This window comes from Tabrizicola flagellatus (genome assembly GCF_046295235.1).
GTDB lineage: Bacteria > Pseudomonadota > Alphaproteobacteria > Rhodobacterales > Rhodobacteraceae > Tabrizicola > Tabrizicola flagellata_A.
Window position 1 is genome coordinate 1 of record NZ_JBKBLV010000022.1, and the last position, 55264, is coordinate 55264.

General features: G+C 69.0%; 54 protein-coding genes (1 of these 54 cut by a window edge). 25 read left to right on the plus strand and 29 right to left on the minus strand.

The genetic code is table 11. The annotated features are described in order from the left end of the window. Window positions 1-608, plus strand: a 608-nt coding sequence (locus tag ACK4IU_RS11060; RefSeq protein ID WP_409734926.1) for an FkbM family methyltransferase, incomplete at its 5' end; no start/stop codon positions are given. Window positions 609-701: 93 nt separating this feature from the next. On the opposite strand, the gene ACK4IU_RS11065 is transcribed toward ACK4IU_RS11060, so the two are convergent. From ACK4IU_RS11065 to ACK4IU_RS11075, 3 genes are read right to left on the minus strand one after another with little or no spacing between them, the layout of a single operon-like run. Next, window positions 702-1136: an NUDIX hydrolase gene (locus ACK4IU_RS11065; protein ID WP_409734928.1), complete on the minus strand. Its 435-nt coding sequence runs from the start codon at window positions 1134-1136 to the stop codon at window positions 702-704. Further along, on the minus strand, window positions 1136-1420 hold the full coding sequence (locus tag ACK4IU_RS11070; RefSeq protein WP_409734930.1) for an NfeD family protein: 285 nt from the start codon (window positions 1418-1420) through the stop codon (window positions 1136-1138). The genes ACK4IU_RS11065 and ACK4IU_RS11070 overlap by 1 nt, the downstream gene beginning before the upstream one ends. Window position 1421: 1 nt before the next feature. Next, the gene (locus ACK4IU_RS11075; protein WP_409734932.1) at window positions 1422-2303 is read right to left on the minus strand and encodes an SPFH domain-containing protein; all 882 of its coding nucleotides are present in this window, start codon (window positions 2301-2303) and stop codon (window positions 1422-1424) included. 149 nt (window positions 2304-2452) lie between these two features. Here ACK4IU_RS11075 and ACK4IU_RS11080 point away from each other — a divergent pair, with 149 nt between their 5' ends. Genes ACK4IU_RS11080 through lpxK form a run of 3 tightly spaced genes read left to right on the plus strand, consistent with a single transcriptional unit; the run spans window position 2453 to window position 4887 of the window. Continuing rightward, window positions 2453-2698, plus strand: coding sequence for a DUF4170 domain-containing protein (locus tag ACK4IU_RS11080; RefSeq protein ID WP_409734934.1), 246 nt, complete (start codon window positions 2453-2455; stop codon window positions 2696-2698). 3 nt (window positions 2699-2701) lie between these two features. Continuing rightward, window positions 2702-3898 (plus strand): 3-deoxy-D-manno-octulosonic acid transferase, encoded by a 1197-nt coding sequence (locus ACK4IU_RS11085; RefSeq protein WP_409734937.1) that lies wholly within the window; start codon window positions 2702-2704, stop codon window positions 3896-3898. Continuing rightward, on the plus strand, window positions 3898-4887 hold the full coding sequence (gene lpxK / locus ACK4IU_RS11090; protein WP_409734939.1) for a tetraacyldisaccharide 4'-kinase: 990 nt from the start codon (window positions 3898-3900) through the stop codon (window positions 4885-4887). The genes ACK4IU_RS11085 and lpxK overlap by 1 nt, the downstream gene beginning before the upstream one ends. On the opposite strand, the gene mnmD is transcribed toward lpxK, so the two are convergent. Beyond that, window positions 4882-5568: a tRNA (5-methylaminomethyl-2-thiouridine)(34)-methyltransferase MnmD gene (gene mnmD / locus ACK4IU_RS11095; protein ID WP_409734941.1), complete on the minus strand. Its 687-nt coding sequence runs from the start codon at window positions 5566-5568 to the stop codon at window positions 4882-4884. The two genes, lpxK and mnmD, sit on opposite strands and share 6 nt — an antisense overlap. Window positions 5569-5610: 42 nt before the next feature. Here mnmD and ACK4IU_RS11100 point away from each other — a divergent pair, with 42 nt between their 5' ends. From ACK4IU_RS11100 to ACK4IU_RS11145, 10 genes are all read left to right on the plus strand, one after another. Continuing rightward, window positions 5611-6666 carry an NAD(P)/FAD-dependent oxidoreductase gene (locus ACK4IU_RS11100; protein WP_409734943.1) on the plus strand — a complete coding sequence of 352 codons (1056 nt, stop codon included), beginning with the start codon at window positions 5611-5613 and terminating at the stop codon, window positions 6664-6666. A gap of 120 nt (window positions 6667-6786) precedes the next feature. Next, on the plus strand, window positions 6787-10242 hold the full coding sequence (gene smc, locus ACK4IU_RS11105; RefSeq protein ID WP_409734946.1) for a chromosome segregation protein SMC: 3456 nt from the start codon (window positions 6787-6789) through the stop codon (window positions 10240-10242). A 78-nt stretch (window positions 10243-10320) separates the two neighbouring features. Continuing rightward, entirely contained in the window at window positions 10321-10443 is a 123-nt protein-coding gene (locus ACK4IU_RS11110) for a hypothetical protein (RefSeq protein ID WP_268815759.1), read from the plus strand. Window positions 10444-10549: 106 nt separating this feature from the next. Further along, the gene (locus ACK4IU_RS11115; protein ID WP_409734948.1) at window positions 10550-11800 is read left to right on the plus strand and encodes a sarcosine oxidase subunit beta family protein; all 1251 of its coding nucleotides are present in this window, start codon (window positions 10550-10552) and stop codon (window positions 11798-11800) included. A gap of 12 nt (window positions 11801-11812) precedes the next feature. Next, window positions 11813-12097: a sarcosine oxidase subunit delta gene (locus ACK4IU_RS11120; protein ID WP_409734950.1), complete on the plus strand. Its 285-nt coding sequence runs from the start codon at window positions 11813-11815 to the stop codon at window positions 12095-12097. Then, window positions 12094-15033 carry a sarcosine oxidase subunit alpha family protein gene (locus tag ACK4IU_RS11125; protein WP_409734952.1) on the plus strand — a complete coding sequence of 980 codons (2940 nt, stop codon included), beginning with the start codon at window positions 12094-12096 and terminating at the stop codon, window positions 15031-15033. The genes ACK4IU_RS11120 and ACK4IU_RS11125 overlap by 4 nt, the downstream gene beginning before the upstream one ends. Further along, window positions 15026-15586, plus strand: a complete 561-nt coding sequence (locus tag ACK4IU_RS11130; protein WP_409734955.1) for a sarcosine oxidase subunit gamma — start codon at window positions 15026-15028, stop codon at window positions 15584-15586. Before ACK4IU_RS11125 ends, ACK4IU_RS11130 begins: the two co-directional genes overlap by 8 nt. 72 nt (window positions 15587-15658) lie before the next feature. Then, window positions 15659-16318: a helix-turn-helix domain-containing protein gene (locus ACK4IU_RS11135; protein ID WP_409734957.1), complete on the plus strand. Its 660-nt coding sequence runs from the start codon at window positions 15659-15661 to the stop codon at window positions 16316-16318. A 1-nt stretch (window position 16319) separates the two neighbouring features. Then, complete coding sequence (locus ACK4IU_RS11140) at window positions 16320-17726, plus strand: FAD-binding oxidoreductase (protein WP_409734959.1); 1407 nt, start codon at window positions 16320-16322, stop codon at window positions 17724-17726. Window positions 17727-17805: 79 nt separating this feature from the next. Further along, window positions 17806-18996: an MFS transporter gene (locus ACK4IU_RS11145; protein ID WP_409734961.1), complete on the plus strand. Its 1191-nt coding sequence runs from the start codon at window positions 17806-17808 to the stop codon at window positions 18994-18996. 83 nt (window positions 18997-19079) lie between these two features. Here the strand turns inward: ACK4IU_RS11145 and ACK4IU_RS11150 are convergent, their stop codons facing one another. From ACK4IU_RS11150 to ACK4IU_RS11200, 11 genes are all read right to left on the minus strand, one after another. Continuing rightward, window positions 19080-21056, minus strand: coding sequence for an FAD-dependent oxidoreductase (locus ACK4IU_RS11150; protein ID WP_409734963.1), 1977 nt, complete (start codon window positions 21054-21056; stop codon window positions 19080-19082). Window positions 21057-21199: 143 nt separating this feature from the next. Further along, window positions 21200-22645, minus strand: a complete 1446-nt coding sequence (locus ACK4IU_RS11155) for an aldehyde dehydrogenase family protein (protein WP_409734965.1) — start codon at window positions 22643-22645, stop codon at window positions 21200-21202. Between the two features lie 151 nt (window positions 22646-22796). Continuing rightward, window positions 22797-23384 carry a GNAT family N-acetyltransferase gene (locus ACK4IU_RS11160; protein ID WP_409734968.1) on the minus strand — a complete coding sequence of 196 codons (588 nt, stop codon included), beginning with the start codon at window positions 23382-23384 and terminating at the stop codon, window positions 22797-22799. After that, window positions 23375-24214, minus strand: coding sequence for a molybdopterin guanine dinucleotide synthesis (locus ACK4IU_RS11165; protein WP_409734971.1), 840 nt, complete (start codon window positions 24212-24214; stop codon window positions 23375-23377). Before ACK4IU_RS11165 ends, ACK4IU_RS11160 begins: the two co-directional genes overlap by 10 nt. Next, on the minus strand, window positions 24207-24698 hold the full coding sequence (mobB, locus tag ACK4IU_RS11170; RefSeq protein WP_409734973.1) for a molybdopterin-guanine dinucleotide biosynthesis protein B: 492 nt from the start codon (window positions 24696-24698) through the stop codon (window positions 24207-24209). Before mobB ends, ACK4IU_RS11165 begins: the two co-directional genes overlap by 8 nt. After that, window positions 24695-25285, minus strand: coding sequence for a molybdenum cofactor guanylyltransferase MobA (gene mobA, locus ACK4IU_RS11175; RefSeq protein WP_409734975.1), 591 nt, complete (start codon window positions 25283-25285; stop codon window positions 24695-24697). Before mobA ends, mobB begins: the two co-directional genes overlap by 4 nt. Window positions 25286-25357: 72 nt before the next feature. Next, window positions 25358-25975, minus strand: a complete 618-nt coding sequence (locus ACK4IU_RS11180; RefSeq protein ID WP_409734978.1) for a hypothetical protein — start codon at window positions 25973-25975, stop codon at window positions 25358-25360. A 14-nt stretch (window positions 25976-25989) separates the two neighbouring features. After that, entirely contained in the window at window positions 25990-26139 is a 150-nt protein-coding gene (locus ACK4IU_RS11185) for an aa3-type cytochrome c oxidase subunit IV (RefSeq protein WP_149587634.1), read from the minus strand. A 173-nt stretch (window positions 26140-26312) separates the two neighbouring features. Further along, window positions 26313-26696, minus strand: coding sequence for a DUF6173 family protein (locus ACK4IU_RS11190; RefSeq protein ID WP_409734980.1), 384 nt, complete (start codon window positions 26694-26696; stop codon window positions 26313-26315). A gap of 60 nt (window positions 26697-26756) precedes the next feature. After that, window positions 26757-27947 (minus strand): 23S rRNA (adenine(2503)-C(2))-methyltransferase RlmN, encoded by a 1191-nt coding sequence (rlmN, locus tag ACK4IU_RS11195; protein ID WP_409734983.1) that lies wholly within the window; start codon window positions 27945-27947, stop codon window positions 26757-26759. Between the two features lie 121 nt (window positions 27948-28068). Further along, complete coding sequence (locus ACK4IU_RS11200) at window positions 28069-28587, minus strand: invasion associated locus B family protein (RefSeq protein ID WP_409734985.1); 519 nt, start codon at window positions 28585-28587, stop codon at window positions 28069-28071. Between the two features lie 167 nt (window positions 28588-28754). Between ACK4IU_RS11200 and ACK4IU_RS11205 the strand changes: the two genes are divergently transcribed. Beyond that, window positions 28755-29774: an asparaginase gene (locus tag ACK4IU_RS11205; protein WP_409734987.1), complete on the plus strand. Its 1020-nt coding sequence runs from the start codon at window positions 28755-28757 to the stop codon at window positions 29772-29774. Between the two features lie 30 nt (window positions 29775-29804). Further along, entirely contained in the window at window positions 29805-30149 is a 345-nt protein-coding gene (locus ACK4IU_RS11210) for a DUF2794 domain-containing protein (protein WP_149587713.1), read from the plus strand. Window positions 30150-30229: 80 nt separating this feature from the next. On the opposite strand, the gene ACK4IU_RS11215 is transcribed toward ACK4IU_RS11210, so the two are convergent. The 3 genes from ACK4IU_RS11215 to ACK4IU_RS11225 all read right to left on the minus strand — a co-directional run bounded on the left by ACK4IU_RS11215 (window position 30230) and on the right by ACK4IU_RS11225 (window position 33181). Further along, window positions 30230-31045, minus strand: coding sequence for an NlpC/P60 family protein (locus ACK4IU_RS11215; protein WP_409734989.1), 816 nt, complete (start codon window positions 31043-31045; stop codon window positions 30230-30232). A gap of 72 nt (window positions 31046-31117) precedes the next feature. Next, window positions 31118-32506, minus strand: a complete 1389-nt coding sequence (locus ACK4IU_RS11220; RefSeq protein WP_409735055.1) for a leucyl aminopeptidase family protein — start codon at window positions 32504-32506, stop codon at window positions 31118-31120. A gap of 294 nt (window positions 32507-32800) precedes the next feature. Next, window positions 32801-33181, minus strand: coding sequence for a hypothetical protein (locus ACK4IU_RS11225; RefSeq protein WP_409734991.1), 381 nt, complete (start codon window positions 33179-33181; stop codon window positions 32801-32803). Window positions 33182-33331: 150 nt separating this feature from the next. Between ACK4IU_RS11225 and ACK4IU_RS11230 the strand changes: the two genes are divergently transcribed. From ACK4IU_RS11230 to ACK4IU_RS11240, 3 genes are all read left to right on the plus strand, one after another. Further along, a complete protein-coding gene (locus ACK4IU_RS11230; RefSeq protein WP_149587641.1) occupies window positions 33332-33979 on the plus strand; it encodes a carbonic anhydrase in 648 nt (215 codons plus the stop codon). A gap of 69 nt (window positions 33980-34048) precedes the next feature. Continuing rightward, window positions 34049-36124: a 4Fe-4S binding protein gene (locus ACK4IU_RS11235; RefSeq protein WP_409734994.1), complete on the plus strand. Its 2076-nt coding sequence runs from the start codon at window positions 34049-34051 to the stop codon at window positions 36122-36124. Then, the gene (locus ACK4IU_RS11240) at window positions 36121-36972 is read left to right on the plus strand and encodes an FAD:protein FMN transferase (protein ID WP_409734996.1); all 852 of its coding nucleotides are present in this window, start codon (window positions 36121-36123) and stop codon (window positions 36970-36972) included. The genes ACK4IU_RS11235 and ACK4IU_RS11240 overlap by 4 nt, the downstream gene beginning before the upstream one ends. A gap of 114 nt (window positions 36973-37086) precedes the next feature. Here ACK4IU_RS11240 and ACK4IU_RS11245 read toward each other — a convergent pair whose 3' ends face one another. From ACK4IU_RS11245 to pedF, 6 genes are all read right to left on the minus strand, one after another. Continuing rightward, window positions 37087-37875, minus strand: a complete 789-nt coding sequence (locus tag ACK4IU_RS11245) for an FAD binding domain-containing protein (RefSeq protein ID WP_409734998.1) — start codon at window positions 37873-37875, stop codon at window positions 37087-37089. Between the two features lie 10 nt (window positions 37876-37885). Next, window positions 37886-40264 carry a xanthine dehydrogenase family protein molybdopterin-binding subunit gene (locus tag ACK4IU_RS11250; protein WP_409735000.1) on the minus strand — a complete coding sequence of 793 codons (2379 nt, stop codon included), beginning with the start codon at window positions 40262-40264 and terminating at the stop codon, window positions 37886-37888. Between the two features lie 9 nt (window positions 40265-40273). Continuing rightward, the gene (locus ACK4IU_RS11255; protein WP_149587646.1) at window positions 40274-40759 is read right to left on the minus strand and encodes a (2Fe-2S)-binding protein; all 486 of its coding nucleotides are present in this window, start codon (window positions 40757-40759) and stop codon (window positions 40274-40276) included. 39 nt (window positions 40760-40798) lie between these two features. Next, entirely contained in the window at window positions 40799-41320 is a 522-nt protein-coding gene (locus tag ACK4IU_RS11260; protein ID WP_409735003.1) for a CoxG family protein, read from the minus strand. Window positions 41321-41390: 70 nt separating this feature from the next. Further along, the gene (locus ACK4IU_RS11265; RefSeq protein ID WP_409735005.1) at window positions 41391-42299 is read right to left on the minus strand and encodes an amino acid ABC transporter substrate-binding protein; all 909 of its coding nucleotides are present in this window, start codon (window positions 42297-42299) and stop codon (window positions 41391-41393) included. A 1-nt stretch (window position 42300) separates the two neighbouring features. Next, window positions 42301-42972, minus strand: coding sequence for a cytochrome c-550 PedF (pedF, locus tag ACK4IU_RS11270; protein ID WP_409735007.1), 672 nt, complete (start codon window positions 42970-42972; stop codon window positions 42301-42303). A gap of 161 nt (window positions 42973-43133) precedes the next feature. On the opposite strand from pedF, the gene ACK4IU_RS11275 reads away from it, so the two are divergent. The 5 genes from ACK4IU_RS11275 to ACK4IU_RS11295 all read left to right on the plus strand — a co-directional run bounded on the left by ACK4IU_RS11275 (window position 43134) and on the right by ACK4IU_RS11295 (window position 47509). After that, window positions 43134-44303, plus strand: a complete 1170-nt coding sequence (locus ACK4IU_RS11275) for an ABC transporter substrate-binding protein (protein WP_409735010.1) — start codon at window positions 43134-43136, stop codon at window positions 44301-44303. Window positions 44304-44344: 41 nt separating this feature from the next. Further along, complete coding sequence (locus ACK4IU_RS11280; protein ID WP_409735057.1) at window positions 44345-45325, plus strand: YVTN family beta-propeller repeat protein; 981 nt, start codon at window positions 44345-44347, stop codon at window positions 45323-45325. Between the two features lie 57 nt (window positions 45326-45382). Further along, window positions 45383-45802 (plus strand): hypothetical protein, encoded by a 420-nt coding sequence (locus ACK4IU_RS11285; RefSeq protein ID WP_409735011.1) that lies wholly within the window; start codon window positions 45383-45385, stop codon window positions 45800-45802. Window positions 45803-45926: 124 nt separating this feature from the next. After that, window positions 45927-46640: an ABC transporter ATP-binding protein gene (locus ACK4IU_RS11290; protein ID WP_409735013.1), complete on the plus strand. Its 714-nt coding sequence runs from the start codon at window positions 45927-45929 to the stop codon at window positions 46638-46640. Beyond that, complete coding sequence (locus ACK4IU_RS11295) at window positions 46637-47509, plus strand: ABC transporter permease (RefSeq protein ID WP_409735015.1); 873 nt, start codon at window positions 46637-46639, stop codon at window positions 47507-47509. The genes ACK4IU_RS11290 and ACK4IU_RS11295 overlap by 4 nt, the downstream gene beginning before the upstream one ends. Before the next feature lie 73 nt (window positions 47510-47582). Here ACK4IU_RS11295 and ACK4IU_RS11300 read toward each other — a convergent pair whose 3' ends face one another. The 5 genes from ACK4IU_RS11300 to ACK4IU_RS11320 all read right to left on the minus strand — a co-directional run bounded on the left by ACK4IU_RS11300 (window position 47583) and on the right by ACK4IU_RS11320 (window position 54303). Next, entirely contained in the window at window positions 47583-49781 is a 2199-nt protein-coding gene (locus tag ACK4IU_RS11300; RefSeq protein WP_409735017.1) for a PAS-domain containing protein, read from the minus strand. Then, window positions 49778-50941 (minus strand): FIST N-terminal domain-containing protein, encoded by a 1164-nt coding sequence (locus tag ACK4IU_RS11305; protein WP_409735019.1) that lies wholly within the window; start codon window positions 50939-50941, stop codon window positions 49778-49780. Before ACK4IU_RS11305 ends, ACK4IU_RS11300 begins: the two co-directional genes overlap by 4 nt. Window positions 50942-51008: 67 nt before the next feature. After that, window positions 51009-51725, minus strand: coding sequence for a LuxR C-terminal-related transcriptional regulator (locus ACK4IU_RS11310; protein WP_409735021.1), 717 nt, complete (start codon window positions 51723-51725; stop codon window positions 51009-51011). Window positions 51726-51846: 121 nt separating this feature from the next. Beyond that, the gene (locus ACK4IU_RS11315; RefSeq protein ID WP_409735023.1) at window positions 51847-53610 is read right to left on the minus strand and encodes a PQQ-dependent methanol/ethanol family dehydrogenase; all 1764 of its coding nucleotides are present in this window, start codon (window positions 53608-53610) and stop codon (window positions 51847-51849) included. 276 nt (window positions 53611-53886) lie between these two features. Continuing rightward, entirely contained in the window at window positions 53887-54303 is a 417-nt protein-coding gene (locus ACK4IU_RS11320; protein WP_409735026.1) for a c-type cytochrome, read from the minus strand. A 290-nt stretch (window positions 54304-54593) separates the two neighbouring features. Between ACK4IU_RS11320 and ACK4IU_RS11325 the strand changes: the two genes are divergently transcribed. Next, window positions 54594-55264, plus strand: partial view of a CPBP family intramembrane glutamic endopeptidase gene (locus ACK4IU_RS11325; protein WP_409735029.1) — the 5' portion only. 73 nt of this gene lie beyond the right edge of the window; 671 of the gene's 744 nt are visible here — the first part of the coding sequence; it begins with the start codon at window positions 54594-54596; its stop codon lies beyond the right edge, outside the window.

Here is a 55264-nt window from a genome sequence, read left to right on the forward strand (position 1 = left end):
GTTTCACCTCGACGCTTGCCCCCGATCCCGCGATCACGGCCCACATCCATTCCTTCGCCGCGCTGACCGAGGTCACCGCCCGCCAGCCGGTCCGGACCGTCCGGCTGGACGATCTGGCCGACCTGCCCCGGATCGACTGGCTCAAGATCGACATCCAGGGCGGCGAAGTCGCGGCCTTCCGGGGCGGCGCGCGCAAGCTCTCCGCCGCGCTCTGCGTCCAGACCGAGGTCGCTTTCGTCCCGATCTACCGCGACCATCCGCTCTTCGCCGAGCAGGACGCCTGCCTGCGGGACCTCGGCCTGCGTTTCTTCGGCTTCGCCTCGGCTAACCGCTTCCCCTTTACCGGCACGCCGAACGCCCTCTATTTCACCGCGAAACGCCGCGACATCGGCCAGTGGATCGACGCCGACGCGGTCTATCTGGCCGATTTCACCCGGTGGGAGACGCTGCCCTCCCCGGACCTGATCCGGCTCTTCCTCATCGTGACGCTGTGCTATCCCGCGCTTGGCGCGACGCTGCGGCTGGCCGGGCTTCTGGCCGCGCGCGGCCTCCTGCCGGATGGGATCATCCGCCGCCTCATCGACGCAGCCGCCCCGCCACCCGCGTAGGGTGCGCTACAGCGCACCATCCCGCCGCCCTCCGGCGCCATGGTTGACATCCGGTAAACGCCCACGGCCATCCCTCTGAAATCGCAGAATGATTCAGAAATGTCCACCGTGGACAGCCTGCATCTCCGCCCAGACGATCCCGGCCCGCCGCTGCATCTCGGGCACCGCCTTCGGATGCCCGAGGAAGCCCGAGACCGGCATCAGCTCCCATCCCTGCCCCTCGTCCCCGAACCGAATCGCCGCGATCTCCTGCGGGCTGATCCAGCCGCCGAAGAAGACCGCCTGCCGCCCGGCCTCGACCATCGAGGGGAAGACTCGCCGCCAGACCAGCCGGCTGGCCGGCAGGCGCAGCCCGAACTCCTCCCACAACTCGCGCAGCAGGCAGTCCTCGGGCGTCTCCGCCCCCTCGCGTCCGCCGCCGGGCAGGTCCCAGAGCCCTGGCCAGCGCAGGTCGGGCCGGTCGTCGCGCAGGCAGGTCAGCACGGAGGCCCCGCAGAACAGCGCCGCCTTGGCCCCGGTGAAATCCACTACCGCTGATCGTTGATGTCGCGGTCCCAGATCTTGACCTGGCCCTCGCGCACGCCGACCACCCGGCGCAGCACGGCCCATGCCGCCACCGACAGCACGGCGAAGATCAGCACCAGCGCCGCCAGCCCGCCCGGCGCGAGGCCGATGCCGACCAGCACCCCGGTGAGCACCGCCCCGATGGCGAAGCCCAGGAAGATGTAGCCCGGCGCCAGCACCTCGAGCACCCCGAGCGCAAAGCCGAGTATCACCCACGCCCACCAGGTTCCCGCGATCGACGGCAGCATGTCAGCCCCGTCCTTTCAGCATCTTGAACGCATCGCCGAAGGCCTCCAGCGCGTTCGCCGGCACCAGGATCGTCTGCTTGCCCTGGCCCGTGGCCACGGCCTGCAACGCCTCGACCTGCTTCAGCGCGACCTGGAACTGCGCGGCCTCCAGGCCGTTTTCCTTGATCGCTCCGGCGATCACACCTGTCGCATAGGCCTCGGCATCCGCCGTCACCCGCCGCGCCTTGGCGGCCTGTTCGGCGGCGTAGAGATCGGCGTCGGCGGCCAGCTCGACCGAGCGTTTCTTGCCCTCGGCCTCCATCACCTGCGCCCGCCGCGCCCGTTCGGCGTTCAGCTGCTGCAACATGGCCGCCCGCGTCGCCTCGTCCAGGTTCACGTCCAGGATCTCGGCCCGAGTGACCTCCACCCCCCAGTCATCGACCATCGCCGTCACCTGCTCGCGCACGCGCTCGATCAACTGGGCGCGGTTCGACTGCACCTGGTCCAGCTCCAGCTTGCCGATTTCCGACCGGACGATCCCGGCGACCGTGGTCGCGATCGCCCCGTCCACGTCGCGGATCCGGTAAACGGTCTTTTCCGGCTCCGTCACCCGGTAGAAGACCGAGGTCTCGACCTTCACCAGTACGTTGTCCGCCGTGATCGCGTCCTGGCTGGCGTTCGGCAGCTGGCGCTCCAGCACCGACACCTTGTGCGCGATACGGTCCAGGAACGGGACGACGAAGTTGATCCCCGGCCCCAGGACCGAGCGCAGGCGCCCGAACCGTTCCACCACATGCTTTTCCGATTGCGGCACGATCCGCACGCCCAGGAACACGCACAGGATGATGAACAGCGCGATGGCCAGGTAGACCCCGGGCCAGCCAATCAGGAAACCAAGGTCCATGACAATCCCTCCAGACCAAAGACCGCCACGTCGGGCGCCCACGGGAATGTGACCCCTGATCCCGGTGCGTGCAAGACCCTTGCCCCGACTTCCCCCTGCCCGGCGAACAAGATAGGGTCGCGCCGCGTCTGAAACGAACGGAGCCGATCATGACCCAGCGCCTGCACCTTGTCTTTGGTGGCGAGTTGGTGGACCCGCAGAAGAACGTCTTCCGCGATGTCAGCCAGATCCATATCGTCGGCATGTTCCCGGACTATGACAGCGCCTTCAAAGCCTGGAAGGGCGAGGCGCAGCGCACCGTGGACAACGCCCACATGCGCTATTTCATCGCCCATATCCACCGGCTGCGCGACGAATCCGCGCCGGCCTCGGCGACCGAGGAACTGGGTCACTGATCCATGGCGGCCTCGCTGGGCCTCACGCTCTACAACCTCGGCCAGCGGCGCGACCCGGCCGAGGCGGGCGAGCGTCCGGCGCGGCCCGCCGGGCGGCTGGTCTGGCTGCACGCGCCCGGCGAGGCGCTTGTCAGCCCGGTGCGTGCCCTGGCAAGACGGCTGGTCGAGGAGGACGGCCTGCCGGTCCTGATGACCGCGCCGCAGCCCGGGCCGGACCTGCCGGGCGTCATCCTGCAGCCGCCGCCCCCGGACAATCCAGCCGACGCGCGCACCTTCCTTGACCACTGGCGCCCCGAGATCGCCGTCTTCGCCGGAGGCCAGCTGCGCCCCGCCGTGATGCACGAGACGGCCGAGCGTGCCATTCCCATGCTCGTGGTCAACGGCAAGGCCCCGGCCTTCCTGCGGGAACGCGACAGCTGGTATCCCGGCCTGATGCGGCAGGCGCTGGGGCGGTTCCGGGCGATCCTCGCCGTGGACGAGGCTGCGGCACGCGCCTTCCGCAAGGGCGGTGCGAACCTGTCGGCGGTCGCGGTGGTCGGGCGGATGGAGGAGGAAAGCACGGTCCTGCCGGCGCAGGAGGCCGAGCGGGCGGCGCTGTCCAGGCTCTTGTCCGCGCGGCCGGTCTGGTTCGCCGCGGGCATCCCCGAGGCCGAGGAGGCCGCCGTCCTGGAGGCGCATCGCCTGGCCCTGCAGCACTCGCACCGGCTCTTGCTGATCCTGATGCCGGAAAACCCGTCGCGCGCCGCACCGCTGGCCGCCGCGCTGGAGGCTTCGGGCGACTGGGGGGTGGCCGAACGCGCGCGGGACGAGGATCCGCAGCCCGAAACCGAGATCCTGATTGCGGACAATCCCGCCGAATACGGGCTGTGGTACCGGCTCGCGCCGATCACCTTCCTGGGCGGAACCCTGTCGGGCAAGGGCCCGGTGCGCGACCCGATGGAGGCGGCGGTGCTGGGTTCGGCCATCCTGCACGGGCCGAAGACCGGGCAGGCGGGGCTGGTGCTGGGACGGCTGGGCGCGGCGCGGGCGACGCGGGCGGTGGCCTCGGCGGCCGGACTTGGAGAGGCGCTGGGCGATCTTCTGGCGCCCGACCGCGCGGCGCGGCTGGCGCAGGCGGCCTGGACGGTCGCCAGCGACGGCGCCGAGGTGACCGAACGGGTCATGCAGCGCATCCGCGCCATCATGGATGGCGAAGAGTGATGCGCGCCCCCCGGTTCTGGTTCGCGCCGCCCGACCGGCCGGGCCTGATGCCGCGCCTTCTGGCGCCGCTGGGCCGGCTCTACGCGGCGGGCACCGCGCGTCGGCTGCGCCAGCCGGGTTACGCGCCTCGCGTCCCGGTGATCTGTGTCGGCAACCTGACGGCGGGCGGAGCGGGCAAGACCCCGACGGTGATCGCGCTGGTCGAGCGGCTGTCGGCGCGCGGCCATGCGGTGCATGTGGTCAGCCGGGGCTATGGCGGGCGGCTGGAAGGGCCGGTGCGGGTCGATCTCCTGCACCACGCGGCGGCTGAGGTCGGAGACGAGCCGCTATTGCTCGCGGCTTTCGCGCCGGTCTGGGTGGCCAAGGACCGTGCCGCCGGCGTCCGGGCGGCCGAGGCGGCGGGGGCGCACGTCATCCTGATGGACGACGGGTTCCAGAGCCCGGCGGTGAGGCCCGCGCTGTCGCTCTTGGTGGTCGATGCCGCGCGCGGCTTCGGCAACGGCCGCTGCATCCCCGCCGGCCCCCTGCGCGAGCCGGTGGCGGTGGGATTGGCCCGGGCGGACCTTGTGCTGACCATCGGCGATGCGGCGGCGCAGGCGCGGTTCGATGGTCTCTGGGGCCCTGCCGTCGCGCCGCCGCGCCTGCGCGGGCGGCTCGCGCCGCTGGCGATGGGGATGGACTGGCAGGGCGCCCGCGTGCTGGCCTTCGCCGGCATCGCCGATCCCGACCGCTTTTTCACCACCTTGCGCGCCGAGGGGGCCGAGGTGGTCCGAGGCGAGGCTCTGGGCGATCACGAAGTGCTGTCCGAGACCCTTCTGAAACGGCTTGAAGCCGAGGCCGCCGCCGCCGGGGCGCAGCTGGTGACGACGGAAAAGGACGCGGCGCGGCTGTCTCCCGCCTGGCGGTCGCGGGTGCTGACGCTGGTCGTGCGCCTGCGGGTCGAGGACTGGGCGCCGCTCGACGCCCGGCTGGCGGCGCTGGGCCTATAGGCCGGGAAGCCGCCCCGTGGTCATGTGCCGCTTGCGCCCGAAGCCGGGGCGGCGGCTGACATCGAACCCCGCATCGGCCAGCGCACGGCGGACATGGCCCGCAGCGGTGTAGGTGGCGAAGGTTCCCCCCGGCGCGGTGTGGGCCGCCACCGCACGCATCAGGTCGTCCGACCAGAGTTCGGGGTTCTTCGCCGGCGAGAACCCGTCGAGGAACCAGGCATCGGCGCGGCCCTGCCACCCCGGCAGCGTTTGCCGCGCGTCGCCGACGACGATCCGGGCCGTTAGGTTCGGAAACTTCAGCTCGCGCGTGCCGGTGGCCCATTGCTCGCGCAGACGGTGCGAGATTTCGTCAAGTTCCGGAAAGGCCCGATGCGCACGTTCCATCTCGGCGGCGGATAGCGGGAAGGCCTCGAAGCTGGTGTAGTGCACCCGCGCCGGCCCCCGGTGCGCGGCCAGAAGCGCCAGGAGGTTCAGCCCGGTGCCGAAGCCCAGTTCCGCCACCTGGAACCCCTCGCAAAGCCGCGCGGGCAGGTCGTTCCCGGCAAGGAACACATGCCGCGTCTCCTCCAGGCCCCCGGCCAGCGAGAAATAGGGGTCGTCGAACCGGCGCGAGACCGGGATCACATCGTCGCGCCAGTCAAGCTCCGGGGGCGTCTCTGGGGTCTGGTCGGCAGGGGGCATCGGGAGTAGTCCTTTCCCGGTTCATGGCGCCGGGGCAGGGGAATGGCAAGCATCGACGTGACGATCCGGGGCGCGGGGATCTTCGGGCTGTCCATCGCCTGGGCCTGCCTTCGGCGCGGGGCAAAGGTGCGGGTGATCGAGGTGGCGCAGCCCGGCGCGGGGGCCTCGGGCGGTCTGGTGGGGGCGCTGTCGCCGCATGTGCCCGAGGCGTGGAACGACAAGAAGGCCTTCCAGCTCGACAGCCTCCTGATGGCGGCGGACTGGTGGGCGGCGGTCGAGGCTACCTCGGGTCTCTCGTCGGGCCATGCGCGGACGGGCCGGCTGCAACCCCTGGCCGATGACCGCGCCCTGGCCGCCGCGCGGCGACGGGCGGAAGAGGCGCGGGTCCTGTGGCGTGGGCTGGCCGACTGGCAGGTGGTCCCGGCGACGGGCGCGGCGTGGGAGCCCGCCTCGCCCTCGGGCTGGCTGGTGCGCGACACGCTCTCGGCCCGGCTTTCGCCCCGGATGGCGCTGTCGGCGCTGGTCGCGGCGTTGCGGGCGGGCGGGGCCCAGATCGCGGGACCCGAGGCTGCCGAGGCGGGCGCCGTGGTCCATGCGACCGGCGTCGCCGGATTGCAGGACCTGTCGCGCGCCTTCGGCCTGCCGGTCGGATCGGGGGTGAAGGGGCAGGCGCTGGCCCTGCGGCACGACGCGCGCGAGGCGCCGCAGCTTTTTGTCGATGGCCTGCACATCGTGCCGCATGCCGATGGCACCGTGGCGATCGGCTCGACCTCCGAGACGACCTGGACCGGGGACGGTCCCGATGCCCGGCTCGACGCGCTTCTGGACCGCGCGACTGCCGCCCTTCCGGTGCTGCGCGGCGCCGAGGTCGTGGCGCGCTGGGCCGGGGTCAGGCCCCGCGCCGCCAGCCGTGCGCCGCTCCTCGGCCCCTGGCCGGGGCGGCCGGGGCAGTTCGTGGCGAATGGCGGCTTCAAGATCGGCTTCGGCGTGGCGCCCAAGGTCGCAGAGGTCATGGCCGAGCTGGTGCTGGAGGGCCGGGACGAGATCCCGCCCGGCTTCCGGTTCGAGGCGCTCCTGCCCGGCGCGGGCCCGGTCTGAGCCGGCGCCACCCGCAACATCTTGGGGATAACCCGCCCGCTTCCGCCCAGATGCGGGGGGTCGGGTTGACTCCTGCGCCCCCCGGCGGGAACATCCCCACTCGCGACTCGTGAGTGTGCCTTGCGTCTGACCCGACTGCGCCTGAACGGCTTCAAAAGCTTTGTCGACCCCACGGATCTGGTGATCCACGAGGGGCTGACCGGCGTTGTCGGCCCCAATGGTTGCGGCAAGTCGAACCTGCTCGAGGCGTTGCGCTGGGTGATGGGCGAGACACGGGCCAGCGCGATGCGCGGCGGCGGGATGGAGGACGTGATCTTCAACGGCTCGGCCAGCCGGGGCGCGCGGCATTTTGCCGAGGTCGCGCTGCTGATCGACAACTCGGACCGCGTCGCGCCCGTGGGCTTCAACGATGCCGACCAGATCGAGATCGTGCGGCGGATCACCCGCGACGCGGGCTCGGCCTACCGCTGCAACTCCAAGGACGTGCGGGCGCGGGATGTGCAGATGCTGTTCGCCGATGCCTCGACCGGGGCGCACAGCCAGGCGCTGGTGCGGCAGGGGCAGATCTCGGAACTGATCAACGCCAAGCCCAAGGCCCGCCGCCGGGTGCTGGAAGAGGCCGCCGGGATCAGCGGGCTTTACGCGCGCCGGCACGAGGCGGAACTGAAGCTGTCGGGCGCCGAGACGAACCTGACGCGCGTGGACGACGTGCTGGAGCAACTGGCGCAGCAGTTGTCCGTCCTGACCCGGCAGGCCAAGCAGGCCGCGCGCTACCGCGAGATTTCCGAGGAGTTGCGCAAGTCGGAAGGCATGCTGCTCTGGCGCCGCTGGCGCGAGGCGGACGAGGCGCGGTCCCAAGCCGAGGCCGTGCTGCGCGAACGTCTGATCGCCCAGCACCAGGCCGAGGCGGCGGCACGGGCGGCGGGCAAGGCCCGCGAGGCGGCCGAGGACGCCCTGCCGCCGAAGCGCGAGGAGGAGGCGATCGCGTCTGCAATCCTGCAACGGCTGATCCTGCAGCGCGACGCGCTGGGCGACCAGGAGGCGCGCGCCCTGGCGCAGATCGACACGCTGAAAGGTCGGATAGAGCAACTGACCCGCGACATGGAACGCGAGGCGGGCCTGAACCGCGACGCGGGCGAGGTGATCGAGCGGCTGGACTGGGAGATCGAACAGCTCGCCCGCGCCCATGACGGGCACGACGAGAAACTCGCCGAGGCGGTGGAGGCCGCGCGCGAGGCGGGCGCCGTGCTGGCCGAACGCGAGGCGGCGCTGGCCGAACTGACCGAGGATGCCGCCCGGCTGGCGGCACGGCACCAGTCCACCCAGCGGATGCTGGCCGACACGCGGTCGGTGCTGGACCGCGCCGAAGAGCAGGCCGCAGCCGCGCGCGAGGCGGTGGCCGCCGCGACGGGCGCGCTGGAGGCGGCGGGCGAGGCCTTCGCCGCCGCCGAAGAGGCGCAGGAAGCCGCCGTGGCCGAGACCGAGGCGACCGAGGCCGCGCTTGAGGCCGCCGAGGCCGCCCGGGCCGAGACCCAGGGCCGCGAGGCCGAGGCGCGGGCGGCGCGATCCTCGGCCGAAGGCGAGGCCTCGGCGCTGCGGGCGGAAGTGGCGGCGCTGGCGCGGCTGGTAGAGCGCGAGGCGCAGGCCGGATCGCAGCTTCTGGACCGGCTGGAGGTGGAGCCGGGCTATGAGAAGGCGCTGGGCGCGGCCCTGGCCGACGACCTCCGCGCGCCCGAGGTCGCCCCCGAGGCCCGGTCGGGCTGGGCGGTCCTGGCGCCCTATGGCGATTCGCAACCCCTGCCCGCCGGGGCAGAGCCTCTGGGGGCCCGGGTGAAGGCCCCGGCGGTGCTGGCGCGGCGCCTTTCGCAGATCGGTCTGGTCAGACGTGGACAGGGCTTCCAGCTTCAGGCGGACCTGCGGCCGGGCCAGCGGCTGGTCAGTCTCGAAGGCGATCTCTGGCGTTGGGACGGGTTCCGCGCCGGGGCCGAGGATGCGCCCTCGGCGGCGGCGCTGCGCCTGCAACAGCTCAACCGCCTCGTCCAGCTGAAGCGCGATCTTGAGGAGGTCGCCGCCCGGGCCGACGGCGCCCGGCAGGCGCATGAGGCCCTGCAAGCCCGCCTGCAGGAACTGGCAACAGCCGACCAGCGCGCCCGCGATGCCCGGCGCGCCGCCGATGCCCGTCTGGCCGAGGCGAACCGTGCCCTGGCCCGCGCCGAGGCCGACCGCTCCATCGCCGGCGGCAAGCTTGAAGCCGCGCGGCTTGCCGTCGGCCGCTTCGAGGACGAGGCGATGGCCGCCCGCGCGCGGCTGAAGGAGGCCGAGGCGGCCATGGCCGATCTGGGCGATCTGGACGCGGCGCGCGGGGCGGTCGAGGCCGCGAAAATCACCGTCGAGGCCGCGCGCATCACCATGATGACCCGCCGCTCGGCCCAGGACGAGGTCCGCCGCGAGGGCGAGGCGCGGGTGCGGCGCCGGCAGGAGGCGGTGAAGGAACTCTCCGGCTGGAAGCACCGCCTGGAAACCGCCTCGAAGCGGACCGAGGAACTGACCGCACGCCGCGCCGAGACCGAGGCGGAACTGGCCGAGGCGATGCTGGCACCCGAGGAAATCGCCGCCCGGCGCGACGAACTGGTAGAGGCCATCGCCGAGGCCGAAGAGCGCCGCCGCCGCGCCGCCGATGCCCTGGCGGAGGCCGAGGGAAGCTTGCGCGAGGCGGCGATGGCCGAACGCGAGGCCGAACGCCTGGCCGGCGAGGCGCGCGAAGCCCGCGCCCGCGCCGAGGCCCGGCTGGATGCCGCCCGCGAGGGCGTGGCGCTGGCCGCCGAGCGCATCGCCGAGGAGGACGACCGGACGCCGGACGAACTGCTCGCATCGTTGCGCACCGACCCCGACAAGATGCCGGACGCGGAAACGCTGGATCACGAGGTGATCCGCCTGAAACGCCAGCGCGAGGCGCTGGGCGCGGTGAACCTGCGGGCGGAGGAGGACGCCAAGGCGGTCGAGGCCGAGTATGACGCCCTCGCGACGGAAAAGGCCGACCTCGAAGAGGCGATCAAGAAGCTTCGCGCCGGGATCGCGGGCCTGAACAAGGAGGGCCGCGAGCGTCTGCTGACCGCCTTCGAGCAGGTGAATGCGAATTTCTCGACCCTATTCACCCATCTCTTCGGTGGCGGCGAGGCGCGGCTGGTGCTGGTGGAAAGCGACGATCCGCTTGAGGCCGGCCTCGAAATCCTCTGCCAGCCGCCCGGCAAGAAACTGGCGACCCTCTCCCTCCTCTCCGGCGGGGAACAGACCCTGACCGCGCTGGCGCTGATCTTCGGCGTGTTCCTGGCCAACCCCGCGCCGATCTGCGTGCTGGACGAGGTCGACGCGCCGCTGGACGACGCCAACGTGACGCGCTTCTGCGACCTTCTGGACGAGATGACCCGCCGCACCGACACGCGCTTCCTCATCATCACCCACCACGCCGTGACGATGGCGCGGATGGACCGCCTGTTCGGCGTGACGATGCAGGAACAAGGGGTCAGCCAGCTTGTGTCGGTGGACCTGAAGAAGGCCGAGGCGCTGGTCGCCTGAAGCGGGCGGATGGTTAACTGACTGGCAACCAGAATCGGGCAGAACGGTACGGGAACAAACCGTAGCCAGGGCCTGAACATGCAGATGCTCCTCTCCGCCACCACGATCCTTGTGCTCTTCGCCTGGGCGCAGGAAGAAGTCGCCAAGCTCCCCCCCGCATGGTCGCCGTTCTCGGCCATCGAAGCGGCCGTGAATCCCTGACCTCACGTCTGCGCGCCGTGGCGAAAACGGCGGCGCGCGTGGCGAAAACCGGCAGCCTCCTGCGCCGAAACGGGCCTACAACCGGCCCCAAAGCAGGAGAAGGCCCATGCGCTATTCCGGATTTCGGGTCATTGCCGAGGCATTGACCGGCCACAAGGGCTGGAAGCCCGTCTGGCGCGACCCGACCCCCAAGGCCGAATACGACTACATCATCATCGGCGGCGGCGGGCACGGGCTGGCGACAGCCTATTACCTGGCCAAGGAATTCTGCCAGTCGCGGATCGCAGTGCTGGAGAAGGGCTACCTCGGCGGCGGCAACGTGGGCCGCAACACCACGATCATCCGGTCGAACTACCTGCTCGACGGCAACGAACCCTTCTACGAATTCTCGCTGAAGCTCTGGGAGGGGCTGGAGCAGGACTTCAACTACAACGCCATGGTCAGCCAGCGCGGGATCATCAACCTGATCCACACCGACGCGCAGCGCGACGCGGCCACAAGGCGTGGCAATGCGATGATGATGCACGGGGCGGACGCGCGGCTTCTGTCGCGCGACGAGGTCCGCCAGATGTATCCCTGGCTGAACTTCGACAACGCCCGCTTCCCGATCAAGGGCGCGCTGATGCAGCCGCGCGGCGGCACGGTGCGGCACGACGCGGTGGCCTGGGGCTATGCGCGCGGGGCCGACCAGCGCGGCGTGGACCTGATCCAGAACTGCGAAGTCACCGGCATGCGGATCGAGAACGGCCGGATCAGGGGCGTCGAGACTACCCGAGGCTACATCGGCGCGAAGAAGGTCGGCGTGGCCGTCGCGGGGTCCTCCTCGAAAGTCATGGCCCATGCCGGCATGCGTCTGCCCATCGAAAGCCATGTCCTGCAAGCCTTCGTCTCCGAGGGCCTGAAGCCCCTGATCGACGGCGTGATGACCTTCGGCGCGGGGCATTTCTACGTCAGCCAGTCCGACAAGGGCGGCCTTGTCTTCGGCGGCGACATCGACGGCTACAACTCCTACGCCCAGCGCGGCAACCTGCCGGTGATCGAGGACGTGGCCGAGGGCGGCATGGCGCTGATGCCCGCCATCGGACGGGTGCGCCTGCTGCGGACCTGGGGCGGCATCATGGACATGTCGATGGACGGCTCGCCCATCATCGACAAGACCCATGTCGAGGGCCTCTACTTCAACGGCGGCTGGTGCTACGGCGGGTTCAAGGCGACCCCGGCCTCGGGCTGGTGCTTCGCGCATCTGTTGGCGAAGGATGAGTCACATTCAACGGCCAGGGCCTACCGCTTCGACCGGTTCCTCAAGGGCCTGATGATCGACGAAAAAGGGCAAGGCGCGACCCCGAACCTGCATTGATGGAATAAACGAATGATCATTCACCATCCGATCCTCGGCCCCCGCGATGCGCAGGAATTCGTCTATCTCGGCGATGCCTCCCTTATCGACCGCCCCGATGGCATGACCGCGGGCGTAGAGGCGTTCCACGACTACCTCTACCAGCGGACCAACCCTGCGGGCGAACACCAGGAGCTTTGGTATCACGAACAGGGGGACCGCTCCTGGCTGGTCGTCACCCGCAACACCGTCACGCACGAGATTACCAGGGTCGAACTCGCCCGCGACGTGGCGCGGGCCCGGGGGCGCACGAAATGACCCAGTCGCATCGCATTGACGGCGGCCAGATCGACCGCACGAAGACGCTCCGCTTCACCTTCGACGGCATCCCCTACCAGGGCCATCCCGGCGACACGCTGGCCTCGGCGCTTCTCGCCAACGGCGTCCGGCTGATGGGCCGCAGCTTCAAGTATCACCGCCCGCGCGGCCCGATTTCCGCTGGGTCCGAGGAGCCGAACGCGCTCGTGGAACTGCGCAGCGGCGGGCGGCAGGAGCCGAACACCCGCGCCACCGTGGCGGAACTGTTCGACGGGCTGACGGCCAACAGCCAGAACCGCTGGCCCAGCCTGCGCTTCGACGCCATGGGGATCAACGACCGGCTGTCCTCGTTCTTCGCGGCCGGGTTCTACTACAAGACCTTCATGTGGCCCAAGTCCTTCTGGGAAAAGCTGTATGAGCCGATCATCCGCCGCGCGGCGGGCCTTGGCTCGGTCACGCGGGAAGAGGACCCGGACGCCTATGACAAGGGTTTCCTGCACTGCGATCTGCTGGTCATCGGGGCGGGTCCCGCGGGCCTTATGGCCGCTCTGACGGCCGGGCGGGCAGGCAAGCGGGTGATCCTGGCGGATGAGGATTTCCGCATGGGCGGGCGTCTGAACGCCGAAACTCATGCGATCGGCAACACCCCCGGCGCCGACTGGGCGGCGGCCACGGTGGCCGAACTGTCCTCCATGCCCAATGTTCGCCTGATGGCCCGCACCACGGTCATCGGCGCCTTCGACCACGGCATCTACGGCGCGGTCGAACGTGTCTCGGACCACCTTCCCACCCCCGCGAAGGGCAAGCCGCGCCAGATCCTGTGGCGGATCTATTCGCAGCGGGCGGTCCTGTGCGGTGGCGCCACCGAACGCCCCATCGCATTCGAGAACAACGACCGTCCCGGCATCATGCTGGCCGGTGCCTTGCGGGCCTATGCGAACCGCTGGGGCGTCAAGGTCGGCGAGCGGGTGGCGGTCTTCACCAACAACGACGACGGCATCCGCACGGCGCTGGACCTGCGGGCCAAGGGTGTGGACGTGGTCGCCGTGATCGACAGCCGCCCGGTGGGCGACCTCCTCCCCGGCATCCGTCATCTGCATGGGGCCGAGGTCATCGACACCTCGGGCAAGCTGGGCCTGAAGGCGATCACGGTCCGCCAGTCGAACGGTGCGACCGAGACCATTGCGGTCGATGCACTGGGCGTGTCGGGCGGCTGGAATCCGAACGTGAACATCCATTCACATCACCGCTCGCGCCCCGTCTATGACGCCGGCATCGCCGCCTTTGTCCCCGGTCCCGAAGGCCCGCCCGGCCTTCTGGTCGCAGGGGGCGCCGCCGGGCAGATGTCCACCCATGCCGCGCTGAAGACCGGCCGCGACGCCGCCATCGCCGCGCTGGACCTCGGCACCGCGCCCGACCTGCCGCAGGCCGAGGACGCGCCCGTCCGCATCTCGCCGCTGTGGTTCGTCCATCACGGCAAGGGCCGCGCCTGGATCGACCAGCAGAACGACGTCACCGTCAAGGACGTGAAGCTGGCGAAGCAGGAAAACTTCACCAGCGTCGAGCATCTGAAGCGCTACACCACGCTTGGCATGGCGACCGACCAGGGCAAGACCGGCAACGTGATCGGCCTTGCGATCATGGCCGAGCTAACCGGCCGGTCGATCCCCGAAACCGGTACCACGATCTACCGCCCGCCCTATACTCCCGTCGCCATGGGCGCGCTGGCGGGCCGGTCGCGGGGCAAGGAATTCAAGCCCTTCCGCCTGACCCCCTCCCACCACTGGGCCAGGGAACAGGGCGCGATCTTCGTCGAGGTCGGCAACTGGCTCCGCACCCAATGGGTCCCGAAACAAGGCGAAACCGAATGGCGGCAGTCCGTCGACCGAGAGGTTCTGGCGACCCGGAAATCCGTCGGCATCTGCGACGTGACCACGCTCGGCAAGATCGACATTCAGGGCACCGACGCCGGGGCCTTCCTCGACCGGGTCTATGCCAACACCTTCTCGACCCTGCCCGTCGGCAAGTGCCGTTACGGCCTCATGCTGCGCGAGGACGGGATCGTCTTCGACGACGGCACCACCGCGCGGATGGGCGAGCATGAATATGTGATGACCACCACCACGGCCAACGCCGTGACGGTCTTCCGGCACCTGGAATTCTGCCGTCAGTGCCTCTGGCCCGAGATGGACGTGCAGCTCATCTCGACCACCGAGGCCTGGGCGCAGTTCTCGGTCGCGGGTCCCAACGCGCGGAAACTGCTGGAGAAAGTCGTCGATCAGGACATCTCCGACGCCGCCTTCCCCTACATGGGTGCGGGCAACATCACCGTCTGCGGCGGCCTGCGGGCGCGGCTCTTCCGCATCAGCTTCTCGGGCGAACTGGCCTATGAGATCGCCGTGCCCACCCGCTATGGCGACGCGCTTCTGCGCGAGATGCTGGCGCGGGGCAAGGAATTCGACCCCATCGTCTATGGCACCGAGGCGCTTGGCGTCATGCGGATCGAGAAGGGCCATGTCGCGGGCGGGGAACTCAACGGCCAGTCCACCGCGCTGAACATGGGGCTGGGCAAGATGGTGTCGAAGAAGAAGGACGCCATCGGCATGGTCCTCAGCCAGCGCGAGGGGATGGTGGACGAAAACGGCTATCGCCTCGTCGGCGTGAAGCCGGTGGACCCGAACGGCAAGCTTACCGCCGGCGCGCATTTCCTTGAAAGAGGCGCGGCGCCGGTGGCGGCGAACGATGGCGGCTGGCTGACCTCCAAGGTCTATTCGCCGCATCTCGGCCATGACATCGCGCTGGGCTACCTCAAGGGCGGCGACCGCAAGATCGGCCAGCGCATGCGCGCGGTGAACCTGCTGGCCGGCCTTGATACTGAGGTCGAGATCATCTCGCCCCACATGTTCGACCCGGAAGGAGTGCGTCTCCGTGGCTAGTCTCCAGCCCCTCACCGCGCTTGGCAAACGCGAAGCGACCGCCGTCACCCACGGCCCGCTGACCATCAGCGAACGTACCGACGTTGCCCTCGCCTCGCTCGCCGCCCGCAAGGGCCGGATGGCCGACCTCTCCGTTGCCGCACAGAAGGCGGGCGTTCCGCTTCCGGGTCCCGCCACCCATCAGGCCGGAACACCCTACTCCGCCTTCTGGGTCGCGCCCGAGATGTGGTTCGTCGAAGCGCCCCATGCGACCCACGAGCTGATCGCCGACCTTCTCAAGTCCGCCATGGGCGATGCGGCCAGCATCACCGAACAGACCGACGCCTGGGTCGCCTTCGACCTTGCGGCCGCCGACCTGACACCGATCCTCGAACGGCTCTGCAACGTGGATTACGCCACCGTCCCGAACGGCTACGCCACCCGTACGGTGATGGAGCATCTGGGCGTCTACCTCGTCAAGCACGGCCCCGGCGCCGCCCGCGTCTACGGACCCCGGTCCAGCGCCGAAAGCCTGCTGCATGCCATCGAGACGGCGGCCCACGCGGTCCACTAGCGTCGCGCTTGCCTGAAAGCGTGTTTCCCGGTAGTGAAATCAAATGTAGTGGTTCCACTCGGGATTGTGCCCATGTCAGACGGCGACGCCATTCCATCCCTTCCGCGCGGCAAACCGGCCTTCGACCAGGACCCGCACCGCGTCCGCGAGATCAGCGAGCGCAACCTCGAGGCCGCCATCGGGCGCGAGGTGCGGAACTTCCGCCGCCAGCAGGGGATGACCGTGGCCGACCTCGCCAATGTCACGGGCCTGTCGATCGGGATGCTGTCGAAGATCGAGAACGGCAACACTTCTCCCTCGCTGACGACCCTTCAGGTCCTGAGCCACGCCTTTTCCGTGCCCGTCACCGCCTTCTTCCGCAGCTACGAGGAACGCCGCGAGGCGCAGCATGTGAAGGCGGGCGAACATGTCGAGATCGAACGCCGTGGCACCCGGGCCGGGCACCAGTACAACCTTCTCGGCCATATCGGGTCGAACAATTCGGGCGTGGTGGTCGAACCCTACATCATCACGCTGACCACCGAGAGCGACACCTTCCCCGCCTTCCAGCACGAGGGGTTGGAACTTCTCTACATGCTCGAAGGCGAGGTCGATTACCGGCACGGCGATGCGGTCTACCCGCTGAAGCCGGGCGACAGCCTATTCTTCGACGCCGATGCGCCGCATGGGCCGGAAACTCTGGTCAAGCTTCCCGCGCGTTACCTCTCGGTCATCGCCTACCCGCAGGGCTGACATGCTGACCGCAGACCTGGCCGCCGCAATCGGGGCCGCGCATGTCCTGACCGGCCCCGACATGGCCCGCTACGCCCGCGACTGGATGGGCCGCTACGAGGGCCAGCCGGTCGCGGTCATCCGCCCCGGATCGACCGCCGAAGTGGCCGCCTGTGTGAAGATTGCTGCGCAGCATGGCGTGCCCGTCGTGCCCATCTCGGGCAACACCGGCCTTGTCGGCGGGACCATGACGCAAGGTGGCCTGATGCTCTCACTCGAACGGATGAACCGCATCCGGCAGGTCAAGCGCGACGCCCGCCTTGTCATTGCCGAGGCCGGGGTCATCCTCACCCGCCTGCACGAAGCCGCTGAAAGGGAAGGGCTATACTTCCCCCTCTGGTTCGGCGCCCGGGGCTCGGCCATGCTGGGCGGCGTCCTCTCCACCAACGCGGGCGGCTCGAACGTCCTGCGCTACGGCTCCACCCGCGGCCTCTGCCTTGGGCTGGAGGTCGTCCTGCCCGACGGCCGCGTGTTGAACCTCATGTCCGAACTGCACAAGGACAACTCCGGCTATGACCTGAAAAACCTTTTCATAGGCGCCGAGGGCACGCTTGGCATCATCACCGCCGCCGTGATGAAATTCGTCCCCGCACCGCGCGCCCATGCCACGGCCACGCTTGCCGCCCGCTCGCTTCCCGATGCGCTGACCCTCCTGAACCGCATGCAGGAAGCCACCGGCGGCCGGGTCGAGGCGTTCGAATTCATGCCCCGCACCTACTCTGAACGCCTGAACGAAGTCCGCCCTGACCTCGGCCTGCCATTCGACCACATCCCCGAAGTCACCATCCTGATCGAAGCCGCTACCACCGTCCCGCACGAGGCCACCCCGGACGCGAACGGCGACATCCCCCTCGTCCTCACGTTGGAAACCATCTTGGCCGAGATGATGGAGGCGGGCCTTGTCACCGACGCCGTCCTCGCCCGCAGCGAACAGCAGCGCCGAGCGATGTGGGCACGGCGCGAGGCCGCCGCCGAGATCGGAGTGGGCCTTTACCCCGAGGTCGATACCGATGTCTGCCTGCCTCTCGACAAGGTCGACACTTTCCTGACCCAAGCCATAGCAAGACTCGAAACCCTCGACCCCGGCGCGCGCACGATCACGGTCGCGCATCTCGGCGACGGCAACCTCCACTTCACCGCCTACCCGACGCGGGACGACAGGGCGCTAAAGGACCGGGTGCTTGAGGCCATCGAGGATGTCGTGGCCGACCTCGGCGGCAGCTTCTCGGCCGAACATGGCGTGGGCCTGTCGAAACTTTCGTCGATGCGGCGCCGCAAGGACCCGGTGGCGCTCGACGTGATGCGGACGGTGAAACTGGCGCTCGACCCACAGGGCCTCATGAACCCCGGCAAGGTCATCCCCCCCTGAGCCCAGAATTTTCGTCGAAAATTCCTGGGCCTTGCGCGGAACCTTGCGGCCACGTCGCGCCCGGGATAGCCAGTCGGCCATGCCAGCCATCCGCCTCTGCATTTCCGATCCGGCGCTGCGCGCCGCGGGTCTTGTCATGGCCCTGCAAGGCGCGGTCGCCTGTTCCTTCGGCCCCTATTTCTCGACCCTCGCTGTCAACACCTTCGGCTTCGGCGACCGCGGCTATGCCGTCCTTCTCGCATTGTCGTCCCTTGCCTCGGTCTCGGCCTCGGTGATCGGCGGCATCCGCGCCGACCAGACCGCGAACCGGCGGCGCGTGACCCTGACCGCCGTCCTGTCGCTCCTGCTCGGCGCCTTCCTGATGTCGGTCGCCCCCGGCCCCTGGGTCTTCGCCCTGACCGCCGCTCTGCTGATCCCGATCAGCAGCATCACCTTCGGCCAGGTCTTTGCGCTCGCCCGACTTGCCGCCACCCGACACCCGGCCGAAGAGCGCGACGGCATCATGGCCGTCATCCGCGCCCTCTTCGCCTTTCCCTTCGTCGTCGTCCTGCCGCTCTGGTCCTTCGCCTTCGCCGCCGGAGCGCCCGTCGCCGCGATCTTCCCGGTGGCGCTGGTCCTGTCCGCCGCGATGCTTGCCACCGTCCTGCGCCTCTGGCCCGCCGACGGCCGCACCCCCTGGGACGACCGCCCGTCGGGACTCAGCTTCCGTGCCGCGCTGGCCGAGACGGGCCGCCCCCGCATCGCGGCGCGCGTGATCGCCCTCGGCGCGGTTTTCAGCGCCTCGACGGTCTACATGGCCATCGTCTCGCTGGTCATGGTGCCCGATGTCGGCCGCTCGACCTCTGACGTGGCGCTTTATGTCGGGCTGGTGGCGGGCCTCGAAGTGCCGTTCATGCTGCTGATCCCCGGCCTGACCAGGGGCATCCCGCGCACCCGGCTGATCTTCGCCGGCGCGGCGCTCTACAGCCTGCATGTCGCGCTCTTGCCTATGCTGGCCGGCTCGCCCCTCGTCTGGCTTCTGGTCCTGCCCGCCGCGGTGGGCGGGGCCGTCACGCTGACGGTCCCGATCGCCTACCTGCAGGATCTCATGGCCGACCGTCCCGGGGCGGGGGCCTCGCTCATGGCGCTGCAGCGGCTTGCCGGCGACGTGATCGCGGCAAGCTGCTTTGCCCTCGGCACGACCCTCGCCGGATACGGCACCGTCGCGCTTCTTGGCGTGGTCGCCTCGCTGCTGGGGGCGGCCGCACTTCTCATGGCCGATCCGCGCTGAATTGCTGCGCAGCGAAGCGCGTGGAATGCTGCGGGAATGCTGCGCAGCAAATCATTGCAATCAATGACTTGCCGCGGCGGCCGTCATAGCGACAGGCCAAGCTTCCGCCCGTCGTGGAAGGCATAGGCCGCAAGCCTTGGCGCCGCGCAGTCGCCGATCCGGTGCAGCACCTTTCCCTCGATCGCCTCGGGCAGCACATCGAACGCCCGGTTCGTCGTCGCCATCACCAGACCCGAGGCCGGGATCACCTCCTCCGCGCCGGTCAGGAACGACCGCACCGTCACCCCGTCCCCATGCCAGCGGACCAGCCGGTGCTCGGCCAGCATCCGCACCCCCAGCGCTCCAAGCCTCCGCCGTGCCACCCCGTCCGCCGCCGTCCGCGCCAGTTCCTTGCCGACGAAGGCCTCCGGTGTGACGATGGTCACGTGCCTGCCCGCCTCGGCCAAGGCCCAGGCCGTGCCCACCCCGCGCCAGTTGCCGCCCTCGTCATAGACCACCACCGCGTCCCCCAGCCGCGCCTCGCGCCGCAGGACCGCCTCTGGCGACCACACACCGCCCGCCTCGATCCCCGGCAGGGCAGGCTCTTCCGGCACCCAGCGCTGAAAGCCGCTTTCATCGGGCAGCGAGCCCGTGGCCACCACCACCACCCCGGCCGGGTGCGCCGCCACCTCCTCGGCGTCAAGGAAGGTGTTCAGCCGCAACCGCACCCCCAGCCTGTCGAACTGCCGCTCGTACCAGTCCATCAGCTCCAGGATCTGCCCGCGCCGCGGCTGCATCCCCGCCAGCCGGAACTGCCCGCCGACCACCGGCGCGGCCTCGACGATCTCCACCCGGTGCCCGCGTTCCGCCGCGACCCGCGCCGCCTCCAGCCCCGCAGGCCCCGCGCCCACCACCAGCACCTCCTTCGGCTCGGGCGCGGCGACGAACCGGTCCCCGCCCCATTCGAACTCGCGCCCCGCACTCGGGTTGATGAGGCAGGAGATCCAGTAATCCCGGCTGCGCCGCCCCCAGCACATCTGGTTGCACGAGATGCAACCCCGCACGTCCTCCGCCCGCCCCTCGGCCACCTTCCGCGCCAGATGCGGGTCGGCGATCTGGCCGCGCACGATCGACACCAGGTCCGCCAGGCCGGAGGCGATGATCGCCTCGCCGTTCTCCGGCGTCCTGACCCCGGCTTCCGAGGTCACCACGGCATGTTTCAACTCCCGCTTCAGGACTTGCGTCAAAGGCGTCGTCAGCTTCTCGCCATGGGTAAACGGAGGAATGATCGACTCGAACTCCAGGTAAGACCCGGCCCCGACCGTCACATAGTCCACATGACCGGTTCGGTCGTGCAGCGACAGGATTTCGGTCAAAGCCTCGGCCCCCAGGGTCACCGCATAGGCCTCGGAATAGCTGACCGCGAGACCCACGACGAAATCCTCGCCGCAGGCCCGCCGGATGCGCTCGATCAGCGTTCGGGAAAAGCGGGTGCGGTTTTCCAGCGAGCCGCCCCACTGATCCGTCCGCCGGTTCGACCACGGCGTCCAGAACTGGTCCAGAAGCGAGTGATAGGCCGCCCAGACCTCCACCCCTTGAAAGCCCGAGGCCTTGGCCCGCACCGCCGCTGCGACATGGGCCTCCAGAAGCTCCTCGACCTCGGCCTCCGTCATGGCATGCGAGCCATCGCTGTCGTGATACGACGGCCCACCAGAGGGGGACCAGTGCGGCGCGAAGCTCAGGTCCGAATCGCCATGCGCGCCGATATGGTAAAGCTGCTGGAGGATGACCGCCCCCGCGTCCTTCACCTCGTCGGTGATCTGCCGGAAGGCGGGGATGACCGCGTCATCCGAATGCAGGAAGTTGCCCCGGGTCAGGACCCCCGTCCGGTGCACCGGCACGGGTTCGGCCACCACCATCGCCGCCCCGCCCAGGGCGCGCTCCAGCAGGTACTTGCCGAAGCGTGGCCCCGGCATGCCCTGGTCCGACATGTTCGCGGTATGCGCGCCAAAGACGATGCGGTTGCGCAGCGTGTGGTCGCGCAGTTTCAGCGGGGACATCAGGCGGGGATGCTGGGTCATGGGGGCCTCCGTTCGCCCCCATGTCAGCCAATCTCGACACCTGTGTCAAGTTTTCCGGGCGCCGGTCCCCTGACCCCGGAGTTTTCGAAAACTCCGGACCGGAGCCTTCAAAGGCTCCGATGCGATTTCTTCGAAGAAATCGCTTACTCCGCCGCCACGTCCCAGCCCGAAATCGCCTTGACCTCCAGGAACTCCTCGATCCCCCAGACCCCGCCTTCCCGCGCCCGACCGCTGGCCTTCACGCCTCCGAAGGGCGCCCCCGCGCCGCGCGACTTGCCGTTCATCTCCACCATCCCGGCCCGCAACTGTCGTGCCAGCCGGTTCCGCCGCGCGCCGTCCGCCGACTGGACATAGTTGGTCAGCCCGTAGGGCGTGTCGTTGGCGATGCGCACCGCCTCTTCCTCGCTGTCGAAGGGCATCATGCAGAGGACCGGGCCGAAGATTTCCTCGCGCTCGATGGTCATTCCGGGTTTCACATCGGCAAAGACCGTGGGGCGGACGTAGAAGCCCTTGTTCATCCCCTCGGGCAGGCCAAGACCGCCCGCCACCAGCCGAGCGCCTTCGTCGATGCCCTTCTGGATATACGCCTGGATCTGGTCCCATTGCCGCTTGTTCACCACCGGGCCGATATGCTTGCCGGGTTCGCTCGCCGGACCCACCTTGATCCCGTTCGCCACCTCGGCCGCGATCTCGACCGCCCGGTCGTAGAAGCTGCGTTCCACCAGCATCCGGCTCGGCGCGTTGCAGCTTTGGCCCGAGTTGTTCATCATATGCCGCACGCCGCGTTCCACCGCCCGCGCGTCGGCATCGGCGAAGACCAGGTTTGCGCCCTTGCCGCCCAGTTCCAGCGTGACCCGCTTCAGGGTCTCGGCCGCGGCCTTGCTGATCGCGCGGCCGGCCCGGGTGCTGCCGGTGAAACTGATCATCTCGACATCCGGGTGGCTCGACAGCCGCGTGCCGACCCCGGCGCCGTCGCCGTTCACCAGGTTGAACACGCCCGGCGGCACGCCCGCGTCATGGCAGAATTCTGCAAAAAGCATCGAGGACAGGGGCGCCTCTTCCGAAGGCTTCAGCACGCAGGTGCAGCCCGCCAAGAGCGCCGGGATCACCTTCAGCGTCACCTGGTTCATCGGCCAGTTCCAGGGCGTGATCAGGCCCACCACCCCGATCGGCTCCAGTGCAATCATGGTGTCGGGGGCATGCGGACCCAGCGGCCGGATCCATTCCATGTGGTCGAAGGCCTTGAGGAAGTTCTTCAGGTGCCAGGGCAGGCACTCCGCCTGGTCGTCGCGGCTCATGTCGATGGGGGCGCCCATCTCCAGGCTGATCGCCTGCGCCATCTCCTCCTTGCGCAGGTGATACTGCTCCAGGATGCCCTCGACGACCTTGCGCCGCTGGGCGGGATCGGTCGCCGCCCAGGCCGGGAAGGCCGCCTTCGCCGCAGCCACCGCCCGGTCGGTATCCGCCTCGGACCCCAGCGAGATCACCGCGCAGACCTCTTCGGTCGAGGGGTCGATCACCTGGCAGTCCCTCGCCTCAAGGGGCGCGACCCATGTCCCGTCGATGTAGAATTCGCGCTTCTCGATCATGGCCGGCCTCCGAATGGTTGGAATTTGATCATATCCTGACAGGTGGCGCGGCCGGCCACAAGGGCGGGCGTCCGACCTTTCCGGTTACCTGACGCGCGCCGATAACCCGTTGATGACAAAGGCACGGCCCATCCTGTCCACGGTGGACGGACTATTCGACCCGCCGCACCATCACGGTCGAGGCCGCGAATCCGAACAGATAGCGCAGCGGTCCCAGCCGGTCGGTCCGCTCGACCCGGAACCCCTGCCGCTCATACAGGGCGCGGGCGCGGAAGTTGTCCTGGATCACGTCCAGCCGGATCGCGCGATAGCCCCGCTCGGCCGCCTCGCGGCAGAGGGCGGCCAGAAGCTGCGAACCCACCCCCTTGCCCCGATGCGCCCGCGCGACGCAAAGCCCATCGACAAGGAAGCGTTCGTTGTCGATCTCACGCCCCAAGAGCCACAAAAGCGCCCCGCGCCAGCGGCCGCCGAAGGTGCCATAGACCGCCACCAGATCGGCCCAGCTGCCCCCGGCAAAGCTGCCCATGGGGGTCTTGAAGCCTGCGATGCCCACCAGGTCTCCGCTGTCATCGACTGCGGCCAGGCAAAGGTCGCCGCGCATCACCCGCTCGAAGAAGCGCAGGGCCAGCGCATCGGGGCCGAGCACCGGGCCGAGCTTGCCGCCGAAGGCCTCCCAGTACAGCCGTGCCGCCTGCGGGCGCAGCTCGTCGTGCAGGCCGCGGAACAGGGTCACGCCCATGCCAGCGCCTCCTGCAACAGCCGGGCATGGCCCGCGCCGAGGATCCAGCCCTCCTCGGCCGCCTCGGGCGGGGTGTCGAAGAGGGCCGCCAGCCGGTCCGCCCGGGCCAGCGCGAACAGGGCCCGTGACAGAAGCCGCACCTGCGCCCGGTCGGGGATCGGGTCGCCCGAGGCGGCCACCGCAGGGGCCAGAAGCGAGGGATAGACCTCGGCCAGGGTCAACGGGCCGGGGGGCTCGAAGGGCCAGATCCGCGCGCCGCTGACCCTGGCCAGCCGGTGCACCACCGGAATGCCCATGAGCGCCTGCGACCCGACCGAGCCCGCGCCCATCAGCTGCCAGACCGGCTTGGCCGGCGGGTTCTCGCGTTCCACCCGGCGCTTCTCGGCCAGGCCGAGGGCGGCATGGTCCACGGCCTTGAGCGGCGACAGATGCGGGATCTGCCGCGCCTTGGGCCGGCCCCAGAACGGACCCCCACCACCCAGCCGGGCATTGATCGCGGCGGCCACCTCGAAGCGGTTGTTGCGGTTGTCCGGCCCGTCCTCGATCCGCTCCGCCAGCCAGCCATGCAACGCGCGGGCCTCGTCCCGGCCGGTCAACATTCGCGCGAAACCGACAGGGTAGCCCATCGGAAAGTCGAAGCCGACGAGTTGCCGCCCGCCGTCGGCCAGCCGGGCGGTCAGCCAGTCCGAGGCCTCGGCGCGGGTGCGGAAGTAGGCTTCTTCCTGACGGTCCGCCTCGCACAGGCCCGCCCAGATCGCGTCCCTGCTGGCCCGGGCCGGACTGGGCGTGCCCCGGCCCGACCAGTCCACCACGATGACCCGATCAAACAAGCCCGACCTCGCGCAGGATGAAATCGGCCACCGCCCGCGTGTCGTTCAAGTCCAGGACCGGCACCGGCAGCGTCAGCGCCGCATCGGTCGCCACCGCGCGCACCAGCGGGTCGCCGGCCTGGATCAGCGGCTGGCCGGTCTCTGTCCGCCAGACCTCGACCTTGGGGTGGGCGTCGCGCTTGTAGCCCTCGACCAGCACCAGATCGACCGGGGCCAGCCGCGCCAGCACCTGCGGCAGCTCCGGCTCCGGCCCGCGATGTTCGACCAGGATCGCCAGCCGCTCGGCCGCCGCCAGCACCACCTCGCGCGCGCCGGCCTGGCGGTGGCGGTAGGTGTCCTTGCCCGGCTGGTCCAGATCGACCGCGTGATGCACATGCTTGACGGTCGAGACCGAGAAGCCCCGCCCGGTGATCTCGGCCACCAGGCGTTCCATCAGGCTGGTCTTGCCGGAATTCTTCCAGCCGATCACGCCATAGACCTTCATGCCGCCCCCCGGATCAGGGCCTCGGCGGCGGCAAGCTCGTCGGGCGTGTTGAGATTGGCGAAAGCGCGCGGATCGGGGAAGGGGGCGCGGACCACGCCGTGCGCCTCGGCAAAGCGCAGGACGCGGGTTTCGCCTGCCTCCAGAAACGCGGCCAGCGCCGTCGCCAGCCCGACGGGCCAGAGCGCGGTGGCCGGATGGTCCCCGCTGTCGTCCGCCGCGAGGGCCAGCCCCTCGGCCGACGCTTCCGCCGCCAGCAGCAGTCGCGGCACCAGATCGCCCGGCAGGAAGGGGGTATCGACCGGGGTCGAGACGAGATGCGTCGCCCCCATCTCGGCCGCGACGCGCATCCCCGCGAGGATGCCCGACAGCGGACCCCGCGACCCGTCATCCGCGACCACGCGGCAGCCGAAGGGCGCGAACCGCGCCGGATCGCCGTTTGCCGAGATCAGCACGCTGTCCACCTGCGGCTCCAGCCGGTCCAGCACATGGGCGATCAGCGGGCGCCCGGCCAGGGGCACCAGCGCCTTGTCGACCCCGCCCATGCGGCGGCCCTGTCCCCCTGCAAGGATCACTGCGAAGATGCGCACGGCACCCGACCTCTTCCGTCCGGTGCGGAACCCTATCCGATCCCGCGTCCGGTTCAAGCAACGAGGCCGGGATTACAGCAGCGTCCCGTCCCGCTGGCGCATCAGGACGCCGTGGTTGTCGTCGGCATCGTCATCGGTGACGACCCGGGTCGTCACCCCCGGCAGGCGGCCGAAGGCCTCGGACAGCTTCCTCGGGTAGAAGGTCTGCGGCAGGGATTCGAAACCCGGCACCCCACGCAGGATGGACGAGGTCGCCTGCGTGCACATGGCCTTGGGCACTGCGCCATAGGCCTTGACGCGGGCCAATACCAGTTCGGCCACCTCGGGCGAGACGTAGACCGTCTGCTCGATCGTGTTGTAGGTGATGCGGGTGTGGTAATCGAGATAGAAGGCAACAGCCTTGTCGGACATGCCGAAATGCACGTCGTTCCGTTCCGGCAGCTTTGGGTGATACCAGGTGCCGGCCGGGTCGAAGATCACCCGTTCGGAGGCATTGACCAGGATCGCCGAATGGGCACCCGAGCCGGTGCGCGTGTTCACGACCGTGTAAAGCGTTATGTAGGTCGGAGGTCCGGCCACAAAGCGCATGGCATCCACCTGCTCTTGCGGCGCCCACTTCGAGTCCGCCCCGCAGGCGGCCAAGGCCAGCGCGACAACGAGACCGCAGAGAATGCGCAGCAGGCGGGCCATCGCCAGGTCCGGGATCAGGCGTTCACCAGGCCCATGAAGATCAGCACGCCGATGACGATGCAGGTCACCCAGACCGTCATGCGGATGAAGCCCTCGAAGGTCTTCTCCTGCTCGCGGATGTCCATCGAGCCGTGCTTGTACTCGGCGTGGTGCTGGTCGGCCATGGGCGGTTCCCCTTATCTTCCCGGTTTGAAAGCCTGATAGCGGATTCGTTGCGCCCTGTCACGGGGGCGGCGGGACAGGGGGCATTTACCACGAGGCCTCCTCGTTCGACTTCGTCTCCTCGTCGGTGAGGCGTGCTAGGAGCGACGAAGTCGACGACGAACCTTTGCCCGCCTCAGCCGGCCGAACCGTCGCCCGAATCGCCCCCCATCCAGCCCGCGTTCAGCTGGAACCCGATCCGGCGCGGCGGCTCGGCCTTGGCCTCCTTCGGAACGGCGCGCAAGGTGACGGAAAGCTGCGTCACATGCTGGATCAGCTGGGTCCTCGTGCCGTCCTCGTCGCGGCCATAGAAGGTGATGATGTCGGGGTCGAAATAGCCCAGGCCCTCGATCCGCAGCACGCCCGATTCGTCCGAGGCAAAGCCCATGGCGATCTCCTGTTCCGCATCCAGCCCGGCTTCGAAGCTGCGGATATAGGCGACCAGCCGGTCATGGACCGAAGCGGCTGGGCTTTTCGGCGTTTGGCTCCTGACTTTGGCGGACTTCCGGGTGGTGGCCATGGGACGCTCCCTCTTGCGCGGAAGGCCAGAGAACGCGACTGCGGCCGAGCCCGCAAGGGGTCAGCCGAGGCCGGCCTCGGCCGCGATCTGCGCCTTCGACTTCCGCGCCCGCTCGGTGGCCGATTTCAGCTGGCCGCAGGCGGCCATGATGTCCTCGCCGCGCGGTGTGCGGATCGGGCTGGCGTAACCGGCCTTGTAGATGATGTCGGCGAAGGCGTGGATCCGGTTGCCCGACGACCGCTTGTAGGGCGCGCCCGGCCATTCGTTGAACGGGATCAGGTTCACCTTGGCCGGGATCCCTTCCAGAAGTTTCACCAGCCGGTGCGCATCTTCCTTCGTGTCGTTCACCCCGTCCAGCATCACATATTCGAAGGTGATCCGCTCGCTGTTCGACAGGCCCGGATAGGCTTTCAGCGCCTCGAGAAGCGTGGCGATGTTCCAGCGCTTGTTGATCGGCACCAGCACGTCGCGGACCTCGTCCGTCGTCGCATGGAAGCTGATCGCCAGCTGGCAGCCGATCTCGGTCGCGGTGCGGGCGATCTCCGGGACGACACCGCTGGTCGAGAGAGTGATCCGCCGGCGGCCGAGCGCGATGCCCTCGCCGTCCATCACGATCTGCATCGCGTCGCGGACGTTCTCGAAGTTGTAGAGCGGCTCGCCCATCCCCATCAGCACGATGTTCGAGATCAGCCGCACCTCTTCCTTGGGTGCGCCGGGGACCGGCCATTCGTCCAGATCGTCGCGCGCCATCATCACCTGGCCGACGATTTCCGCCGCGGTCAGGTTGCGCACCAGTTTCTGCGTGCCGGTGTGGCAGAAGGAACAGGTCAGCGTACACCCGACCTGGGACGAGATGCACAGGGTTCCACGGTCGGTTTCCGGGATATAGACCACCTCGACCTCATGGCCGCCGGCGATGCGCACCAGATACTTGCGCGTGCCGTCCGCAGAGATCTGGCGGGTGACGACCTCGGGGATCTCGATGGTGAAATGCCGCTCCAGAAGCGCGCGATAGTCCTTGGCGAGGTTGGTCATCTGCGCGAAATCGCGCACGCCCCAGTGATAGACCCATTGCCAGACCTGGCCGAGGCGCATCTTCGCCTGTTTCTCGGGCGTGCCGGCGGCGATCAGCGCCTGCCGCAGGGCCTCGCGGGTCAGGCCGACGATGTTCGTCCTGCCTCCCTCGGGCAACTTGCGCGGGAGGGTCAGAACGTCCTGCGTGATCGGGGCGGTTGCCGGTGCGGCGGTCATTGGGCAGATCCTTCGGTCGGGCCTTGTCACAGGCGATCTGGGCTGGCGCGCATATAGGGCAGGGGGGCACAAAAGAAAAGCGCCCCGCGAAGGGGGCGCCCGGTTGGCCGGCCTGATGGCCTTACTTGCAGCGCTTCTCGGCGTCTTCCATGGCGGCGGTGAAACCGCGCAACGAGAAGGTGTCCTTCGTCTGCGTGCCCTTGCCGGACCGCGCGGTCAGGACCGCAGTGGTGCCGGCCTTCATCGCGGCCAGAAGCTTTGCATCCTCCTCCGCGCTGCCCGGCCAGGCCCATTCGCCATCGGTGAACAGCTGGTAGGTGGCGCCGTCGATCGCGACATCGACCGTCGAGCCGCTGGCGAAGGGATAACCGCCGGTAAAGCTGATCTCGCCCGGCTTGCCCGGACGGAAGGTCACGAACAGAAGGATGTCGCCGCGCCGCACCGAAACCGGCTGGCCGTCGCGGGTGTTCACCGTCTCCTTCGGCTTGGAAACGCCCCAGCACTCCTTGGGGTTCTCCTCGGTGAAGACGTTCCAGTCCGTCATCGTGGCGACGCGATTGGTCGATTCCTGGGCCTGGGCAGCCGCCCCGGCAAGCGTGATCGCGGCAACCGCCAGCGTGCGACCGAAAAGGGATGTCATGGTTGACGCAGCCTCCAAGCTGTCTTCCTTTCGCGCCGTTCTGCCCTGCCCGAATGGCCTTTTCGGCTGGCGCGGCGACGTTCTACCCGATATTCCAGCCATACTCAAACAGGCCGGGCGGCGAAAGCCCTCTGGGCGACAATTCGCGCATATGTGACGGAGGTTCGATGGCACAGATCGGGGCACAGGTCGGCGAAGGCGCGGTTCCGATGCTGGAAGTCTGGCGCGGCGGCATCCAGGAATGCGTGCACCGGGGCCATGCGGTGATCTGCGACACCAAGGGCATCGTCGCGGCCTGGGGCAACCCGGACGCGGTGATCTTCCCGCGGTCGTCGGCCAAGATGATCCAGGCCCTGCCGCTGATCGAGACCGGGGCGGCTGCCGCCCATGGCCTGACCGACCGCCAGCTGGCGCTGGCTTGTGCAAGCCACGAAGGTGCCGAACTGCATGTCGGCATGGCCGCGCGCTGGATCGCCGATCTGGGCTTGAGCGAGACCGACCTGCGCTGCGGCGCGCACGAGCCCGGCAACCGTGCCGAACGCGACCGCCTGATCCGCGCAGGCGAGGCCCCCTGCCAATTGCACAACAACTGTTCCGGCAAGCATTCCGGCTTTCTCACCGTCACCCGTCACCTGAAGGCCGGGCCGGAATATGTCGAGATCGACCATCCCCTGCAAAGGGCCGTCCGCGCCGCGACAGAGGAAACCACGGGCGAGACGGTCGCGGGCTGGGGGGTGGACGGCTGCTCGGCGCCGAACTTCGCGATGTCGGTCGCGGGGCTCGCCCGGTCGATGGCCGCCTTTGCCACGGCACGCGAGGGGCACGGCGCACGCGAGGATGCCATGTACCGGCTGGCCCGGGCGATGGCCGCGCATCCCGAACTGGTCTCGGGCGAGGGGCGGGCCTGCACGGAACTGATGCGCGCCATGGGCGGGCGCGTGGCGCTGAAGGGCGGGGCCGAGGCGGTCTATGTCGGCATCGTGCCGGAAAAGGGCCTCGGCATCGCGCTCAAGGTGGTGGACGGGGGCGAGCGCGGCTCGCAGGCGGCGATCGCCGCGCTTCTGGCGCGGATCGGCGTGCTGGACCCGGCCCATCCCGAGGCGGTCAAGCGGATGGCGGGCGTCCAGCGCAACTGGCGCGGGCTGGAAACCGGGTTCCTGCGGCTGGCACCGGGCTTTCCCGGTTGATTTGGAGGGCAAAGCGGGTAAGCTTTGCCGATGAACGCCGAGGCGCCGATCCCGTTTCCGCAGTCCGACCGCATCGCCGATGAGGTCAGCTTCGACCGGAAGGAACTGGGCCAGATCCTGCGGGTCTATGGCCGGATGGTCGCCGCCGGGGAATGGCGAGATTACGCCATCGCCGCGATGCGCGACCTTGCGGTCTTTGCCGTGTTTCGTCGCACCTCGGAAACCCCGCTCTACCGCATCGAGAAGCGCCCGAAGCTGCGCCACCGGCAGGGGCTTTATGCCGTGGTTGGCATGGACGGCCGGGTGCTGCGCCGGGGCCATGACCTCGACCAGGTGCTCAAGGTGCTGGAGCGTCGGCTGATCGGCCCTGTCTGAGACCGCGCCTCGTCCTGCGGCAGCACCCCGTCCTCGGTGCCCCGCGCGAGGCGTGACGCAGTCATCGACGAGCCCGCCGCCTACAGCCGCTGCCGCGTCTGCACCAGCCCTCCGCCGCCGGCCGAGATCCGTGCAACCGCCTCTTTCATCCCTTCGTAGGACACCGACATCGTGTGACCATTGGCATGGATCACCCGGTCGCGGTCCACCACCATCGCCACATGACCTTTCCAAAAGATCAGGTCGCCGCGCTTCATCGGCTCGTTCGGGGCCAGCTGGCGGCCGAGCTGCATCTGCATGTCGCTGTCGCCGGGGCAGGGCAGCCCGCAGGCATGCAGCGAAAGTTGCACGAGGCCCGAACAGTCCAGCCCGAACCGCGAATTGCCGCCCCAGAGATAGGGCGTTCCCAGAAGGCTTTCGGCCACGCTGACGGGATCGGTCGCCCAGTCGCCCAGTGCCCTCAAGTGGCGCAGCGGGACAAAGCCATGCGGCGTGTTGGCCCAGGCCCCCCAGGATCCGATGACCGCCAGCCGCGACCCGAGGCTTAGCGCCATCCGCTCCGGGGCCTGGACCTGAGGCTCGGAATAGATATGCGTGCCGGGCGCCGCCACCCAATGCGTCGGCGCCGGACCCTGGCCCAGGTCGCTTTCCTCCATCCAGCCGCAATAGCCGTCCTTGGCCGACAGGACGAACACATGCCCCTGCTCGCGGTCGATCACCGTCACCGCCTCGCCCAGCAGCAGCTGGCGATCGCGGGTCCCGCCCGGGCGGTCGCAGAGATTGGCAACCGGCACGATCACCTGTGCCTGCAAGCCTTCCGTCAGCGGCGCATTGACCAGACCGGACAGCGACACATGCGCAACCCGGCCGGAAAAGGGCGTCAGCCTGCGGTCCATTGCGATTTCCTCCACTCGTCCACTCACTGCCTGCCACAACCCGCAGGCCTGACCGCCCCCACAACGGTTCCGCTAGAGTTCCATCATTTCCGCCAGGCCTTCAAGCACGGCGCGGGCGCCCTGGCCGACGCCGCCCTTCGGCCGCGCGGGCTGGTCGCTGGGCGTATGGCCGTAGATGTCGAAATGAAGGTACCGCGGCCCTTCGACAAAACGGCGCAGGAACAGGGCCGCGGTGATCGACCCCGCAAAGCCGTAGCCCGGCGCGTTGTCAAGATCGGCGATGCCGGGCTCGATTACGCTGTCATAGGGATCATGGAAGGGCATCCGCCACACTGGATCGAAGCCCTTGCGCGCACCCGCCTCCAGCGCGGCCGCCAGCCCTGCGTCGTCGGTGTAGTAGGGCGCGAGGTCCGGCCCTACCGCCACGCGCGCCGCGCCGGTCAGGGTCGCCATGCTGATCAGCACGTCCGGCGCATCTTCGCAGGCAAGGGCCAGCGCATCGGCCAGCACCAGCCGCCCCTCGGCGTCGGTGTCGTTGACCTCGACCGTCAGGCCCTTGCGGCTGGTCAGGATGTCCTTCGGCTTGATCGCGTTGCCCGCAACCACGTTCTCCACCGCCGGGACCAGCACGCGCAGCCGCAGCGGCAGTTTCAACGCCATGACCATGCGCGCCAGCCCCATGACCGTCGCCGCGCCGCCCATGTCCTTCTTCATCAGGTTCATGCCCGACGAGGGCTTCAGGTTCAGCCCCCCGGTGTCGAAGCAGACCCCCTTGCCGACCAGCGTCAGCTTCGGCCCCTTGTCGCCCCAGCGCAGATCCAGCAGGCGCGGCGCGCGCGGGCTGGCGCGGCCGACCGCATGGATCATCGGGAAGTTCCGTGCCAGCAGGTCATCGCCCCGGATCGCCTGAACCGAGGCCCCGAAACCGGCCCCCAGCGCCACGAGCGCGGCTTCCAGTTCGTCCGGCCCCATGTCCTCGGCCGGTGTGTTGATGAGGTCGCGGGTCAGGGCCTCGCCTTCGGCCATGGCCAGCAGGCGGGCCGGGTCCATTCCCTTGGGGCAGACCAGGCGCGCAAGTGCGGTGGGCTTGCGGCCCGGGCGATAACGGTCGAAGCGGTAGCCCGAAAGCAACCACGCAAGGGTGGCTTCGGTCGCCTCTGCCTTATCGAGCGCGCCCTCAAGCCGCCAGTCGCCTGTGGGCAGACCCGTGACCGCCTTGGCGAGCCCGAACCTCGTCCGACGCCGGGCCTGCGGCGTGCCGAAGCCCGCGACCGCCCCGGCAAGACCGCCCGCCGGATCCGGCAACAGCCGCAAATCGCCCAGCCCGGCCTCAAATCCGGTCGCCTTCAGCCAGTCCGCCCAGGTCTTGCCGGCTCCGTTCAGAAAGCCTGGCAATTCCTCGGGGCGCAGGACATGCAAGGGCAGTGCGGCGGCTGTGGGTTCGGCGAAGGCGACGGTCACGCGAGGTTTCATCCAGAAGGTTGGTCGGGATATTTCACCCAGATGCGTGCTTCACGGTCAGAAAGCAAGCATTTCCAGAGTATTGCGCCAGATTGCCGTCGATTCCCCGCAAATTTGGTTCCCTTGCGGCGCACTGTAGCACTGGCGTGACTGCACCCCTTGACGGCCGATTGCGCGCGCCATTCGGCCTGCAACCTTTCCTTGTGCGACTCGCCCGGCATCAGTGACGCCCAAGATTGTCGCGCAGGGCTTCTTCGCCGTCTGCGCACTCCTGGTCCATGGATCGACGGCCGGTCATATCAGCTGGTCGGCAAGCCCTGCTTCGATCGCCAGCGACCTTTCGGCAACCCGCATCAGCCGCGCCCAGACCGCCGAGAAGGCCGTGCTGTCGGCGCATTCGAGGCAGGTCTTGGCATCCCCTGCCACGGTCGCAAGGCTGGACAGGCCAAGCTCGTCCGCAAGCCGTGCCAGCCGCCCCAGCTGCCGCGCCATGTCGCGCAATTCCTGAGCTCGGACCTTTTCGGCGATCTCTGCCATGGTCAGCGCCAGTTCGCCCAGGGCCCGCGTCACCATCTGTTCGGCCACCGGCGCACCGAGGTTGCGGTAGATCACCGCGATCGCCTCGACATCCTGACGCACGACCTCGCGTGGCCTGAGAGTGGCAATCTCTCCCATCACAAACACCCAAGTTTCATCACACCCGTGCACAGCCTGCGCCTGCATGCTGAACAATTGATTGCCCGGATGGGATCCGGGCCTGATTTTGCCTCTCGAATTTTCCGCAAATGCAGCCTAGGCAGGGGCGCATACCAAGGATGCCCGCGCATGACACCGATCCGCCCGCTTCCCGCCTACCTTGTCCAGCGCTTCCACGGCTGGCGCGCCACGACCTATCAGGACAACCGCGCCTGGTATCGCCGTCTGGCCGAAAGTGGCCAGCATCCGCGCGCCATGGTGATCTCCTGCTGCGACAGCCGCGTGCACGTCACCTCGATCTTCGGCGCGGACGAGGGCGAGTTCTTCATCCACCGCAACATCGCCAACCTGGTGCCGCCCTACAACCCGGACGGCGAGTATCACGGCACCTCGGCGGCGGTGGAATATGCCGTCACCTCGCTGGGGGTGGCGCATATCGTGGTGCTGGGCCATTCCAACTGTGGCGGGGTCAAGGGGTGCCACGACATGTGCCGGGGCCACGCGCCCGCGCTGGAAGAGAAGACCAGCTTCGTAGGTCGCTGGATGGACATCCTGCGCCCCGGCTTCGAGAAGGTCGCGCACCTGCCCGATGCGGAAATCCTTCAGGCGCTGGAAAAGCAGGCGGTGCTGACCAGCCTCGAGAACCTGCTGACCTTCCCCTTCGTTCGCGCGGCGGTCGAGGATGACCGGCTGACGCTGCACGGGCTGTGGAACAACACCGGGGAAGGTCTGCTTGAAGCCTACGATCCGGCGCGGGGCGGGTTCTTCGCTGTCTGAGCCCTGTCGCCGCACCCGGCCGACTTTGGTCGGATACGCGCAGGGCGTGGTCGGGCCTATTGTCGGCCCATGCGCGCGCTGCTCTGCCTTCTCTGGATCTGCCTGACGGCCGTCGTCGCCGCCGCCGACCCTTCGCCGCGCGACCGGATCGCGCCCCTGATCGTGCCGCCCTACGCGCTGGGCGAGGCGCTGGATGACCGCGGGGTCTACAGCCTGCTCAACTCGGGCGGGGCAGAGGCGGGCTATGTGTTCGAGACCGGCCCGCTTGCCCCCCTGCCGGGCTTTTCCGGCGGGCCGATCAACATGCTGGTGATGCTGGACCTGCAGGGCACCTTCATCGACGTCCGCCTTCTCGACCATAACGAGCCGATCTTCGTCTCGGGCCTGGGCGAGGCGCCGTTCCTCAAGTTCCTCGAACAGTATCGCGGCCATTCGATCAACGAACCGCTGGTCGTGGGCACCCCCTACGGCTCCGGGGGCGGGGCCGACCTCGTCTATCTCGACGGGGTCACCAAGGCCACGGCCTCGGTCCGCATTGCGCATGAATCGATCCTGGCCGCGGCGCTGGCCGTGGCGCGCGAACGGATGCAGGGCATCCAGTCCGCGCCGCCCGCACGGCCGGACCCCGGCCTCGACGAACCCCTCACCTGGGAGGACCTGGTCGCACAGGGCATCGCCCGCAACCTGCGCGTCACCAATGCCGAGGCCGACGCGGCCTTTGCCGGAACGCTCTGGGCGACGGACGACCCCGAGGCGCGGGCGGACCCGGATGGCCTCTATCTCGACCTCTGGGCTGTGGACCTTGGCCCGCCCTCGGTCGCGCGCGCCGTGCTGAGCCCCGAAAGCCTGTCCGAACTCGGCCGCTTCCTTGCCGTCTCGCCGCAGGACGAACCGATCCTCGTGATCGACACCGCCCGGCACGGCCTCGTGTCGAAGGACTTCGTCCGCAACACCGCGCCCGACCTCCTGTCGGCCACGCAGGGTGGCCTGCCCCTGGCGCTGCGCGATGCGGACCTGTTGTTCGAGACGCTGCCAGAAGTCCTCGAAGGCACCGCGATGATCCTGCGCATCGACCGCCGCCTCGGGTTCGATCCCGCCGCCGACTGGGAGCTGTCCGCCACCGCGCTGCGCGAACATGGCCAGTTCCAGCCCGAGATCGGCAGCGCCCATTTCACACTGACCCTCGCCGCGCCCGAACGGTTCTTCCTGCGCGAAACCCCGCCGCAGAAGCTCGCCCCCTGGCAGGAGGCGATCCTGAACCGGCAGACGGATCTCTGGGCGCTGACCGGGCTTCTTGCCGTGATGCTTGCCGCCCTCGGCCCCGGGATGAACCGTCTGGCCGACCACGCGCTGTTCACCCCGATCCGCCTTGCCACCCTTGCGATCGTCACCGGCTTCATCGGCTTCTGGGGGCAGGGGCAGCTGTCCATCGTCACGCCGCTTGCCACGCTGCGCACCGCGCTGGACGGCGGGTCGCTGGCCTTCCTGCTTTACGACCCCTTCTCGCTTCTCATCTGGGCGACTGCCATCCTCGGCTTCGTCCTCTGGGGCAGGGGGCTCTTCTGCGGCTGGCTCTGCCCCTTCGGCGCGCTGCAGGAATTCGCCCACCACGCGGGCCGCCTGCTCCGCCTGCCGCAATGGGACCCCCCGGCCCGCTGGGACGGCCGGCTGAAATGGCTCAAGTACGGCCTCCTCGCGGCGCTCGTCGGAGTCACGCTCTTCGCCCCCGGCCACCTCGACACCGCCGCCGAGGTGGAACCCTTCAAGACCGCAATCACCACCTTCTTCCTCCGCGACTGGCCCTTTGTCGCCTATGCCGCGCTGTGGCTGGTCCTTGGTCTCTTCACCTTCAAGGGCTTCTGCCGCTGGGTCTGCCCGCTCGGCGCGCTCATGGCGATCGGCGGCCTGATCCGCGGCCGCGACTGGATCGCCCGGCGCAAGGAATGCGGCTCGCCCTGCCAGCTGTGTCGGGTGCGCTGCAAGTACGGGGCGATCAAGGCGAGCGGACAGGTCCAGTATTCCGAATGTTTCCAGTGCCTCGACTGCGTGACGATCCACAATTCGCCAGCCGCCTGCGTGCCCCTGGTCCTCGCCGGCAAGGGTCGCCCCCTGGCTCCCCCGCAGCTGCGCGAGGCGAAGGCATGAACCGCCGCCACTTCCTTGCCCTGTCCGCCGCGGCGCTGGCCACCCCGGCCCGGGCGCAAACGACATGGCGGGGTCGCGCCTTCGGGGCCGACTGCGCCCTCACCCTCGCCGGCGACGTGCGACGGGCCGAGGCCGCGCTGGCAAGCCTCCCGGCGCTGATCGAGGCCATCGAGGCCGACTTCTCCCTCCACCGCCCCTCGGCCCTGACCAGCCTGAACGCGACGGGCCGTCTTGCCGACCCATCCCCCGCCTTCCGCGCGTTGACGGACCTCGCCGATGCCGTCCACCACCTGACGGACGGGGCCTTCGACCCCAGCGTCCAGCCCCTCTGGCAGGCCGCCGCCGAGGGTCGCCCGACCGCTGCCCCCATCGGCTGGCACCGCGTCCGGCGCGACGGCGGCATCGCGCTCGAGCCCGGCATGGCGCTGACCTTCAACGGCATCGCCCAGGGCTTCGGCGCCGATACCGTCCGCGCCCATCTCGCCGCGCACGGGTTTGACCACGCGCTGATCGACATGGGCGAGATGGCGGCGCTCGGCGGCCCCTTCCGTCTCGGGCTAAGCGATCCGGCCCATGGCCAGCTTGCCACCCGCACCCTGACCGGCACGGCGATCGCCACCTCCTCGCCCATGGCGACGCTGGCAGGCGGCCAGCCGCATATCCTGCACCCGCAGGGCCTGCCGCCGCTCTGGTCCACCGTCTCGGTCGAGGCGACCTCGGCAACCCTCGCCGACGCCCTGTCCACCGCGCTGGTCTTCCTGCCGGCAGACCGCATTGCCCGACTCCGCCACCCCGGACTGATCCGCGTCACGCTGATCGACCCGGACGGCAACCTGACCACGACCTGACCGCCGGGCGCCTCCCTCCCCCCTCCGTGGGGGAGGGAGGGGGTGGGGGCACCCGGGCCAAGAAGGAAGGCCCGGCGGATCGCTCCGCCGGGCCTCTCGTCCAGTCCGTTCGGATCAGCCCGCCGCGGTCACCGCGCGCCCGGTCAGCACCTTGACGAGGTTCGCCCGATAGGCGGCCGAGCCATGCAGGTCCGAGTTCATCCCCGCCGGATCCACGCTCAGCCCCGACAGCGCCGAGGCCGAGAAGTCCGCCGACAGCGCCCGTTCGGCCTCGGCCCAGCGGAAGACGCCGTCGTTGCCCGCCCCGGTTACCGCGACGCGGACGCCGCTCGCGAACTTGGCCACGAAGACCCCGGTCAGGGCAAAGCGGCTGGCGGGCTGGTTGAACTTCACATAGGCCGCCTTCTGCGGGATCGGGAAGATCACGCTGGTCACGAACTCCCCGTCCTCCAGCGCCGTGGTGAACAGGCCCTGGAAATAGTCGTCCGCCGCGATCTTGCGCTTGTTGGTCACCACCGTCGCGCCCGAGGCCAGCACCGCCGAGGGATAGCAGGCCGCCGGGTCGTTGTTGGCGATCGACCCGCCGATGGTGCCGCGCGACCGCACCGCCGGGTCGCCGATGCCCCCCGCCAGGTCGGCCAGCGCCGGGTAATGCGCGCGGGCCTCATTCGCCACGACCGCATGAGGCGTCGCCGCGCCGACATGCAGGCCCCCGTCGCCCATGCAGACGCCCTGCATCTCCTTGATGCCGGTCAGGCTGACCAGCACGGCCGGCTGCGCCAGGCGCTGCTTCATCGTCGGGATCAGCGTCTGCCCGCCCGAGAGGGCCTGCGCCCCTTCAGCGGCCAGCGCCTTGGCCGCATCCGCGATGGTCGAGGGTTTTGCGAAATCGAAGTTGTGCATGATGGCCCCCTTACCCGTTGATCGCCGACCAGACCCGCGACGGCGAGACCGGCATGTCGATATGCGTGACGTGGGTATGTCCCCCGCGATGCAAGGCGTCGATCACCGCGTTGACCACCGCCGGCGGCGAGCCGATGGCCCCCGCCTCGCCGCAGCCCTTCACCCCCAGGGGGTTGTGCGTGCAGGGCGTCTGGCAGGAGTAGTCCACGTTGTAGAACGGCACGTCCTCGGCCCGCGGCATCGGGTAGTCCATGTAGGACCCCGTCAGAAGCTGGCCGTTCTCGTCATAGGCCGTGAACTCGCACAGGGCCTGGCCGATCCCCTGGCCCACGCCGCCATGCACCTGGCCCTCGACCACCATCGGGTTCATCACGTTGCCGAAGTCGTCGGCACAGTGGAAGGCCACGACGTCCACCTTGCCGGTGTCCGGGTCCACCTCGACCTCGCAGATGTAGGCCCCGGCGGGATAGGTGAAGTTGGCCGGGTCGTAGAAGGCGGTTTCCTCCAGCCCCGGCTCCAGCGTCTCCAGCGGGTAGTTGTGCGGGACATAGGCCGAGAAAGCGATCTCGCCGAAGGTCTTGGCCTTGTCGGTACCGGCTACCTGGAACTTGCCGTTCTCGAAGGTGATGTCGCCCTCGCTGGCCTCCAGCATGTGCGCGGCGATCTTCTTGCCCTTGGCGATGATCTTGTCCACCGCCTTGGCCATCGCCGTGCCGCAGACCGCCAGGGACCGCGAGCCATAGGAGCCCATCCCGAAGGGAATCTTCGAGGTGTCGCCATGCACGATCTCGACCGAGGATTCCGGGATGCCCAGCTTCTCGGCCACGATCTGCGCGAAGACCGTCTCGTGGCCCTGGCCGTGGCTGTGCGCCCCGGTCATGACCGAGATATTGCCTGTCGCGTTCACCCGAACCGTCGCCGCGTCGTAAAGGCCGACGCGCGACCCCAGGACGCCGACCAGATGGCTGGGAGCGATCCCGCAGGCCTCGATCCAGGTGGACAGCCCCATTCCACGCAGCTTGCCGCGCTTCTTCGAATCTGCCGCCCGCTTCTCGAACCCGGCGACATCGGCAATCTGCATCGCCTTGTCCAGCGTCGCATGGTAGTTGCCGGTGTCATAGACCAGCCCGACCGGGGTCGTGTAGGGGAACTGGTCCGGCGTCAGCAGGTTCTTCCGCCGCACCTCGAACGGGTCGAGGTTCAGCTCGCGGCACATCTTGTCGATCACCCGCTCCAGGCTGAAGGTCGCCTCGGGACGGCCCGCGCCGCGGTAGGCATCGACCGGCGCCGTGTTGGTGAAAACGGTTTTCACGTTCACATAGACATGCGGCACCTTGTAGGGCCCGGCCATCAGCGTGCCGTGCAGGAAGGTCGGCGTCGCGGTCGAGAAGTTCGACAGATACGCCCCCACGTTCGCCAGCGTCTCGGTGCGGATCGCCAGGATCTGCCCGTCCTTCGTGCAGCCCAGCTCGATCTTCGTCACATGGTCGCGGCCGTGCGCGTCCGTCAGGAACGACTCGCTGCGCTCTGCCGTCCAGCGCACCGGGCGGCCCAGCTTCTTCGCCGCCGCAAGCACCAGCGCCTCTTCGCCGTAGTGGTAGATCTTCGAGCCGAAGCCGCCGCCCACGTCCGGAGCAACGACCGTCAGCTTGTTCTCGGGGATGCCGAGGACGAAGGCCGCCACCAGAAGCCGAGTCAGATGCGGGTTCTGGCTGGTCGTCGTCAGCTTGTAGTCGCCCGTCCCCGGGTTGTATTCGCCGATCGAGGCGCGCGGCTCCATCGCGTTCGGCACCAGGCGGTTGTTCACCAGTTCCAGCGTCACGACATGCGGCGCGGCCTTCATCGCGGCATCCACCGCCGCGCGGTTGTCCTCGATCCAGCCCCAGTCGAAGCACAGGTTGTCCGGGATCTCGTCATGCACGCGGTTCGACGGATCGGCCACCGCCGCCTTCATGTCGATGATCGCCGGAAGCTCCTCGATCACCGAATCCGCGGCCAGCTGTTCCGCCGCGTCCTTGGCCTGGGCGTAGGTCTCGGCCACCACGGCGGCATAGGCGTCGCCCACATGACGCACCTTGCCATGCGCCAGCACGGGGCGCTTCGGTTCGCGCATCGGCGTGCCGTCGCGGCTGTTGATCAGCCAGCCCGCCGGGTTGCCGCCCACGTCCTTGAAATCCTCGCCGGTGAAGACGGCCAGCACGCCCGGCATCGCCGCCGCCTTCGACGTGTCGATCGACTTGATCCGGCCATGTGCGACGGTCGAACGGACGAAGACCGCATAGGTCTGCCCGTGCAGCGCCACGTCGTCGGTATAGACCCCGCGTCCCGTCAGGAAGCGGACATCCTCGCGGCGCTTCATGGACGCGCCAATCCCGGTATCCTTCGGCATCTTCCCCCCCTATTCCGCGGCCAGGGCCGAGACGTCCTGCCCACTGGCAGCCATCACGGCCTTTACGATGTTGTGGTAGCCCGTGCAGCGGCAGATGTTGCCGTCGAGGTAGTGGCGCACCTCGGCCTCGGTCGGCTTGGGGTTCTCCGCCAGCAGCGCGGCCGAGGACATCACCATCCCGGGCGTGCAGAAGCCGCATTGCAGCCCGTGATGGTCCTGGAAGGCCTGCTGGATCACCGACAGCGATCCGTCCGGATTGGCCATGCCTTCGATCGTCTTGACGTTCGCCCCCGCCACATCCGCCGCAAAGACGGTGCAGCTTTTCACCGGCTTCCCATCGACATGCACCACGCAGGCGCCGCACTGGCTGGTGTCGCAGCCGACATGGGTGCCGGTCAGCCCCAGCCCCTCGCGCAGGAAGGAGGACAGAAGCGTCCGCCCCTCCACCTCGCCGGAAACGGCCTTGCCGTTCACGGTCATCGAGACCTTGGTCATCTTAATTCCTCCCTGGGTCGTCCTAGGTATGCAGCCGGTTCAACCGAGCAGTCGTTTGAACCAACCCTTCTTCTTTTCCCCCGAATCGGCAACAGCTTCTTCGGTCACAACTTCGTCTTCCGGCTCCTCGACCGCCGCCTGGAACCGGGTGAAGAACTCGTCCGCCAGCTTCCTGGCGAAACTGTCGATGATCCGGCTGCCCAGCTGGGCGATCTTGCCGCCGACATTGGCCTCGGCCGCGTAGGTCAGGCGCGTGCCGCCCTCGAAGGGCTCGAAGCTCACATCCGCGCCGCCCTTGGCGAAGCCCGCGACGCCGCCCTTGCCCTCGCCGCTGATCTTCAGCGACCGGCCCTCGATGATGTCGGACAGTTGCACCAGCCCGGTGAAGGTCGCCGACACCGGGCCGACCTTCTGCTTGACCACCGCCTCGTAGCCCTCGGCCACGGACCCCGTCAGGCTCTCGCAGCCCGGGATGCATTCCTTCAGCACGTCGGGGTTCAGGATCGCATCCCAGACGACCTTCGGGTCCGCCTTGATCTCGCGGGTGTCGGTCAGTTTCATGATTGGTCCCTCTGTTGGGCACAGCCTAAGCGCCGCGCGGGCAAGCGGCTATGCTGCCTAAGTCGTAGGTTCATCGGTCGGGCGGGGTGAAGTCGAGTCCGTATTGCGCGAAGATCGCCGCGATCCGCCCGTCGGCCAGCGCGGCAGCCACCGCGTCGTCCACCGCATAGCCGAGGTCGCGGTGGCTCTGGTGCAGCGCGACCCCCAGCGTCCAGCGCGACAGCTGGAACCCCGGAAGCAGCGGCGCATGGACCGCGACGCCCTCGCCCGCCCCGGCCTCCAGCTGCGACAGGGGGCCCATCACCGCCCAGACCTCGCCCCTGGCGAGCCCCTCCATCGCGTCCGCCACCGTCCTGTAGCGGGTGATCCTGGCCGAGGCCCCGAAGGTCGAGGTCAGGTAGAAATCGGAAATGGAGTCGTTCTCGACCCCCACCGGGTCATAGACGAAGAAGGAAGGCACCGGCCCGCCCGGATGCCGGCCGTCCGCGTTCGGCTCCTGCACCGCGTCGGGATAGTCGTCGATCCGGTAGGCGATGCCGACCCGCTCGCCCGCGTATTGCCCGGTGAAGACCACCTGTTCCACCCGGCAGGTGAAGTCGCTGCTGTAGGGCACCCGCATCATCAGGTTGGATACGCGCCCCCCCACCGCCGCACCCTTCCAGACATAGTTCAGAAGGTCCGCCTCCAGCGTCTCGCCGGACTGCACGAAACGGAACCGAGGCTCCACCCCAAGGCTTTCGGCGATGATCCGTCCGACCTCGACATCCACGCCCCTCGCCGTGGCACCGTCCTGCCAGCTGTAGGGGGGATAGTCCTCGTAAACCGCGATCTCGATCCAGCCTCGGTCGATGATCTCGTCCAGGGTCTGGCCCACGAACTCGCGCGGGGTGTTCTGCGGGCGCGCGCCGGGCTTGTGATCCTCGCAGCGGGCATTGGCCATGCCCGTCGCCAGCACCAGGGCAAGAACCGCCCGCCACATCTCAGTGCGCCGCCGACAGCCCGATCGTCAGCATCTCGGCCGCGTGCTTCTTGGCCGTGGGCGTGCCGTCAAGCGCCAGCGCCGCCCGCAGCGCCGCCGAATCCGCCTTGGGCGCGCCCGAGGCGGTGACGATCCCCGCCGCGATCTCCATCAGCTCCGCCTTCAACGCGGCCTCGTCGCCGTCGCCCGCCATCAGCTGGTCCCGGATCGCTCCCAGCCGGTCCTTGTGCGCCTCAAGCGCGCCGTCCTCGGGCCGGGTCTCGATATAGGTCCGGATCGCCCAGGCCGCCTTCTGGCCGAGGATCTCGCCGAAGGCCGGCATCTTCGTGGTGCCGTCCTGGGTGTAGCCGTGCCGGAAGCGTTCGGCGAACCATTCGTCGCCGTATTCCGCCGCCTCGAGGAAGCGCAGGTCCGGCGCCAGCCCGCCCGAGACCACGCCCAGCCCGTGACAGCGCGCGCAGTTCTGGTTGTAGCCGGAATCCCCGATCAGCACCGCCTGCCACCAGACCTCCTCCCCGACCTTGTCGGCGCGGTAGGGGTTCTCGATCAGCCATTCCTCGCCCACGTCCGGCAGGGCATCCGTGTTCACCGGCTGCGGGGCGACATCGCCATGGGCAAAGGCAAGGCTCGCCGTCACGCACAGGGCAAGGCCCGCGATCGGAGCACGTTTCATCGGTGGGTCCTCCCTCAAGATCTCGGGCCAAGGGGTAACCCCTGCCTCTCCGCCCCGCCATTCGACCAAGGTGCAAGCCGACCCGCCCGCCCCTGCGACGATGGTCGTATTGGCCTTGGCCCCCCCCTGCCGCAGGCTTCCGGGACTGAAGGGAGGGCTCCATGTTCCGCCTGTTCGTCACCATCGCCAGCCTGGCGGTAACCGCCCCCGCGCGCGCAGACCTTCCGGTGGCGATCACCTATCTGCGGCTCGAGGTGGACCGCCCGCCCGTCCTGTCGAACCTCGACCCGGTGCCCGAGGACCTGGGCATCGCCGGCGCCGAAATCGCGCTGGCCGACACCCGGACCACCGGCAGCTTCCTCGGCCACGATTACAGCCTCACGGTCGTCTCACTCCCCCCGGACGGGGACTTCGCCGCCGCCGCCCGCGCGGCGCTGCAGACCTCGCGCCTGATCCTCCTTGATGCCGATCCCGCGGCGATCCTCTCGGTCGCCGACCTGCCCGAGGCCGCCACGGCGCTTCTCTTCAACGTCTCGTCCGGCGCCGAAAGCCTCCGCTCCGCCGACTGCCGGGCGAACCTCCTCCACACCATACCCGAGGATGCCGCCCGCACCGACGCGCTGATGCAGGTCCTGCAACGCAAGCAGTGGCAGACGACCGTCCTCATCACCGGCCCCAAACCCGCCGACCGCGCCTTTGCCGAGGCGCTGCGCCGCTCTGCCGCGAAGTTCGGCATCGCCATCGCTGGCGAGAAGGAATGGACCTTCGACACCGACCTGCGTGACAGCACCATGGACGAGGTGCCGCGCTTCACCCAGGACTTCCCCGACCATGACGTGATCCTGGTGGCGGACGAAACCGACGACTTCGGCCGCTACATCGAACACAACGGCTGGCTGCCCCGCCCGGTGGCGGGATCGGACGGGCTGGTCCCCACCGCCTGGTCCCATGTCATCGAAAGCTGGGGGGCGGTCCAGTTGCAGAACCGCTTCGAGGCCCATGCCCGCCGCAACATGCGCGGCCCCGACTACGCCGCCTGGGCCGCCATCCGCGCCATTGGCGAGGCGGTGACCCGCACCAACTCGAACGACCCCGCCACCCTGCGCGCCTGGCTCCTCGCCCCCGAATTCCAGATGGACGGCTTCAAGGGCCGCGGCCTTTCGTTCCGCGCCTGGAACGGCCAGCTTCGCCAGCCGATCGCCGTGGTCAACGCCCGTGCCCTCGTCACCCTCGCCCCGGTCGAGGGCTTCCTGCACCAGCGCAACGAGATGGACACGCTGGGCCTCGACCAACCCGAATCCGCCTGCACCGCCTTCACGGAGAGCCCATGACCCGCACACCGCCTCGGCGTACCGCGCCTCCCCTCCCCCCCGTGGGGAGGGGATGGGGGAGGGGGGCCGCCCCCCTTGCCGCGACGCTCGCCCTCGTTCTCGCGACACCGGCCCGCACGGATGAAATCTGGGTGACGAACGAGAAGGACGACACGATCAGCGTGATCGACACCGCGACCCTGGAAGTCACCCGCACCATCCCCACCGGCGAACGCCCGCGCGGCATCACCTTTTCCAAGGACTTCTCCCGCGTCTATATCTGTGCCTCCGACAGCGACACCGTGCAGGTGATGGACCCAGCCACGGGCGAGATCCTGCACGACCTGCCCTCGGGCGAAGACCCCGAGCAATTCGTCCTCCACCCCGACGACCGCCATCTCTGGATCGCCAACGAGGACGACGCGGTGACCACCGTGGTCGATGTGGAAAGCCGCAAGGTCGTGGCCCAGATCAACGTCGGGATCGAGCCCGAGGGCATGGGCGTCTCGCGCGACGGCGCCATCGTGGTGACGACCTCGGAAACCACGAACATGGCGCACTGGATCGACACGGCGACGCACCAGATCATCGCCAACACGCTGGTGGACAGCCGCCCCCGCCACGCCGAATTCACCGATACCGAGCTCTGGGTCTCCTCCGAGATCGGCGGCACCGTCACCGTGTTCGACATCGCCACCAAGGCCGAGAAGGCGAAGATCCGCTTCGCCATTCCCGGCGTGAACCAGGATCTGATCCAGCCCGTTGGCTTCGAGTTCACCCCGGATTTCACGACCGCCTTCGTCGCGCTGGGTCCCTCGAACCATGTCGCGGTGGTCAACATGCAGACCTACGAGGTGGAAACCTACATCCTCGTCGGCCGCCGCGTCTGGCACATGGCCTTCAACCGCGACCACTCGCAGCTTTTCACCACCAACGGCGTATCTGGCGATGTTACCGTGATCGACGTGGCCTCGCGCACCGCGCTGAAATCCATAAAGGTCGGCCGCTTCCCTTGGGGCGCCGCCTTCCGCCCGACGGAGTAGCCGATGACCCGCTTCAGAGCACGCCCGACATCCGCGCCTTCCCTCCCCCGCACGGGCATGGGATGGAGAAGGGGAGCGGCCACGCTGGCCTTCCTTGCCCTTCCCGCCGCCGCGCAGGATGCCCCCGCCGGCCTCTTCGCCGCCACCAACAGGCAGGAGCTTCCCGAACTGGTCCTTTCGGCCGGCCAGCCCCTGGGCGAGCCCTGGAGGCTGAAATCCGGTACCTATTACGAGGTCGAGATCACCGCTGACGGCAGCCAGGAACTGGCGCTTGCAGGGGCGGAGTTCTTTCGCGCGATCTGGATCGACGAGATCGTGATCGAGGGGATCGAGATCCGCCCCCTCGGCCTCGACAGCCTGGAATTCGATGAGGCAGGGACCGTGGAATTCGGCTTCATCGCCGTCAGGCCCGGCACCTACACCCTGCGCACCCCGCAAGGCGGCGAGACCCAGGCCCTGCGGATCACCATCGAATGACCAAAGCCAGCCCGCATCCGATCCTCAAGGCGCTTCAGGAACGACGTCACCCCTCCCCCTCGCGAGGAAGGGATGGGGGAGGGGGGCTCTGCCCGATCCGGGGCCATTCCGTCCCGGCCCGACGATGAGCCTCTCGGTCGAAAACCTCTCCTTCTCCTACGGCCCGCGCAGGGCGCTGGACGACCTGTCCTTTGCGCTCGCCCCCGGCAGCTTCACCGCGCTCCTCGGCCCGAACGGCGCCGGCAAGTCCACCCTCTTCTCCCTACTGACCCGCCTCTTCACCGCGCCGAAAGGACAGATCACCATCGCCGGGCACAACCTCGGGCAGGCCCCCCTCAAGGCCCTCGCCGCGCTGGGCGTGGTCTTCCAGCAGCCGACGCTCGATCTCGACCTGACCACCCGCCGCAACCTCCTCTACTACGCCGCCCTCCACGGCCTCCGCGGCCCCGCCGCCCGCGGACTGGCCGACGAGGCCCTTGCGACCCTCTCGCTCACCGACCGCGCCGACACGCCCGCGCGCAGCCTCTCGGGCGGACAGCGCCGCCGCGTCGAACTCGCACGCGCGCTGATCCACCGCCCCGCCGTCCTCCTCCTCGACGAACCCACCGTCGGCCTCGACGCCGCCTCGCGCCGGGCGATCACCGACCATGCCCATGCGCTGGCCGCGCAGGGCACGACCGTCCTCTGGGCCACCCACCTGACCGACGAGGTCGCCCCCACCGACCGCTGCCTGATCCTGCACCGGGGCCGCCTCCTTGCCGATGCCCCCGCCGGGCAGATTGCCGAAGGCACCACCCTCACCGACCGCTTCCTCGCCCTGACGGCGGACCCCGCATGACCCCCGATCCCCTTCATCTGTCCCCAAATATCCCGCACGGGGGTCCGGGCGGCGGCGCACGCCCCCCGGGGCCGGCCGCAGGGCGCTACCTCACCGCGCTCGGGGCCATCCTCCACCGCGAACTCGCCCGATTCCTCGGCCAGAAAAGCCGGCTCGTCGCGGCGCTGGTGCGTCCCCTCGTCTGGCTTCTCGTCTTCGCCGCCGGCTTCCGCGCCGCCCTCGGCCTGTCGATCACCCCGCCCTACCAGACCTACATCACCTACGAGACCTACATCCTTCCGGGTCTGCTCGGGATGATCTGCCTCTTCAACGGCATGCAGTCCTCGCTCGCCCTCGTCTACGACCGCGAGGTGGGCTCCATGCGGCTTCTCCTCACCGCCCCCCTGCCGCGCGGCTGGCTCCTTTTCGCGAAACTGCTCGCGGGCACGCTCATCAGCCTCCTGCAATGCCTCGTCTTCCTCGGCATCGGCTATGCCTGGGGCATCCGCCCGCCCCTGGCGGGCCTTGTCGCCGTGATCCCCGCGCTTCTTCTCACAGGGCTGATGCTCGGCGCGCTCGGCCTCCTCCTATCCTCGCTCATCCGCCAGCTTGAAAACTTCGCCGGAGTGATGAACTTCGTCATCTTCCCGATGTTCTTCCTCTCCTCCGCCCTCTACCCGCTGTGGAAGATGGCCGAGGCGAGCCCCGCGCTCGCCCGCGCCTGCGCGCTGAACCCCTTCACCCAGGCGGTCGAACTGATCCGCTTCTCGCTCTACCTCACGCCCAACTGGCCCGCCCTCGGCTGGACCTGCCTCGCCACGGCGATCTTCGCCGCCGCCGCGCTGTATGGCTACGACTCCGCAAGGGGTTTCACGCGCGCCAAGGGCTGACCGCGCGTCGTGCCCTTCGGTTCTCCTCGCTGACCCCCGCGACGAGGCGCGAAGCGCACGAGGAGCCGTCGCCTTAAAGCCGCCCCACCACCGCCTCCAGCGCGCGGGGATCGATGGGCTTGTACAGGATCTCGATCCCCGCCGAGGTCGCAGCGGCGCGCACGTCCCAGCCCCGGTTCGCGGTGATCAGCCGCGCCGGCACCGTTCCATGCGCCGCCCGGACGCGGGTGACGAAGTCGATACCCGTCATCCCCTCGCCCAGCTGGTGATCGACCAGGAACAGGTCGGGCAGGATCCCGATCTCCTCGATCAGCGCAAGCGCCTCCTCGCCCGAGGCGGCCTCGAGCACCGTCATCCCCCATTTCTCCAGCAGAAGCCCCAGCGCCCGGCGCAGTTCCGCGTCGTTCTCGACCAGGAAGGCGATCTTGTCGGCCGCAACCGGCCCGCTGCGCCGCTCGGGCAGCTCGGCGGGCAGGGGCAAGGCCGCGCCGGCATCGCTCAGCGGCACCTGCACCAGGAAACAGGTGCCCCGCCCGACCTCCGAGCGCAGCCCCAGCGGATGGCCGAGAAGTGCGCAGGCGCGTTCCACGATGGCCAGACCAAGCCCCATCCCCTCGCTGGCCGAGGCGCGGGCATTCAGGCGGTGGAACTCCTTGAAGATGTCGTCCTGCGCCTCTTCCGGGATGCCGGGGCCAGTGTCCCAGACCTCCAGCCGCACCCCCGCGCCCCGCCGCCGCGCACCCACCAGCACCCGGCCCTGCGCCGTGTAGCGGATCGCATTGCCGATCAGGTTCTGCAGGATCCGCCGCAGATAGGCAGGATCGCTTTCCACCACCGCGCCGCAGGGCACCACCCGCAGCCGAAGCCCCTTGGCCGCCGCCATTGGCGCGAACTCGTCGGCCAGCGTCCGCAAGAGCCGGTCCAGCTGCACCGCCCCCACGCTGACCGCGGCCTTCCCCGATTCCAGCTTCGAGATGTCCAGAAGCGCGTCCAGGATCCCCTCGACCGACATCAGCGCGTTCTGCGCCTTCTCCAGCGCCACCTGCGCGCCCTTGTCCAACCCCTCGCCGGTGATGGAGCTGATGAACAGCTTCGCCGCCGACAGGGGCTGCAACAGGTCGTGGCTCGCCGCCGCCACGAACCGCGACCGGCTGGCATTGGCGCGCTCGGCATGGGCCAGCGCATCCTCCAGCTCCAGCGTCCGCTCCATCACCCGCGCTTCCAGCGTCTCGTTCGCCCGGCTCAGCGCCTCCAGCGCGGCGCGCTCGGCGGTCACGTCGGTGAAGCTGAAGACGAAACCGCCATCCGGCATTCCCTGCGCAAAGACATCGAGGATCAGATCCGCGCCGCGCCGGGCCTCGAACTGCAAGGGCGGGCGGCTGCCGGGGGCGGCCACCCAGTCCATCAGGGCCGCGTCCGTCATCCCCTCGCCCAGGCGCATCTCGCTGCGGAACCGGGTGAAGAGGTTCTCGAACGAGGCGCCGATCCGCAGCCGCCCCATGGGCAGCGACAGAAGCGCCCCGAGCCGCTGGTTCCAGCCGACCAGCCGCGCCTCGGCGTCGAAGATGCCGACGCCCTGGTTGATGTGGTCCAGCGTCGCCCGGATCACACGCGCCTGGTCGTCCAGAAGCTTGCCGCGTTCGTGCCGTTCGGCGCGGATGATGTCGGTCACGTCGGTCTGCAGGATCACCGTGCCGCCGTCGGCCGTCCGGTGCTCGCTCACCTGCACCCAGTGGTCGCCCGTCATCCGCACGTTGAAGATCACATGCCGATCCTTGTGCCGCCGCATCCGGCCCTGGGCCCAGTCCGGCGCGCCCTCGCCCTCGGGCAGGGCCAGATGGGGCGAGCGGCTGACCATCGCCACATAGTCCTGGAAGGCCAGCCCCGGCTTAAGCTGCGCATGGACATCCGGCATGTGCATGGCAAAGCGGCTGTTGCACATCACCAGCCGGTCCTCGCGGTCGAACAGGGCAAAGCCCTCCTGCACCGTCTCGATCGCACTCGACAGGTTCTGCCGCGCGGTCTCGGCCTCGCGCATCGCCTCGGCAAGGCGCGCGTTCGATTCGTTCAGCAGGTCCAGTGCCCGGCCCAGGTCATGTGTGCGTTCGCGGACCTGGTCCTCCAGCAGGGCCGCGCGCTGGAACTGGGCATAGGCCGCGCCGGAATCGTCCGTCGCCTGCTCCACCCTCCGCATCAGCGCCTCGGCGATGGTCAGAAGCTTCTCGGCCCGCCGCTCGGCGCTGTCGGCCGGGTTGATCAGCGTCTCGATCATCCCGCGACCTTCGGCGGATAGATGGCGACCCCGGTCATGGTCTGGTTGACATGCATGGAATTCAGCTGCTCGCCATAGGTCGAAAAGCCCACCACCCCGTGCCGCTTCAACAGCGCCGAGACCGCCCCGAAGCGCTGGTTCTCCATCGCCTCGATCCGGCGCAGGATGCAGTCGCAGGCCAGGATCGCCGCCGGCCGTCCGCCCTCGGACAGGTCGGACAGGGCGCGGTCGAGATGGACGGCCATGTCCTGCGGCTCGGCCAGGGTCAGCACCAACCCCTCGTCGATGGCCGAGAAGAAGACCAGATCCCCGTTCGGCGCCATCTGCTGGATCGCCCGGACATGGTGACTGCCGCCGATCCTCACGACGACCGGATGGGCGGCGAAGGTGAAGGTTGTCAGTTGGCCCGGGTCCTTGCCCAGAAGCCGCGCATATTCCTGCGCGGCGGGTTCCGCGTTGATCTGGTGCACCACCCGCCGTGCCGGATCGGCGCCCGTCACCACCATGCGCCGGTTGGTGGGGGTCAGGTGGTTCAGGCTGAAGACCTTCACCTTGCAGGCGGTGCGCACCAGCATCAGCACGGCCCAGCCCTGCCGGAACTGCCCGTCCTGCAGGACGAAGGTTTCCTCGAACCGCGTCCCGTCCCCGGCCGAGCCGCCGAACAGCGGCACCGGCCCCAGACCCGGCCCCAGGGCCGCAGTCAGCTCGTCCTCGCGGATCGACAGGCCATCCACCATGACGAAGGCGAATTCGCCCTCCCAGTCGGGTTGCAGCCGCGAAAGCCCCGCCCGCGCCCGGATCAGCCGGCCGATCAGCTCCTGCCCGTCCAGACGATTCAGGTCGATGCCCAGGCAGTCCACCGCAAAGCAGGATCGGGGCAGGGCGACGGCAACAATCTCGCCGTCGCAATAGCCTTCGGGGGAGATCTCGCCCGCCGTGGTGCAGCCTATTACCGTGACGCCCGGAAAGGCGCGGTCCAGCCCCGCGGCCAGCGCCTTCCGGTCGGCCTCGGGCGAGATGAACAGCACCACCGCCGCAAATGGCCCCGGCCCCAGACCCAGGACCAGCTTGCCCAGCGCATCGGGATCGCGTGCCGCCACATGGGCGCGCGGCATCACCGGCAGGGCATCGGTGGGGGCCAAGTTCTCGGGCGCGATCATCTGGTCCTTCTCCCCTGGCCGATGCTAGGACGCGCCCATGGCATCGGGCAAGGGTTTCGCGAGCCGCTCAGCCGTCCTCGGGCATGAGGCTGGAGAAGTTGGTCTCGCGCGCGATCAGCACGGCCTGGGTGCGGCTCTGCACCCCGAGCTTGCGCATGATCGCGGTGACATGGGCCTTGACCGTGGTCTCGGCGATCGACAGCTCATAGGCGATCTGCTTGTTCAGAAGCCCCTCGCAGATCAGCTGTAGTATCTTCGCCTGCTGCCGAGTCAGCAGCGACAGCCGCCCGATCGCCTCTTCGCGAGGGGTGGTCTTGCCCTTCCCCTCGGGCAGCGGCTCATAGCCCTCGGGCACGAAGCGCCGGCCCTCGCGCAGCGCATCGAAGGCGGCGCGAAAGACCTCGCGGCGGGAATGCTTGGGGACGAAGCCTGCGGCGCCAGCCGCAAGGCAGGCCCCGATCACCCGGTTGTCGGCCAGGGACGAGACCACCAGAACCGGCACCTCGCCTGCCGCCAGGCGCAGGCGGATCAGGCCGTCGATCCCGTTCACGTCCGGCAGGTTCAGGTCCAGAACGATCGCATCCGGCGCTGGGGACAGATCGACGCGGTGGATCGCCGTCTCGAGCCTGTCGGCGGTCTCGATCTCCTCGATCCCCGCGACCGATTTCAGCGTCATCGAGAGCGCGTCGCAGAACAGCGGATGGTCGTCCACGATGAGGGCCGAGTGCATCGGGCGGGTATCAGCCTGCGGAACCATGATCTTCAGCCTTCCGGGTTGGTCCATGTCCAACTCTAACCCGCCCCGTCCCGGCCCGATACAGGCCAAAAGTCCTATGATCCGAAAGCACACGCGCGCCCGGGTCTGCCCGGACGCGCGCGGCCTCGCATGGCCTGACCAGAGGGGGTCAGTTCGCCATCGCCAGTTCCTTCGGCAGCTTGAACACCCAGACCATGCCGCCCTGGTTCAGGTAGTTGACCTTGCTCGCGACCTCGCCGCCCCACAGCGGCACCGCCCCGCCCCAGCCGGAGACGACCGCGACATACTGCTCGCCGTCCATCTCCCAGGTGACGGGCTGGCCCACGATCCCCGACCCGGTCTGGAAGCTGAAAAGCTCAGCCCCCGTCTCGTCGTCCAGCGCCTTGAACTCGCCTTCCGGCGTGCCGAAGAACACGAGGCCCCCGGCCGTGGTCATCACCCCGCCCCAGAGCGGGGCCTCGTTCTTGTATTCCCACTTCCACTCGCCGGTCATCGGGTCGATGGCCTTGAGGCTGCCGATGTGGTCCTCGTAATTCGGCTTGATGGTAAAGCCCGCGCCCAGATAGGCCGCGCCCTTCTTGTAGGTGATGGGCTCGTTCCAGATATCCATGCCCCATTCGTTCGACGGCACATAGAACAGCCCCGTCTTCTGGCTGTAGGCCATGGGCATCCAGTTCTTGCCGCCCAGGAAGGACGGCGAGGCGAAGATCACCTCCCCCTTGGCCCCATCGGCCGCCGCGGCCGGGTTCCCGGGACGGTTCTCCTCGACATAGATCGGCCGGCCGTTCTCGTCGATGCCCTTGGCCCAGGTGATGTCCTTCACGAAGGGCCAGGCGTTCAGGAACTTCCCGTCCTCGCGGTTCAGCACATAGAAGAACCCGTTGCGGTCGGCGGTGGCGAACTTCTTCTTGCCGTCCTTGTCGGTGAAGGCCACGACCTCGTTCACCCCGTCATAGTCCCAGCCCTCGCGCGGGGTGGTCTGGTAGTGCCACTTGATCTCGCCCGTCGCCGGGTCCAGCCCCAGCCGCGAGGCGGCATAGAGGTTGTCCCCCGTCCCGTCGTTCTTGTCGCCCGCATTGCGCAGCCAGCTGTTCCAGGGGGCGGGGTTGCCCGCGCCGAAGACCAGCGTGTTGGTCTCGATGTCATAGGACCCGCCCAGCCAGGTCGCCCCGCCGCCGGTCTTCCACAGGTCGCCCGGCCACGAGGCGTTCAGCGTCCCGGTCATGGTCGATTCCTTGCCGTTCAGCGTGCCCATGTGGCCCTCGATGGTGGGGCGCGTCCAGACCAGCTCGCCCGTCTCGGCATCGCGCGCCTGCACCTCGCCCACGATCCCGAACTCGCCGCCCGAGTTGCCGGTGATGACCAGCCCGTTCACGATCAGCGGCGCCGCGGTATAGCTGTAGCCCTCCTTGTAGTCGGCGATCTTCTTGTTCCAGACCACGTCGCCCGTCTTGGCGTTCAGCGCCACGATCCGCGCGTCCAGCGTGCCGAAATAGATGTTGTCGCCATACAGCGCCGCGCCCCGGTTGATCACGTCGCAGCAGGGCAGGATGCCCTCGGGCAGGCGGGCGTCGAACTGCCACAGCTCCTTCCCGGTCTTGACGTCGATCGCGTAAAGCCGGCTGTAGGACCCGGTGATGTACATCACCCCGTCGTGGATCAGCGGCTGCGTCTCCTGACCGCGCTGCTTCTCGCCACCCAGCGAGAAGGCCCAGACCGGGACCATCTTGCCCACGTTCTCCTTGTTGATCGTCGCCAGCGGGCTGAAGCGTTGCAGGTCGCGCCCCATCCCGTTGGTCAGAATGTCCCCTGTCGAGGCGGCATCCCCCGCCAGGTCCTCTTCGGTGATCCCCGCATAAGCCGGGGCAGCAAGCATCAGGGCCGCCGAAACGGCAGCGACAAAGCGGTTCATCAGGATCCCTCCCTCGGGTTTCAGACGACTGGACGGCGCGCCGGTCCCTCCCCCGGGGCCCCTGTCACCGGTCACTTTGCGTCCCAAACCGCGCCGCCGGTATTGGCCAATGGTCGTAAGCCCCCGCGCGCCCCCCTGGCCTGCTGCTTGCCCTTTTCCAAATACTCCCGCTGGAGGCGCGGCATGGCCCCGCCCCCCGGTCCGGCGGCCATGCCGCACGGAGGAGGAGGCGAAGGCCGACGACGACAGGAAAGGCTTGCGCCGCAGGCGCGCCGCTCAGCGGCCGGTGGTCCTCAGATAGGCCAGGATGAAGTCCTGCACCGTCGGGTCCTCGATGCCCACATGCCGCATCTTGGTGCCGGGGACGAGCCCGTCGTTGTCCTCCATCCAGGCCCGCATGGCGCCGGGGGTCCAGACGAAGCCCGCGCCCTTCAGTGCCGGGGAATAGGGATAGCCTTCCATGCTGCCGGCCTTCCGTCCGACCACGCCCTCCAGGACGGGGCCATAGCTCGGGTCGCTGGCATCGGTCGCATGGCAGCGGCGGCAACTGGCCTCGAACAGCGCCTTGCCCGCGTCGATCTTGATCTTCTCGAACGCCCCCGGATCGTCGGCGCGCAAGGGCGTCGCAAGCGGAAGCACGGACAGGACCAGCGCCAGCGCGGCAGCGGCAAAGGGGCGAAGGATCGGTTGCATCGCGGTCTCCTTGGCTGATGGAACCTGCCCAACTTGCGTCCGCCCGCGCCCCGCGCTGTTTGACCTGCGTCAAGCGGATCGGCCCGAATGGTCGTAGAAACCCCGGCCTCATGGTCGTAGTCCGCCCCGGAAGCCGGTCCTTGCCGCCGGGCCGCTTCGCGCTTAGTCATCCGCAACCGCCCCGCGATACCCGGAACGCCTTGTCGCCGCGCATCGTTACCCAGGGCAGATGACGCCCAAGTTCCAGGACCGCGATGCCGAACCGCCTGCCCAAAGCCCTCGTGACCCTCATGGCATGGCTCGCCGTGACCGTCATCGTCGGAACGATGCTGCGCCCGCAGACCGCCGGGATCGCCGAGATCGTCGGCTTCCTCTCCGGCGGCATCGCCTGGAACGTGCTGGCCGGCGCCGTCCTCCTCGCGATTGCCACGCGCGCCTTCGGCTGGCGCGATCTCGGCTTCCGCGCGCCCCGGAGCGGCCCGGTCCTCCGGCTCGCTTGGTTCCCCGTCCTGACCCTGCTGCCCTTCTACGCCATCGCCTTCGCCGTGGGCCTGCCACCCGCGCAGGCGGTCCTCTTCCTCGCGGTCAACACGGCGCTTGTCGCGCTCTCCGAGGAATGGATGTTCCGCGGCGTCCTTTTCGCGGCCTTCCGGGGGCGCATGGCCCTATGGGCGGCGATCGCGCTGACCTCGGTCCTGTTCGGAGCGGTTCACGTCCTCAACGCCTTCGCGCTGGGCGACATCCGCCTGGCCGCCGCGCAGGCGGTCGCCGCGATGATGACCGGCACCCTCCTCGTGGCGCTGATGCTGCGCACCGGGTCGATCTGGACCGCCGTCGCATATCATCTGCTCTGGAACTTCGGCATCCTGCTCGTGGCCTACGAGACCGCGAAATACCCGCTGCCCGACGGCCCCATGCCCCCCGCCACCTACCTCATGCCGATGCTTGTCGTCCTGCCGAA

Bases quoted from the DNA above. Each gene is read 5' to 3' on its own strand.
- ACK4IU_RS11160 (WP_409734968.1), bottom strand. From the start codon at position 23,384: ATGGGCGTGACCCTGTTCCGCGGCCTGCACGACGAGCTGCGCCCGCAG.
- ACK4IU_RS11300 (WP_409735017.1), bottom strand. From the start codon at position 49,781: ATGATCGAGACGCTGATCAACCCGGCCGACAGCGCCGAGCGGCGGGCC.
- ACK4IU_RS11305 (WP_409735019.1), bottom strand. From the start codon at position 50,941: ATGATCGCGCCCGAGAACTTGGCCCCCACCGATGCCCTGCCGGTGATG.
- ACK4IU_RS11110 (WP_268815759.1), top strand. From the start codon at position 10,321: ATGCAGATGCTCCTCTCCGCCACCACGATCCTTGTGCTCTTCGCCTGG.
- ACK4IU_RS11230 (WP_149587641.1), top strand. From the start codon at position 33,332: ATGACACCGATCCGCCCGCTTCCCGCCTACCTTGTCCAGCGCTTCCAC.
- ACK4IU_RS11275 (WP_409735010.1), top strand. From the start codon at position 43,134: ATGTTCCGCCTGTTCGTCACCATCGCCAGCCTGGCGGTAACCGCCCCC.
- mnmD (WP_409734941.1), bottom strand. From the start codon at position 5,568: ATGCCCCCTGCCGACCAGACCCCAGAGACGCCCCCGGAGCTTGACTGG.
- ACK4IU_RS11135 (WP_409734957.1), top strand. From the start codon at position 15,659: ATGTCAGACGGCGACGCCATTCCATCCCTTCCGCGCGGCAAACCGGCC.
- ACK4IU_RS11155 (WP_409734965.1), bottom strand. From the start codon at position 22,645: ATGATCGAGAAGCGCGAATTCTACATCGACGGGACATGGGTCGCGCCC.
- lpxK (WP_409734939.1), top strand. From the start codon at position 3,898: ATGCGCGCCCCCCGGTTCTGGTTCGCGCCGCCCGACCGGCCGGGCCTG.
- ACK4IU_RS11285 (WP_409735011.1), top strand. From the start codon at position 45,383: ATGGGATGGAGAAGGGGAGCGGCCACGCTGGCCTTCCTTGCCCTTCCC.
- ACK4IU_RS11185 (WP_149587634.1), bottom strand. From the start codon at position 26,139: ATGGCCGACCAGCACCACGCCGAGTACAAGCACGGCTCGATGGACATC.
- mobB (WP_409734973.1), bottom strand. From the start codon at position 24,698: ATGAAGGTCTATGGCGTGATCGGCTGGAAGAATTCCGGCAAGACCAGC.
- ACK4IU_RS11315 (WP_409735023.1), bottom strand. From the start codon at position 53,610: ATGAACCGCTTTGTCGCTGCCGTTTCGGCGGCCCTGATGCTTGCTGCC.
- ACK4IU_RS11115 (WP_409734948.1), top strand. From the start codon at position 10,550: ATGCGCTATTCCGGATTTCGGGTCATTGCCGAGGCATTGACCGGCCAC.
- ACK4IU_RS11210 (WP_149587713.1), top strand. From the start codon at position 29,805: ATGAACGCCGAGGCGCCGATCCCGTTTCCGCAGTCCGACCGCATCGCC.
- ACK4IU_RS11250 (WP_409735000.1), bottom strand. From the start codon at position 40,264: ATGCCGAAGGATACCGGGATTGGCGCGTCCATGAAGCGCCGCGAGGAT.
- ACK4IU_RS11200 (WP_409734985.1), bottom strand. From the start codon at position 28,587: ATGACATCCCTTTTCGGTCGCACGCTGGCGGTTGCCGCGATCACGCTT.
- ACK4IU_RS11205 (WP_409734987.1), top strand. From the start codon at position 28,755: ATGGCACAGATCGGGGCACAGGTCGGCGAAGGCGCGGTTCCGATGCTG.
- ACK4IU_RS11255 (WP_149587646.1), bottom strand. From the start codon at position 40,759: ATGACCAAGGTCTCGATGACCGTGAACGGCAAGGCCGTTTCCGGCGAG.
- ACK4IU_RS11290 (WP_409735013.1), top strand. From the start codon at position 45,927: ATGAGCCTCTCGGTCGAAAACCTCTCCTTCTCCTACGGCCCGCGCAGG.
- ACK4IU_RS11180 (WP_409734978.1), bottom strand. From the start codon at position 25,975: ATGGCCCGCCTGCTGCGCATTCTCTGCGGTCTCGTTGTCGCGCTGGCC.
- rlmN (WP_409734983.1), bottom strand. From the start codon at position 27,947: ATGACCGCCGCACCGGCAACCGCCCCGATCACGCAGGACGTTCTGACC.
- ACK4IU_RS11215 (WP_409734989.1), bottom strand. From the start codon at position 31,045: ATGGACCGCAGGCTGACGCCCTTTTCCGGCCGGGTTGCGCATGTGTCG.
- ACK4IU_RS11235 (WP_409734994.1), top strand. From the start codon at position 34,049: ATGCGCGCGCTGCTCTGCCTTCTCTGGATCTGCCTGACGGCCGTCGTC.
- pedF (WP_409735007.1), bottom strand. From the start codon at position 42,972: ATGAAACGTGCTCCGATCGCGGGCCTTGCCCTGTGCGTGACGGCGAGC.
- ACK4IU_RS11240 (WP_409734996.1), top strand. From the start codon at position 36,121: ATGAACCGCCGCCACTTCCTTGCCCTGTCCGCCGCGGCGCTGGCCACC.
- ACK4IU_RS11310 (WP_409735021.1), bottom strand. From the start codon at position 51,725: ATGGACCAACCCGGAAGGCTGAAGATCATGGTTCCGCAGGCTGATACC.
- ACK4IU_RS11120 (WP_409734950.1), top strand. From the start codon at position 11,813: ATGATCATTCACCATCCGATCCTCGGCCCCCGCGATGCGCAGGAATTC.
- ACK4IU_RS11295 (WP_409735015.1), top strand. From the start codon at position 46,637: ATGACCCCCGATCCCCTTCATCTGTCCCCAAATATCCCGCACGGGGGT.
- ACK4IU_RS11075 (WP_409734932.1), bottom strand. From the start codon at position 2,303: ATGGACCTTGGTTTCCTGATTGGCTGGCCCGGGGTCTACCTGGCCATC.
- ACK4IU_RS11085 (WP_409734937.1), top strand. From the start codon at position 2,702: ATGGCGGCCTCGCTGGGCCTCACGCTCTACAACCTCGGCCAGCGGCGC.
- ACK4IU_RS11080 (WP_409734934.1), top strand. From the start codon at position 2,453: ATGACCCAGCGCCTGCACCTTGTCTTTGGTGGCGAGTTGGTGGACCCG.
- ACK4IU_RS11145 (WP_409734961.1), top strand. From the start codon at position 17,806: ATGCCAGCCATCCGCCTCTGCATTTCCGATCCGGCGCTGCGCGCCGCG.
- ACK4IU_RS11100 (WP_409734943.1), top strand. From the start codon at position 5,611: ATGGCAAGCATCGACGTGACGATCCGGGGCGCGGGGATCTTCGGGCTG.
- ACK4IU_RS11125 (WP_409734952.1), top strand. From the start codon at position 12,094: ATGACCCAGTCGCATCGCATTGACGGCGGCCAGATCGACCGCACGAAG.
- ACK4IU_RS11265 (WP_409735005.1), bottom strand. From the start codon at position 42,299: ATGTGGCGGGCGGTTCTTGCCCTGGTGCTGGCGACGGGCATGGCCAAT.
- ACK4IU_RS11140 (WP_409734959.1), top strand. From the start codon at position 16,320: ATGCTGACCGCAGACCTGGCCGCCGCAATCGGGGCCGCGCATGTCCTG.
- ACK4IU_RS11260 (WP_409735003.1), bottom strand. From the start codon at position 41,320: ATGAAACTGACCGACACCCGCGAGATCAAGGCGGACCCGAAGGTCGTC.
- ACK4IU_RS11190 (WP_409734980.1), bottom strand. From the start codon at position 26,696: ATGGCCACCACCCGGAAGTCCGCCAAAGTCAGGAGCCAAACGCCGAAA.
- ACK4IU_RS11245 (WP_409734998.1), bottom strand. From the start codon at position 37,875: ATGCACAACTTCGATTTCGCAAAACCCTCGACCATCGCGGATGCGGCC.
- ACK4IU_RS11225 (WP_409734991.1), bottom strand. From the start codon at position 33,181: ATGGGAGAGATTGCCACTCTCAGGCCACGCGAGGTCGTGCGTCAGGAT.
- ACK4IU_RS11070 (WP_409734930.1), bottom strand. From the start codon at position 1,420: ATGCTGCCGTCGATCGCGGGAACCTGGTGGGCGTGGGTGATACTCGGC.
- ACK4IU_RS11320 (WP_409735026.1), bottom strand. From the start codon at position 54,303: ATGCAACCGATCCTTCGCCCCTTTGCCGCTGCCGCGCTGGCGCTGGTC.
- ACK4IU_RS11150 (WP_409734963.1), bottom strand. From the start codon at position 21,056: ATGACCCAGCATCCCCGCCTGATGTCCCCGCTGAAACTGCGCGACCAC.